General features: G+C 38.9%; 51 protein-coding genes, 1 pseudogene and 1 riboswitch (1 of these 53 only partly in view). Of the genes and pseudogenes, 11 read left to right on the top strand and 41 right to left on the bottom strand.

Features of this window, described 5'->3' with window-relative positions; all coding sequences use genetic code 11:
- The 6 genes from BTHG_RS17295 to nikC form a co-directional block, all read left to right on the top strand.
- Positions 1 to 732, top strand: partial view of an ABC transporter substrate-binding protein gene (locus BTHG_RS17295; protein WP_010677996.1) — the 3' portion only. It extends 345 nt beyond the left edge of the window; the window shows 732 of its 1,077 coding nt (coding positions 346-1,077); the start codon falls outside the window, past its left edge; it ends in the stop codon at positions 730 to 732.
- Between the two features lie 321 nt (positions 733 to 1,053).
- The gene (locus BTHG_RS17300; protein WP_010677997.1) at positions 1,054 to 2,058 is read left to right on the top strand and encodes an ABC transporter ATP-binding protein; all 1,005 of its coding nucleotides are present in this window, start codon (positions 1,054 to 1,056) and stop codon (positions 2,056 to 2,058) included.
- 24 nt (positions 2,059 to 2,082) lie between these two features.
- On the top strand, positions 2,083 to 3,063 hold the full coding sequence (locus BTHG_RS17305) for an ABC transporter ATP-binding protein (RefSeq protein ID WP_010677998.1): 981 nt from the start codon (positions 2,083 to 2,085) through the stop codon (positions 3,061 to 3,063).
- A 64-nt stretch (positions 3,064 to 3,127) separates the two neighbouring features.
- The gene (locus BTHG_RS17310) at positions 3,128 to 4,735 is read left to right on the top strand and encodes an ABC transporter substrate-binding protein (RefSeq protein ID WP_010677999.1); all 1,608 of its coding nucleotides are present in this window, start codon (positions 3,128 to 3,130) and stop codon (positions 4,733 to 4,735) included.
- Positions 4,736 to 4,858: 123 nt separating this feature from the next.
- Positions 4,859 to 5,863 (top strand): ABC transporter permease, encoded by a 1,005-nt coding sequence (locus BTHG_RS17315; protein WP_010678000.1) that lies wholly within the window; start codon positions 4,859 to 4,861, stop codon positions 5,861 to 5,863.
- A 22-nt stretch (positions 5,864 to 5,885) separates the two neighbouring features.
- The gene (gene nikC, locus BTHG_RS17320; RefSeq protein WP_010678001.1) at positions 5,886 to 6,788 is read left to right on the top strand and encodes a nickel transporter permease; all 903 of its coding nucleotides are present in this window, start codon (positions 5,886 to 5,888) and stop codon (positions 6,786 to 6,788) included.
- A 127-nt stretch (positions 6,789 to 6,915) separates the two neighbouring features.
- Here the strand turns inward: nikC and BTHG_RS17325 are convergent, their stop codons facing one another.
- From BTHG_RS17325 to gatC, 17 genes are all read right to left on the bottom strand, one after another.
- The gene (locus tag BTHG_RS17325; RefSeq protein ID WP_010678002.1) at positions 6,916 to 8,103 is read right to left on the bottom strand and encodes an amidohydrolase; all 1,188 of its coding nucleotides are present in this window, start codon (positions 8,101 to 8,103) and stop codon (positions 6,916 to 6,918) included.
- 61 nt (positions 8,104 to 8,164) lie between these two features.
- Entirely contained in the window at positions 8,165 to 9,607 is a 1,443-nt protein-coding gene (locus BTHG_RS17330; RefSeq protein ID WP_010678003.1) for an MFS transporter, read from the bottom strand.
- Between the two features lie 176 nt (positions 9,608 to 9,783).
- Positions 9,784 to 11,892, bottom strand: a complete 2,109-nt coding sequence (locus tag BTHG_RS17335; RefSeq protein WP_010678004.1) for an MMPL family transporter — start codon at positions 11,890 to 11,892, stop codon at positions 9,784 to 9,786.
- 115 nt (positions 11,893 to 12,007) lie between these two features.
- Positions 12,008 to 12,583, bottom strand: coding sequence for a TetR/AcrR family transcriptional regulator (locus BTHG_RS17340; RefSeq protein WP_010678005.1), 576 nt, complete (start codon positions 12,581 to 12,583; stop codon positions 12,008 to 12,010).
- A gap of 280 nt (positions 12,584 to 12,863) precedes the next feature.
- Positions 12,864 to 13,100 carry a hypothetical protein gene (locus tag BTHG_RS17345; RefSeq protein WP_010678006.1) on the bottom strand — a complete coding sequence of 79 codons (237 nt, stop codon included), beginning with the start codon at positions 13,098 to 13,100 and terminating at the stop codon, positions 12,864 to 12,866.
- A 65-nt stretch (positions 13,101 to 13,165) separates the two neighbouring features.
- Entirely contained in the window at positions 13,166 to 14,542 is a 1,377-nt protein-coding gene (gene rlmD / locus BTHG_RS17350) for a 23S rRNA (uracil(1939)-C(5))-methyltransferase RlmD (RefSeq protein ID WP_010678007.1), read from the bottom strand.
- A 140-nt stretch (positions 14,543 to 14,682) separates the two neighbouring features.
- Positions 14,683 to 15,585: a diacylglycerol kinase gene (locus tag BTHG_RS17355; RefSeq protein WP_010678008.1), complete on the bottom strand. Its 903-nt coding sequence runs from the start codon at positions 15,583 to 15,585 to the stop codon at positions 14,683 to 14,685.
- A 217-nt stretch (positions 15,586 to 15,802) separates the two neighbouring features.
- A complete protein-coding gene (locus tag BTHG_RS17360) occupies positions 15,803 to 16,756 on the bottom strand; it encodes a hypothetical protein (RefSeq protein ID WP_010678009.1) in 954 nt (317 codons plus the stop codon).
- A complete protein-coding gene (locus tag BTHG_RS17365; protein WP_010678010.1) occupies positions 16,753 to 17,853 on the bottom strand; it encodes a hypothetical protein in 1,101 nt (366 codons plus the stop codon). The genes BTHG_RS17360 and BTHG_RS17365 overlap by 4 nt, the downstream gene beginning before the upstream one ends.
- Positions 17,850 to 18,293, bottom strand: coding sequence for an anti-sigma factor family protein (locus BTHG_RS17370; protein WP_010678011.1), 444 nt, complete (start codon positions 18,291 to 18,293; stop codon positions 17,850 to 17,852). Before BTHG_RS17370 ends, BTHG_RS17365 begins: the two co-directional genes overlap by 4 nt.
- Positions 18,290 to 18,835: a sigma-70 family RNA polymerase sigma factor gene (locus BTHG_RS17375; protein ID WP_010678012.1), complete on the bottom strand. Its 546-nt coding sequence runs from the start codon at positions 18,833 to 18,835 to the stop codon at positions 18,290 to 18,292. The genes BTHG_RS17370 and BTHG_RS17375 overlap by 4 nt, the downstream gene beginning before the upstream one ends.
- 315 nt (positions 18,836 to 19,150) lie before the next feature.
- On the bottom strand, positions 19,151 to 19,411 hold the full coding sequence (locus BTHG_RS17380; RefSeq protein WP_026021874.1) for a DUF3949 domain-containing protein: 261 nt from the start codon (positions 19,409 to 19,411) through the stop codon (positions 19,151 to 19,153).
- An 85-nt stretch (positions 19,412 to 19,496) separates the two neighbouring features.
- Positions 19,497 to 20,252, bottom strand: a complete 756-nt coding sequence (locus BTHG_RS17385; protein ID WP_010678014.1) for a class I SAM-dependent methyltransferase — start codon at positions 20,250 to 20,252, stop codon at positions 19,497 to 19,499.
- 104 nt (positions 20,253 to 20,356) lie between these two features.
- Positions 20,357 to 20,917, bottom strand: coding sequence for a GNAT family N-acetyltransferase (locus BTHG_RS17390; RefSeq protein ID WP_010678015.1), 561 nt, complete (start codon positions 20,915 to 20,917; stop codon positions 20,357 to 20,359).
- Between the two features lie 112 nt (positions 20,918 to 21,029).
- Positions 21,030 to 22,460: an Asp-tRNA(Asn)/Glu-tRNA(Gln) amidotransferase subunit GatB gene (gene gatB, locus BTHG_RS17395; protein WP_010678016.1), complete on the bottom strand. Its 1,431-nt coding sequence runs from the start codon at positions 22,458 to 22,460 to the stop codon at positions 21,030 to 21,032.
- Positions 22,461 to 22,475: 15 nt separating this feature from the next.
- Positions 22,476 to 23,933, bottom strand: coding sequence for an Asp-tRNA(Asn)/Glu-tRNA(Gln) amidotransferase subunit GatA (gene gatA, locus BTHG_RS17400; RefSeq protein WP_010678017.1), 1,458 nt, complete (start codon positions 23,931 to 23,933; stop codon positions 22,476 to 22,478).
- 14 nt (positions 23,934 to 23,947) lie between these two features.
- On the bottom strand, positions 23,948 to 24,238 hold the full coding sequence (gatC, locus tag BTHG_RS17405; protein ID WP_010678018.1) for an Asp-tRNA(Asn)/Glu-tRNA(Gln) amidotransferase subunit GatC: 291 nt from the start codon (positions 24,236 to 24,238) through the stop codon (positions 23,948 to 23,950).
- A 198-nt stretch (positions 24,239 to 24,436) separates the two neighbouring features.
- On the opposite strand from gatC, the gene BTHG_RS17410 reads away from it, so the two are divergent.
- The gene (locus BTHG_RS17410; RefSeq protein ID WP_010678019.1) at positions 24,437 to 24,754 is read left to right on the top strand and encodes a thioredoxin family protein; all 318 of its coding nucleotides are present in this window, start codon (positions 24,437 to 24,439) and stop codon (positions 24,752 to 24,754) included.
- Between the two features lie 48 nt (positions 24,755 to 24,802).
- On the opposite strand, the gene putP is transcribed toward BTHG_RS17410, so the two are convergent.
- Positions 24,803 to 26,317, bottom strand: coding sequence for a sodium/proline symporter PutP (gene putP / locus BTHG_RS17415; protein WP_010678020.1), 1,515 nt, complete (start codon positions 26,315 to 26,317; stop codon positions 24,803 to 24,805).
- A gap of 463 nt (positions 26,318 to 26,780) precedes the next feature.
- On the opposite strand from putP, the gene BTHG_RS17425 reads away from it, so the two are divergent.
- Positions 26,781 to 27,083, top strand: coding sequence for an iron-sulfur cluster assembly accessory protein (locus BTHG_RS17425; RefSeq protein WP_010678021.1), 303 nt, complete (start codon positions 26,781 to 26,783; stop codon positions 27,081 to 27,083).
- Between the two features lie 193 nt (positions 27,084 to 27,276).
- The gene (locus BTHG_RS26890) at positions 27,277 to 27,429 is read left to right on the top strand and encodes a hypothetical protein (RefSeq protein ID WP_157256232.1); all 153 of its coding nucleotides are present in this window, start codon (positions 27,277 to 27,279) and stop codon (positions 27,427 to 27,429) included.
- Positions 27,430 to 27,524: 95 nt separating this feature from the next.
- Here BTHG_RS26890 and pruA read toward each other — a convergent pair whose 3' ends face one another.
- The 8 genes from pruA to BTHG_RS17470 form a co-directional block, all read right to left on the bottom strand.
- Entirely contained in the window at positions 27,525 to 29,072 is a 1,548-nt protein-coding gene (gene pruA / locus BTHG_RS17435; protein ID WP_010678022.1) for an L-glutamate gamma-semialdehyde dehydrogenase, read from the bottom strand.
- Between the two features lie 320 nt (positions 29,073 to 29,392).
- Entirely contained in the window at positions 29,393 to 30,601 is a 1,209-nt protein-coding gene (locus BTHG_RS17440; RefSeq protein WP_010678023.1) for a CamS family sex pheromone protein, read from the bottom strand.
- Between the two features lie 14 nt (positions 30,602 to 30,615).
- Positions 30,616 to 32,622, bottom strand: coding sequence for an NAD-dependent DNA ligase LigA (gene ligA / locus BTHG_RS17445; protein WP_010678024.1), 2,007 nt, complete (start codon positions 32,620 to 32,622; stop codon positions 30,616 to 30,618).
- A gap of 15 nt (positions 32,623 to 32,637) precedes the next feature.
- The gene (gene pcrA, locus BTHG_RS17450; RefSeq protein ID WP_010678025.1) at positions 32,638 to 34,866 is read right to left on the bottom strand and encodes a DNA helicase PcrA; all 2,229 of its coding nucleotides are present in this window, start codon (positions 34,864 to 34,866) and stop codon (positions 32,638 to 32,640) included.
- Between the two features lie 71 nt (positions 34,867 to 34,937).
- Complete coding sequence (gene pcrB / locus BTHG_RS17455) at positions 34,938 to 35,624, bottom strand: heptaprenylglyceryl phosphate synthase (protein WP_010678026.1); 687 nt, start codon at positions 35,622 to 35,624, stop codon at positions 34,938 to 34,940.
- Between the two features lie 164 nt (positions 35,625 to 35,788).
- On the bottom strand, positions 35,789 to 36,091 hold the full coding sequence (locus tag BTHG_RS17460; RefSeq protein WP_010678027.1) for a YerC/YecD family TrpR-related protein: 303 nt from the start codon (positions 36,089 to 36,091) through the stop codon (positions 35,789 to 35,791).
- 20 nt (positions 36,092 to 36,111) lie between these two features.
- Positions 36,112 to 37,164 (bottom strand): DUF3048 domain-containing protein, encoded by a 1,053-nt coding sequence (locus tag BTHG_RS17465; protein WP_010678028.1) that lies wholly within the window; start codon positions 37,162 to 37,164, stop codon positions 36,112 to 36,114.
- A gap of 99 nt (positions 37,165 to 37,263) precedes the next feature.
- Entirely contained in the window at positions 37,264 to 39,006 is a 1,743-nt protein-coding gene (locus BTHG_RS17470) for an adenine deaminase C-terminal domain-containing protein (protein ID WP_010678029.1), read from the bottom strand.
- 155 nt (positions 39,007 to 39,161) lie between these two features.
- On the opposite strand from BTHG_RS17470, the gene BTHG_RS17475 reads away from it, so the two are divergent.
- Complete coding sequence (locus tag BTHG_RS17475) at positions 39,162 to 39,419, top strand: YgaP family membrane protein (protein WP_010678030.1); 258 nt, start codon at positions 39,162 to 39,164, stop codon at positions 39,417 to 39,419.
- A 74-nt stretch (positions 39,420 to 39,493) separates the two neighbouring features.
- On the opposite strand, the gene purD is transcribed toward BTHG_RS17475, so the two are convergent.
- From purD to BTHG_RS17545, 14 genes and pseudogenes are all read right to left on the bottom strand, one after another.
- Positions 39,494 to 40,786 carry a phosphoribosylamine--glycine ligase gene (gene purD, locus BTHG_RS17480; RefSeq protein ID WP_010678031.1) on the bottom strand — a complete coding sequence of 431 codons (1,293 nt, stop codon included), beginning with the start codon at positions 40,784 to 40,786 and terminating at the stop codon, positions 39,494 to 39,496.
- A gap of 119 nt (positions 40,787 to 40,905) precedes the next feature.
- Positions 40,906 to 42,444 carry a bifunctional phosphoribosylaminoimidazolecarboxamide formyltransferase/IMP cyclohydrolase gene (purH, locus tag BTHG_RS17485; protein WP_010678032.1) on the bottom strand — a complete coding sequence of 513 codons (1,539 nt, stop codon included), beginning with the start codon at positions 42,442 to 42,444 and terminating at the stop codon, positions 40,906 to 40,908.
- On the bottom strand, positions 42,441 to 43,046 hold the full coding sequence (purN, locus tag BTHG_RS17490) for a phosphoribosylglycinamide formyltransferase (RefSeq protein ID WP_010678033.1): 606 nt from the start codon (positions 43,044 to 43,046) through the stop codon (positions 42,441 to 42,443). The genes purH and purN overlap by 4 nt, the downstream gene beginning before the upstream one ends.
- Complete coding sequence (gene purM, locus BTHG_RS17495; protein WP_010678034.1) at positions 43,043 to 44,083, bottom strand: phosphoribosylformylglycinamidine cyclo-ligase; 1,041 nt, start codon at positions 44,081 to 44,083, stop codon at positions 43,043 to 43,045. Before purM ends, purN begins: the two co-directional genes overlap by 4 nt.
- A gap of 21 nt (positions 44,084 to 44,104) precedes the next feature.
- A complete protein-coding gene (gene purF, locus BTHG_RS17500; protein WP_010678035.1) occupies positions 44,105 to 45,523 on the bottom strand; it encodes an amidophosphoribosyltransferase in 1,419 nt (472 codons plus the stop codon).
- Entirely contained in the window at positions 45,499 to 47,727 is a 2,229-nt protein-coding gene (gene purL, locus BTHG_RS17505; RefSeq protein ID WP_010678036.1) for a phosphoribosylformylglycinamidine synthase subunit PurL, read from the bottom strand. Before purL ends, purF begins: the two co-directional genes overlap by 25 nt.
- On the bottom strand, positions 47,711 to 48,400 hold the full coding sequence (gene purQ, locus BTHG_RS17510) for a phosphoribosylformylglycinamidine synthase subunit PurQ (RefSeq protein ID WP_010678037.1): 690 nt from the start codon (positions 48,398 to 48,400) through the stop codon (positions 47,711 to 47,713). Before purQ ends, purL begins: the two co-directional genes overlap by 17 nt.
- Positions 48,397 to 48,651 (bottom strand): phosphoribosylformylglycinamidine synthase subunit PurS, encoded by a 255-nt coding sequence (gene purS, locus BTHG_RS17515; RefSeq protein WP_010678038.1) that lies wholly within the window; start codon positions 48,649 to 48,651, stop codon positions 48,397 to 48,399. Before purS ends, purQ begins: the two co-directional genes overlap by 4 nt.
- Complete coding sequence (gene purC / locus BTHG_RS17520) at positions 48,651 to 49,373, bottom strand: phosphoribosylaminoimidazolesuccinocarboxamide synthase (RefSeq protein WP_010678039.1); 723 nt, start codon at positions 49,371 to 49,373, stop codon at positions 48,651 to 48,653. The genes purS and purC overlap by 1 nt, the downstream gene beginning before the upstream one ends.
- Before the next feature lie 42 nt (positions 49,374 to 49,415).
- Positions 49,416 to 50,707, bottom strand: a pseudogene (gene purB / locus BTHG_RS25250) (adenylosuccinate lyase).
- A 12-nt stretch (positions 50,708 to 50,719) separates the two neighbouring features.
- The gene (purK, locus tag BTHG_RS17530) at positions 50,720 to 51,865 is read right to left on the bottom strand and encodes a 5-(carboxyamino)imidazole ribonucleotide synthase (RefSeq protein ID WP_408605282.1); all 1,146 of its coding nucleotides are present in this window, start codon (positions 51,863 to 51,865) and stop codon (positions 50,720 to 50,722) included.
- A complete protein-coding gene (gene purE, locus BTHG_RS17535) occupies positions 51,852 to 52,340 on the bottom strand; it encodes a 5-(carboxyamino)imidazole ribonucleotide mutase (protein WP_010678042.1) in 489 nt (162 codons plus the stop codon). The genes purK and purE overlap by 14 nt, the downstream gene beginning before the upstream one ends.
- A gap of 242 nt (positions 52,341 to 52,582) precedes the next feature.
- A riboswitch (purine riboswitch) is annotated at positions 52,583 to 52,684 on the bottom strand.
- A 73-nt stretch (positions 52,685 to 52,757) separates the two neighbouring features.
- Positions 52,758 to 52,922 carry an NETI motif-containing protein gene (locus BTHG_RS26345; RefSeq protein ID WP_083849178.1) on the bottom strand — a complete coding sequence of 55 codons (165 nt, stop codon included), beginning with the start codon at positions 52,920 to 52,922 and terminating at the stop codon, positions 52,758 to 52,760.
- Between the two features lie 28 nt (positions 52,923 to 52,950).
- Positions 52,951 to 53,493 (bottom strand): DUF2179 domain-containing protein, encoded by a 543-nt coding sequence (locus tag BTHG_RS17545; protein WP_010678044.1) that lies wholly within the window; start codon positions 53,491 to 53,493, stop codon positions 52,951 to 52,953.
- Between the two features lie 185 nt (positions 53,494 to 53,678).
- On the opposite strand from BTHG_RS17545, the gene BTHG_RS17550 reads away from it, so the two are divergent.
- Entirely contained in the window at positions 53,679 to 54,113 is a 435-nt protein-coding gene (locus BTHG_RS17550) for an Hsp20/alpha crystallin family protein (RefSeq protein WP_010678045.1), read from the top strand.
- A 33-nt stretch (positions 54,114 to 54,146) separates the two neighbouring features.
- Here BTHG_RS17550 and BTHG_RS17555 read toward each other — a convergent pair whose 3' ends face one another.
- Positions 54,147 to 54,452, bottom strand: coding sequence for a DUF3784 domain-containing protein (locus tag BTHG_RS17555; RefSeq protein WP_010678046.1), 306 nt, complete (start codon positions 54,450 to 54,452; stop codon positions 54,147 to 54,149).
- Positions 54,453 to 55,011: the final 559 nt, after the last annotated feature.

Raw genomic sequence — 55,011 nt, forward strand, 5'->3', positions numbered from 1 at the left:
AACATCGATGAACGTTTCATGGATCTACCCTTTGATCCAGGTAATCAGTATTCTGTTCCCTATTTTTGGGGGACTGTTGGAATCGTGTATAATCCAACAATGCTTGATGGAAAAGAATTTACAAGCTGGAACGACCTTTGGGATCCTTCCTTAAAAAATGAAATCATCTTTGTTGATGGTGCCAGAGAAATCATGGGAATGGGCCTTAATTCCCTAGGGTACTCATTGAATGATACAAATCTTGACCACTTAATGGAAGCAAAAGATAAACTAATCAAGCTCACTCCTAATGTAAAAGCCATCGTCGGCGACGAAGGAAAAGTCCTTATTCAAAACCGAGAAGCTGCAATTGGGATTGTATGGTCTGGTGACGCTGCTGATATCATGTGGGAAAACGAAGATTTAAACTATGTGGTACCAAGTGAAGGTTCTAACCTTTGGTTTGATAATATGGTCATTCCGAAGACCGCGAAAAATATTGATGGGGCGCATCAGTTCATTAATTTTATGTTGGATGCGGAAATCGCAGCGCAAAATACCGAATATGTTAGCTACTCCACTCCAAACAAAGAGGCACTTCAATATATGCCTGAAGATATGGTAACAGATGAACGTTTTTATCCATCACCTGAGCTAACCGAGAAACTCGAGGTCTATGAAAACCTTGGGAAAAAAAATCTCGCTATCTACAACCAGCTTTTCCTAGAATTTAAAATGGCGCAAAATAAATAAGCTTTTATGAAACTCCTTATGTCATTAAAGACATAAGGAGTTTTTATTAGGTAGCTTATTTCAATTCAGAATTTTTTAACTAAAATAATATTTCGAATTATATTAAATATTAATATAATAACTTCCCCTAAAAAACAAAAATAAAAGTGAGCGGATACATTACAATCATTACACCGTATACCTTTATTTGTAAAGATTTTCATCTTTTAAAATCGAGTAATTTTTCTTGAAATTCTGATTGTGAGGTGTATAATTATCTTTTGTTATTAATATATTACAAAAATTTTAATTAGTATCTTAATATAGAAAGGAGTGAACTTTATGGAAGATACTATTCTAGAAATAAAAGGCTTGAAAACTCACTTCCTCACTGATAGTGGAGCAATTCCTGCAGTAAACGGAGTTGATCTCTATTTAAAAAAAGGAGAAATTCTCGGAATCGTCGGTGAGTCTGGTTGTGGAAAAAGTGTAACCTCCCTTTCTATCATGCAACTTGTTGGTCATCCAGGAAAAATAGTGGGCGGTGAAATTTTATTTAATGGCGAAAATCTTGTTGATGCAAAAGAAAAGCGAATGAGACAAATTCGCGGAAACAAAATTGGGATGATATTTCAGGAACCAATGACATCATTAAACCCTGTATTCACAATTGGAAACCAACTAATCGAAGCTATTTTAATACATAATAAGATTTCGAAAAAAGAGGCACGAACAAGAGCAATCGAGATGCTCAACCTTGTTGGTCTACCAAGAGCTGACGAATTGATTGATGAATACCCTCATCAATTATCCGGAGGTATGCGTCAAAGGGTCATGATTGCTATGGCGATGGTCTGTAAACCTGAAATTTTGATTGCAGATGAACCAACAACTGCACTTGACGTAACCATTCAGGCCCAAATCCTTGAATTAATGAAAAAACTAAATAAGGAAACGAATACTTCTATCATTATGATTACCCATGACCTTGGGGTCGTTGCCGAAATGTGTGACAGAATCGCGGTTATGTATTCAGGAAAGGTTGTCGAAGAAGGAGATACTAAATCCCTTTTCAAAAACCCTCAACATCCTTATACAAAAGGGCTTATCGAATCTGTACCAGACGTTCGAACTAAAAAGGACAGACTATTCTCAATACCAGGAAGTGTTCCTATCCCAGGTTCAGTTAAAAAAGGCTGCCATTTTGCAGAAAGATGTCCATATGCATTTGATAAATGTAGAGAAGTTGCTCCTCAATTATTAGACGTTGGAAATGGACAACGTGCAAGATGTCATCTACACGAAACAGAAGAAAAGGCTGTACTCCTTCAAGGTGCATCACATTAATCAGTTTGTAAAGGAGGGAGAAAAATGCCCGAAACATTATTAGAAGTAAAAGACCTACAAAAACATTTTCCGATTAAAAGTGGAGTCCTTCAAAAGCAAACAGGTGCAGTAAAAGCAGTTGATGGCGTCTCTTTTCACCTACAAAAAGGAGAAACACTCGGTTTAGTTGGTGAAAGTGGTTGTGGGAAATCGACAACTGGTCGGATGCTAATGCGTCTACTTGAACCTACTGGCGGAAAAATTATTTTTGAAGATAAAGATTTAATGGCTCTATCAAATTCTGAAATGCGAAAGATGAGAAAGGATATCCAAATGGTCTTCCAGGATCCTTTTGCTTCTCTAAACCCAAGACATACTGTTGAACAAATAATTGAAGAACCTTTAATTGTTCATGGTCTTGGTAATCGACAAGAAAGAAAGAAACGAGTCCGGGAATTACTAGAGATTGTTGGCTTAAACTCCTACCATGCGAAACGTTATCCACATCAGTTTAGTGGAGGTCAAAGACAACGGATTGGTATTGCACGCGCTTTGGCTGTTAAACCAAAGCTTATTATTGCTGATGAACCTGTATCAGCTCTTGACGTTTCCATTCAATCTCAGGTTTTAAATCTACTTGAAGATTTACAAAAAGACTTTGATTTAACTTATTTATTTATTGCCCATGACTTAGGTGTTGTCCGTCATATCAGTGATAGAGTTGGAGTGATGTATTTAGGAAGAATCGTAGAATTAACCGATAGTGATCGATTATACGAATCTCCTAAACATCCTTATACAGAGGCACTACTCTCATCTGTTCCTATTCCGGATCCCGAACACCAGCAGGAGCGAATTATTTTAAGTGGAGATGTACCTAGTCCATCAAATCCACCTACTGGATGTCCGTTCCATACGCGTTGTCCGAAGGCAATGGACATTTGTAAACAGGTTGTTCCTACACTCCAAGAGGTAGAGCACGGTCACTTTACCGCTTGCCACCTTTATGGAGAAGAGCAAATATAAACAAGCAACGTGAGTCAGCTTACGATTTACATTGCACAAAGATGAAAATTTGGAGGGGAAAATTATGAAAAAACGTTTCTTACAAACGTTAGTACTATTTGTTGCCCTATCTGCCGTATTAATGGCTTGTGGCAGCAAAGACGCAGATAATGGCGATTCTTCATCATCAGCTAAAGATGAAGCGCAAACTACTTTAATTTACGGTCGTGGAGCTGATACAACTTCACTTGATCCAGGTGTTGTAACAGATGGTGAATCACTAAAAGTTACAGAAAACATTTTTGATACTCTATTAGATTATGAAGAGGAAACAACAGAGGTTAAGCCTGCATTAGCAACTGATTGGACAATCTCAGATGATTCATTGGAGTATACCTTCAAATTACAAGAAGGTGTTAAATTCCATGACGGTACAGATTTTAATGCTGAGGCTGTTGTTTACAATTTCGAACGTTGGATGAGCGGCGGTACAGATGGCGCATTCGTATACTACGCTGCAATGTTCGGTGGCTTTAAAGATGACGAAGGACATGTGATTAAATCTGTGGAAGCGGTGGATGACTATACTGTAAAATTCACTCTTAAACGTCCACAAGCACCATTTTTAAACAACCTAGCAATGGGTCCTTTCGGAATTGCTAGTCCAACAGCGATTAAAGAACAAGGTGATAAATTTGGTGAAAATCCAGTTGGTACTGGACCATTCGTTTTCAAAGAATGGAAACGAAATGACACAATCACTCTTGAAAGAAACGAAGAGTATTGGGCTGGAACTCCAAAACTTGAAAAAGTAATTTTTAGAGTCATCCCTGATAACTCTGCTCGTCTTACTGCTTTAAAAACAGGTGAAATTGATTTAATGGATGGAGTAAGCCCAAGTGACGTTTCACAAATCGAAAGCGATTCTGCATTACAAGTATTACTACGCCCTGGTATGAACATTGGTTACTTTGGTTTTAACACTGAAGTAGAGCCATTTAATAACCCAACAGTACGTCAAGCACTTAACTATGCTGTTGATAAACAAGCAATTATCGATACATTCTATGCTGGAAATGCGGATGTTGCAATTAACCCATATCCTTCATTCATGCCAGGATATAATGACGAAATCGAAGGCTATGCATACGACTTAGACAAAGCAAAAGAACTTCTTGCTGAAGCAGGATATCCTGATGGTTTCAAAATGGAACTTTGGACTTTCACGAACCCAAGAGATTATATGCCTGAACCACAAAAAATTGCTGAAGCAATTCAGGCTGACTTTGCAAAAGTTGGTGTAGAAGTAGAAATCGTAACTTACGATTGGACTACCTTCCTTGAAAAAGTTCAAAATGGTGAGGCACAATCATACCTCGCTGGTTGGATAGGTGACAACGGTGACCCAGATAACTTCTTATATGTATTATTAGACCAAGATAGCATTGACGGAAATAACTATTCTCGTTATGCAAACCAAGAGCTTCATGATCTTCTAATTTCAGCACAAACTGAAACAGACGAAGCGAAACGAAATGACATGTACAAACAATCCCAAGAAATCGTTCATAACGATGCTCCTTGGATTCCAATCGCACACGCACGTGCAGCTTTAGCTGCTAGCAGCAACCTTAAAGGATTTGTCCCACATCCTACAGGTGTAGACAAATTTACAAACGTATATTTTGAATAATCATTAAGAAGGGGAGTCTTGTTACTCCCCTTTTTTGAGAAAAGAGCAAGGCGCTTGAAACTTGACATCAAAAACTAACTACGAAATTTTACACATACTTATCCATAAAAAGGGGTGAACAGAATGCTCTCATATACGGTTCGCCGTTTATTCATGTTAATTCCGGTTTTATTCGGAATGTCTCTTATCGTGTTCTTTATGCTACGGCTTATCCCTGGTGACCCAGCAGATGCAATATTAGGTGAAAAAGCATCACCCGCCGCCAAGGAAGCATTGACCCAGCAGCTCGGGTTGGACGAGCCATGGTATACACAATATGTTTCGTACATCGGTGATTTATTACAAGGTGACTTGGGAGAATCCCTTCGTACCCGCTCACCTATTTCTGAAGAAATTTGGCCGTTTTTAGCTGCGACCTTTGAGCTTGCACTCGTTGCCATGATTATTGCCGTTGTAATCGGTGTAAACGCAGGAATCATTAGCGCATGGTTTCAAAACTCATGGTTTGATTACACAGCGATGATCCTTGCACTTATCGGAGTCTCCATTCCAATTTTTTGGCTTGGGCTAATGGAACAATGGATTTTTGCACTAGAGCTAGACTGGTTACCGTCTCTTGGAAGAGAGAATATACGTGATCCAATTGAACCAATCACGCACTTATTTTTACTAGATACCTTAATTCAAGGGAATTTTGACCAATTTGTGGTCGCATTGAAGCACTTAATCTTACCAAGTATTGCATTAGCAACCATTCCGATGGCGATTATTGCTAGAATGACAAGATCAAGTATGCTAGAGGTTATGCGTTCAGACTACATCCGAACAGCAAGAGCAAAGGGTCAAAAAATGTTCTGGGTTGTTTATAAGCATTCATTAAAAAATGCATTTATTCCCGTTTTAACGACAATTGGACTTCAAATGGGACTTCTTCTAGGTGGGGCTATTCTTACTGAAACGATTTTTAGTTGGCCTGGAATCGGAAGATATATTTATGAAGCAATCGCATTTAGAGATTACCCCGTTGTTCAATCCGGCGTATTACTGATTGCAGCTATTTTCGTATTTATTAACTTAATTGTTGACTTGCTATACGCAGTATTTGATCCACGAATTAAATATCAATAATGGAAAAGAGGTGGAATTGCACATGGCTGAATTAGCTCCCGGGCAACAATCTAACGTGTCAAAACCTCAAACGGATGATACCGTAGTTTCTCCCTGGAAAGATGCTTGGAAGGGATTTAAAAAGAATCGATTGGCTTTAGTTGGTACTGGAATTGTTGCCTTCTTTATTTTGATTGCCATTTTTGCCGATGTTCTTGCTCCTATGAGTTACAAAGAATCAATTCTAGCAGATAGTTTACAACCACCATCTGCTGACCACTGGTTCGGAACAGATGATTTAGGGAGAGATATTTTTTCTCGAATCATTTATGGTGCAAGAATCTCGTTATGGGTTGGTTTTTTCGCTGTACTTGCCTCTGCGATCATTGGTTCTTTACTTGGTATTCTTGCAGGCTACTACGGGAAATGGGTTGATATGCTTATTTCTAGGATGTTTGATATTTTACTTGCATTTCCAAGTATTCTTTTAGCTATTGCGATTGTTGCTATTTTAGGACCATCCCTACAAAATGCATTAATTGCAATTGCAATCATAAACGTACCAAACTTTGGACGACTTGTACGATCAAAGGTTATTAGTATCAAAGAAGAAGAATTTATTATGGCCGCAAAAGCAATCGGAATGAAAGATGCTCGAATTCTTTTAAAGCATATTCTTCCAAACAGCATAACACCGATTATCGTTCAAGGTTCACTTGGAATTGCAACCGCTATTCTTGAAGCAGCTGCTTTAGGATTTCTAGGCTTAGGTGCACAAGCTCCTGAACCAGAATGGGGAAGAATGCTAAGTGACGCAAGAAGCTATATTCAACAAGCACCATGGACACTTATTTTCCCTGGTCTTGCGATTATGTTGACAGTATTAGGTTTTAACTTAATGGGTGACGGTCTTCGCGATGCACTGGACCCTAAAATGAAAAACTAAATGACATGTCTCAAAAAGGCACAGTAGGCAGGTGAAGAAAAACTAAATTGCTTTTCTTCACCTGTTTTTTATTAGCCCCCTCCTACTTAAAAAGCCCACCCAATATGTTTGGATGGACTTTTTCCATTTACTCTACTTCATAATACCCACAAACAACATATCCCACTGCTTTTGCAGCAACAAGGAGTGCATCCTCATCGATATCGAATTTTGGATGATGGTTGAAATACGGATCTTTTTCTCCCTTAGGCGTACATGCAATGTAGAAGAAACAAGAAAGGAATTTCTCTGCATAATAAGCAAAGTCTTCCGATGGTGCCATCGGTGGAAATTCCTTTACTTCTTTAATGTCTTTGTCATTTGCATTTTTTAGATATTCTGCGACTTTTTCAGTAATTTCAGGATCATTATATAACGGTGGATAATCATTTTCATACGCAAGCTCACATGTTACTCCAAATTCTTCTTCAATTCCTTTTACTATACGTTTTACTTCGTGTTCAATTTTTTTCTTCGTTTCATCAGTCATATAGCGTATGTCTCCTTCGAGCTCAACGCTATCTTTGATGACATTAAAAGTTCCTTTTCCATCAAATGAACCTATTGTAATGACACCATTTTCAAACGGGCTTAGACGACGACTAATAATCGTTTGAGCGGCTGTTACAAAATGGGCTCCTGCCACGATGGCATCATTCGCTAGATGTGGTGATGAGCCATGTCCACCTCTACCTTGAATTTTTAATTTCATATATGCCCTGCCATTGAAAGAATATCCTGAATGATACCCGACCACTCCTGCTGGTCCAAGTGGTAGCAGATGGATACCAAATACATTATCTAAATCATCAAGAATACCAGATTCAACAATACTTTTCGCCCCGCCCGGAGGAACTTCTTCGGCATGTTGATGTATAATTTTGATAGTTCCTGGTATTTCATCTTTTAATTGGATTAAGCAATCCGCTAACACTAACAAGTATGCAGTATGACCATCATGACCACACGCATGCATCACGCCCTCATTTTTTGATTTAAATGGCACATCGGCCTCTTCAATGATGGGTAATGCATCAAAATCCGCACGGAGACCGATACTTTTACCTGGCTTTCCACCCTTTATTGTGACAACAATCCCGAAACCATTTCCAACATTGGATTGAACCTCTACGTCTTTCCCTTCATAAAAATCAAGAATGTATTGTGCTGTCTTTTCTTCTTTAAAAGAAAGCTCTGGATGTTCATGAAGATGTCTTCTTATTTCAATCATTTCATCCTTACGAGATTCTAACATTTCCATTAATTGCTCTTTCATTGTTCTGTACTTCCTTTCATATGTATGAAAACACCACTATCATCGGTGTTTTCACTTTTCATTATTCTGGAACAGGCTCTCGAGTTGTTGACTTTTTTGAAGTATGATTTGAGTTAACCTCTTTCGTCGATCTACCAGCATCTTTTGGCACCATAACGATTATCGATAAAATAGATAGAACACCAAAGATTACATTGACAATGATACCGACGGTTGCTGCCCATTCCAGATTACCAGTAGCTGCGACTGCAGCGTAAGCCGCTGTCGAAATCGCTACACCAAATGCACTTCCAAGTGAACTTGCCATTTTATAAACACCAGCAGCCTCTCCAACCTTATCTGCTGGAGCATTAGAAACAGATGTATCTGTCGACGGAGTCGCGTAAATGCCAAGACCAAGACCAAATAAAGAAAACCCAATGAACACCACAATTGTGTATGTAAGGCCCGGTAAGAATGTTAAACCCATCATCCCAACACCAACCGTGGTAATTACAGCACCCCAAATCATTGGTAATTTTGCGCCAACCTTTTGTAAAATTTTCTCACCAACGCGAATCATTGCCAGAACAGCTACTAAATACCCTAATGATAACATTCCTGATTGGAATGAGTTAAACCCCCGCCCAACTTGTACATATGTATTCGCTACGACTAATGTACCCGCAATGGCATTCAATAAGAAATTAGAAACCGTGGCACCTGTATATGGAGCATTTTTAAATACGGCAAAGTCAATTAGAACAATCTCCTTACTCCTTTCGACTTTTATGAATACCAGTATACCAATAATTGTTACAGCTATAAGACTTAGCGAAATAGGGCTTGTCCATCCCAAATCTGCCCCGTATGTAATAAATACATTCAACGCAATCATTGTAACGATAAAAATGGCTAACCCAGAGTAATCGAATCTAAAAGCACCTGAAGATGGTTGTTTACTTTCTGGCGTATCTTTCAGCAAAAACATACCAACAATTGCAAAGATAATCGAAAATACGAAAATCCATCTCCATCCTAATGAGGTGGCAATTGTACCACCCGCAAAAGAAGCAATCCCTGAGCCTCCCCAAGAACCAATCGACCAGTAACTCAAGGCACGTTGCCGCTCTGCCCCTTCAAAATAAGCTTTCATTAATGCAATTGTAGAGGGCATGATACACGCAGCTGAAACACCTTGAATAATGCGTCCAATAATTAATAATACAGACCCTTGGGCTAAAACAAGGCAAAGAGAACCGACAATACTTAAAATAAACCCAACATAGGCAATCTTCTTACGTCCTAATTTATCTGCAAGACCACCGGCAGCAACGATAAACATTCCCGAGAATAAAGCTGTTAAGCTTATCGCAATGTTCAATGTTCCTAATGATATCCCTAAATCCTCTTGTACGGTCGGGACGACATTCACCATTGCCTGAGCAAATAACCAGAATGTTATGACACCGAACACAATACCGATTATCATTTTATTTGTACCTTTATAAGAACCTGATTCCATCAATAGATAACCTCCTTTGAATTTATATTTCCCGTACCCGGTTATCTAATTCTGACAAATACGTGAAGATGGAATATCATTTTAAACTACAGTTTTTACTGTCTACAGACCTAACTCGCACTCTTTCATGGCAAAAAAAAGGCCTACATCCCCATCGATACAGGCCCTTACTATCCTTATTTTTCTTTACTTACTGCCTTATCCTTCTCTAATAAAACGAGTAATCCAGGTAACAATACTCCTCGAATTAAGAATGTATCTAAAAGAATTCCTACCGCTACAATAAATCCGAAGACAAATAATAATTGAACCGGCTGTGTCATAAGAACAGCAAAAGTTGCAGCTAAAATGACACCAGCAGATGAGATGACTCCACCTGTTTTTGCAACAGAAATTTGTACCGCTTCTTTTACTGAATGGTTTCTTCTTTCTTCTTGGAATCTTGAGATAAGCATAATGTTATAATCAATTCCAAGTGCAACTAGGAAAACAAATGCATATAGTGGGACTCGATTTGCTATCGTGTCGATATCAAAGAATAAGTTTGTTAAAAACATACCTAATCCTAATGCTGCTAAAAATGAAACTAAGATTGTACCCATCATATATATCGGCATTTTAAACGACTTTGTTAAAACGATTAACATCCCAAAGATTAAGATTGTTTCAAGTATGACGATTAAAATAACATCACGGTTATTGGTTGAGCGGTCATCAACTTTAGTCGCCGTTTCACCTGCAAAATAGAGATTTCCGTCTACATTAGCATTTGCTACTATCGTATCTGAGTTATTAATCAGTTGCTCCATCGCATCCATTGTTTTTACGTCGTAAGGACCCTCTTCAAAAGTAAGACTAAAATTCAGAACCCGATTTTCTTCTGCTGCTCCATTTATTCTCACATCACTTACAAGCTCTTGATCTAATAACTCTTGACGTAATGCATCTTGCGCTTCCTTCGTTACAGTTTCTTTTCCTTCAAATATGACTGTTGATGGTGCGAGATCACCTTTCGCAAATTTCTCCTCAATTAATTCATAGCCTTGCCTTGATGGCATATCCTCCGGAAACGACTTCATTGTATCAAACTCATAAGTTAGGTTGAACATATTAGCGGCAGAGATCAACAAAAATAAACCAATAATTCCAACAGATAGCCCTGGCTTTTTGACAACTAGCCGACCAACCTTGCTCCAAATAGAATTATTTTTTACCTTCTCATCCCCAACTTTCGGAACCTTTGGCCAAAATGACTTTCGTCCAAAGAGTGTAAATAAAGCAGGCACTAACGTAACCGATGCAATCATTATGATAACCATTGTTGTAGCAAAAGTCGGAGCAAAATTACGATAATCTCCGAGGTTTGCAAAGAATAACACAAGCATTGCCGCCAACACCGTTCCACCTGAGAAGAAGACTGGCATTCCCACCTCTCTCATGGCCGCTCTCATGGCATCATATTTACTTTCATAATTCTTGAGCTCTTCACGAAAACGAGAGAATACAAACAAAGAATAATCTATTACTGCCGCAAATAAAAGAATCGACATAATCGATATTGTTTGATTACTTAACTGTAAGCCAGCCTTTCCTAGTATACCTAGTGATTGCATAGCCACTTCATATACAAAAACGGCTGCTACTAATGGGATTAAAGCTAATAGCGGTGAACGATAAATCACAATTAATAATATAAGGATTAACCCTACAGTTGAGAAAATCAATACAAGATCTGCCCTTGAAAATAAATCTAGCGAGTCAGTTGCAATTCCCGCTGGCCCTGTGACATACAAGGTTAGATCTGAATTGTCTTCAACGACCTTTATAATTTCATCTTTCGAATCGCCAATTTCCTTTGTTTCTAGGGAGTCATCAAATATGATTGGAAGTATAGCGGTTGATTGATCCTCTGAAAAAAATCCCGCTGCAGCCTGTGGTGGTAAGGTCGATAAAGGAACTACCTGTTCTACCCCAGGAATCGCAGCATTTTCAATCACATTAAAAACATCTACAAGGTCCTGGAAATCAAATTTTTCTTCATTCGATTGAAACACTAATATTCCAGGTGTCCCATTACTATCCTTAAAATACTCATCTACCTTACTTTGAGCAATTACCGACTGCGCATCAGCAGGTAGAGAATCAATCCTTGAGACCTCGTAATCCTTTGCGTTTGGCGCAAAAACCGCCAATGCCATCGTCATAATAAGCCAAACAGCTAATGTAACCCACATTCCCTTTTTGGTAGTGACTTTATCTGTAATGGTTTGTAAAAAATGTTTCAAAGTATACTCAACCCCCACCTCTTGTATTAGAAAGTAACACTCGTGTCACTTTACTTTTAAAAAAATTGACACTGTTGTCACGATAATTATATTTGCAAAGTAACACTTGTGTCAATTAGGATTCTTTGAGGATTCCATGACAAATCATATCTTTAATCGATTGAACCCAGACTTCATAGGGAATGTCAAAATGATTCGGAATCGCGATGGATTGAAAAATGTAACCTAGTACAACAGGTTCAGGGATATTGGGATTCAAAATTTGTTTCTTTTTACCTGATTCAATAAAGCCCTGTAAATAATGGTACATCTTAATGTGGTATGTTTCGAGTCTTTCTTTATTTTCTTTCACTTTTTTGTTAATATTTACCGGGACACGTTTTCCAATTTCAATAAGATGAGGAAGCTCTGGATTCTTAAACATGAGATTTAGAAGAAAATCAAACTGTGCATGAAACTCGTCAATTGAGTTGATTTCTTTTAGACTTTGGAGAAATTCCTCCATTTTATAAAGCATATAGTCCGTGATCAGTTCTTCCTTATTTTCAAAATACTTATAAATCGCGCCACGGGAAACATGTAAATGGTCCGCTACCAAACTGAACTGGAACCCTTCATAATTATATGCTAGAAGAAGCTCCTCAGTTGCTTGATATAGTTCCTCAGTTGTAAATTTACGTTCGCGTGCCATGTGTCCTTCACCCCACCCCATTATAAAACAATATAGTAGAAAAGAGAATGAGTTGACTTGGCTTTGCCATATTCTCACATTAATTTTGTGACTAGTACAGCGATTATCTTGACAGATTCGCCGATACCAAATTCGTTCAATCAAACGTTTGATTGAATTTGCATGTCATTGATATATCTAGGATAACCCATTAAACAAACGTTTGTTTGAAAATGGGTTTTCTAAAGAATAGTCGAATAGTACAGATTGATTTTAATCAATTTTTTCCGAAAACAACTACTTACGGAAGCATGGACAATTTCTCTTCATATCGCTTTTCATTGAAGGGAACTTGATTTTTTAAGAGATCATACATTTCTTCAACAAGCACCCTGCCTATCATTTCTTTGGACTCTACCTCAGATAAACCCGAGTTAACTAAACGTTCCAATGTTTCTTTCGTACACTTCGGGTCATTTATGTTGATTTGATTATCTACAATTTCCAGAATCTTAGATTTCAACTTTTCATTTGCCATTGTCTTTGCCCCTCCCTGTTTAAGTTTGTTTATCTATTTCCTATTCCCGATTACATTCCTATATCTTATGATTTTAAAACCAACTTCGCAACAGCTTCACAGTGAACAGTGTGTGGGAACATATCCACTGGCTGTACTTCAAGTGTATTATAGCCACCATCTTCTAGCACCCTTAAGTCTCTCGCTAATGTTGCCGGATTACAAGAAACATACACGACTTTCTTCGGCTTCATTTGTAAAATGGTTTGTAACAGTGCCTCATCACAGCCTTTACGAGGAGGATCAACTACAATCACATCTGCCTTAACTCCGTCCTTATACCAATTAGGGATTACAACCTCGGCTTCCCCAACCGCAAACTCGGTATTATTAATATGATTTAAAGTGGCGTTTCGCTTCGCGTCCTCGATGGCCTCAGGCACAATTTCAACACCGTACACTTTTTTCGCCTTTTGTGCTAAAAATAACGAAATAGTACCGATTCCACAATACGCATCAATAACCGTCTCTTCACCAGTCAACTCCGCATATTCTAAAGCTTTATCATACAAGACCTTGGTTTGCTCGGGGTTAACCTGATAAAAAGATCTGGCTGAAATTGCAAATCGAATATCACCAATATTGTCATAAATATATTCTTCTCCCCAAAGGACAATTGTTTCGTTTCCAAAAATTACATTCGTCTGTTTCGGGTTGATGTTTTGCACAATCGATTTTACACCAGGTAGCTTTTCAATAATATCTGAGATGATTTTATCTTTATGTGGAAGCTCCTTTGTTCTTGTAATAAGGACAATCATCATTTCGCCTGAGACTTGGCCGTAGCGTGCCATGATATGTCGAAGAGTACCTTTATTGCTTTTTTCGTTATAGGCTTGAATTCCATATTTCTCACAGATTGATTTTACTGTTTGCACAACCAAATCATTCTTCTCTTGCTGAATGAGACAAGCTTCCATATCAATGATTTCATGGCTACGCTGCTGGTAAAAGCCCGCAACAAGACCCCCTTCACGATCAGCTACTGGTACCTGTGCCTTATTCCGGTAGCGCCATGGATTTTCCATTCCTAGAGCAGGATGTACGTGGATATTTTGCAGCTTCCCAATTCGAGTTAAAACTTCCTGGACCTGTTTTCGTTTTGCTACCAATTGACCTTCATAACTAAGGTGCTGGAGCTGACAGCCCCCGCATTCTTTATAAATCGGACACGGAGCATCCACTCGATATTTACTTTCTTCATAAAGTTCAATAAGCCGTCCATAGGCGTAGCTTTTTTGGACCTTCGTAATTTTTATTTTGGCTTTCTCATCAGGTAAGCCATTTGCTACAAAAATCGGAAATCCTTCGATTTTTGCTACACCCGCCCCATCGTGTGTAAGGTCCACGAATGTGACATCATAATATGTATTTTTTTCAACTGGCGGTTTCAGTTTGGTCATTGTATTTTCTTCCTTTACGTTCGAAATGCTGAACTGATTGTAACATATTGGAGGTGTGTTGTGCCAATGGGGTTATCCTGAAGCTTGCTTAAAAAAATACTCAAAAAACAAAAAAATCTGGCCTTCGCCAGACTTTTTTCTTACATCTTATCCGCTTTTTCCTTTGCTACCAACACATTAATATGCTGATATAAGTTGACAAACTCACCAGGCAGTAAACCACCATATTCCCCATCAAGATTGATTTGCATTTTTTCAGTGGGATTCACCTTGATGCGATTAGCTTTTGTGTAGAGAACATGAGGATCATTGATATGCTCTCCACGTATTGCCAACGTCGCCACCTTAATAAAATCAGCTAGGTTTGCCTTTTTTAAAATTAACAAGTCAAACAATCCATCATTGAGCGATGAATCGGGTGCTAGTTTTTCAAAGCCACCGACAGAATTAGTTAAGGAGACGAGGAATAACATGATTTCCCCTTCAAAAAGCTTTCCGTCATACTCAATACTAACCTCAGTTGGACGAATGGATGGTAGCATCTCCATGCCTTTTAAATAATACGCAAGCTGCCCAAGCATTGTCTTTAGCTTGCTTGGTACCTCGTATGTTAACTCAGTTAACCTTCCACCGCCAGCAATATTAATAAAATATCTATCATTTACTCGGCCTATATCAATCGGAACAGAAATTCCATCGACAATTACATCACAGGCACCGTCAATATTTCGTGGTACACCGATAGCACGCGCAAAATCGTTTGTTGTTCCAACAGGTATAATCCCGAGAGTCGGGCGGTATTCCTGTTCAGCTAAACCGTTGACGACCTCATTAATGGTTCCATCGCCACCTGCCGCAATCACAAGATCATATTTCCTTTCAACCGCGATTCGTGCAGCATTTGTCGCGTCTCCCGCTCCAGTTGTTGCATGACATGAGGTTTCATAGCCTGCTCTTTCTAACTTCTCTAGGACCTCCGGCAGATGTCTTTTAAACAATTCTCTCCCAGAAGTTGGGTTATATATTATACGAGCTCTTTTCATTTTCATCATCCTAAAAAAAGATAATCAATCGTCTATTTTACATCATAGCTTATCCAATTCATTTAATCAATTTTGGTACTAGTAAAAAAAACCAATTCACTCACACTTATTTACTATAGCATCGATATTTAAAAAACACTATTATATTGCCCACCTTCTCTGAAACCTTGTATCCTCAAAAATGCGCTTGGCCAAAACCAATGCGCACATTCCATCCTTACATTTTTTCAACTAGATTGACAGTAACGAGTTCACTATTAAAAATGGATAGTTTATAGGTACCTTCCCCTAGCTTTTTTGTTCCCTTATATAAATTTTCAGTAGTACTTTCTTCATACACTTCATCAATACCGCCTCGTTTTGTTGTATCAATTTTATCCCAGGCAATGTTGCCATTCTCTAGCTCATTATTAGAAACAGCAGACAACAGAATGTTACTCTTTTCGCTCACATGAACAGAGACATTTGATGCCCCGTCGACAATCCAATTATTTTCAAGTGAGCCAGGATAGAGGGCAACTTGATTATGCTGACCACGAACCTCTAATTGAATTGAGCTTGGAACAATGATCGTCGGTTCCATCGTTATGTATGTAGAAAATGGTCCTGCTTGATCAGCAGGTTCTTTCAATGTCAGGTACATTGTGTCACCCACAACCTTCATAAACACATAATCCTTTGCTTCTGAAATTATTGGGTCGGCCTTTGGATGAACCGTAGCACGATATACGCCAAATAGATGCAATTCATTTGCATTGGTGCCCTCAATTTTACATGTTACACCATTTGTTTCAAGAACGACACGTTTGATGTCTCCTGTTAATTTTTCTTCTACTACCGGAAGGTCCATGGAACGATGCTCTGCCCCAATCACACCTTGAACCTCATCGACAAGCCCTACAGATGACAACAAGGTAAACCCTATCCCAATTGTCCCAATGACTCCTACAAAAATGATACTTAAAAAATCATATTTTACAATCGGATTTTCCTGTTTTGATAAAAAGAGATAAACGACAATCTCAATTCCTAAAACAATCAAAATGATCGGCCACCACACAAGCAGTGGCTCCATCATTTGCATTCCTTTTATCTGTGATATGAAAAGAAGAACACCGAGTAAAATAAGGGACAATCCCATCGAAACTGAACCAACACGCCATTTTCTCATTTTGCATCATTCTCCTTCCGTTTTTTACTTCCTACCATTAACTTCAAGCCACCACCAATTAACAAAATGCAGATGATAGTTCCTTGGAAGTATGTGTAGTAGAAGTATTGAATATCGAAATTAAACACTCTTGAAACCATTGGACCAACCGTTGGTAGAACAACATTCACCATTAAATAGTAAAGTCCTAACGTAATTAAACCAATTCCAACCCATTTTTGGTGATTTACAATATAAGAAACAACCGGTACGTCCTCAAGCTCCTCTTCACCATGCTTTGACACCTTCTGAAGGGCATCGAAAAAGCTGTAAAACCAAATGATTGGGATTAAAAAGAGAAACAGTGACAAGCGAAGCACATCTAAAATATAAATCGCGAATAAAAACGCAGCCATTAACTGGATACCACGTTTTTGCAAGCCAAGATACAAATGGCCTGCACCTGGAAAAATTGCTAAAACGGTTGCTAAAGTCTTACTTTTACGCCCCTGCTCACGTCTTGTTTCTTCGAAGTCCTCAATAATGGTTTTATCCTCTATCTTTTCCCCACGCAGTTTCTTGCCTACCAATTGAACCGCATCAAACATGTTGTACACCCAAATAATCGGTAAAATTCCCAGAAACACCATGAAAGCTCCTTGATTCGTAAATGCTGAAATAAATACTACCATCGTTCCTAACCCAAAAAATCCGATTAAAAACGTCAATCCACGGTTAATTAAACCCAATTGAAAATGCCCTAGACCCGGAATAAACGATAGAATAATTGTAAAGAAACGGTCTGAATCGTCCGTTCGAACTGATAAGACCTGCCCTTCTTCTGTTTGGATTACGTGCTGATTTTGATTATGCTTGTTATTTCGCAACAGGAAGATAATCATATCCAATACATTAATTACCACTACAAAAAATGCAAAGATAAATCCAATAAAAAGTGGATCATCATACCCTACCATAAATGTCCCGAAGATTCCTATTAAAACAGGTCCAACCGCCCCAATTCCATATAAGAAACCTCTTACTTTTCGATTTACATAAAAATGTCCTACCCCTGGTATGAACGATAGAAAAAATGCTAGTACTGGATTAAAACTCATTTTTCTCCCTCCTCTTGAATGTTTTCAATTATGTCAAACAACGATAATGCTTTTTCCATCAAATTATTTGAGACTGATTGTTTTTGCTCTGAAAAACTAGACGCCTCCACCGTACCGACAATACCCGTTATACTTTGGAAGACTCCAGTCGACATGAGAGTTAATGTCACAACAGCAGCAACCCCATAATGGAAAATCGGACTTTGTAAAATTGACTTCCTTTGTTTTTTCACTTTTATAGGAAGTTTGGCAAATACCTCGTCTGTAAAGCTATCTTTTTCAATATCGGGCAACTCTACAGATTGAGCCTCCAGTAATTCCATATAGACTTCCAAACATTGATCACAGGAAAACAGGTGATTTTCAAGTTCTTCCCGCTTTGATTTTGCCAATTCATCTTGAATGTACATTAACCACTCTTCAGTACTGAAATGTCTCAACTAAAATCACTCTCCTTCCAATGTTTCTTCATCCAATTTCGGGCTCGGTAAAGCTTTGTTTCAACTGTTTTTACTTCAACCTGTTGTTCCTGTGCTATTTGCTTATAGGTTTTTTCCGCTATATAATACGCTTCAATTACCTCACGATAATTCGCTGGCATGTCGTGTAGCCTGCTTTTGACTAATTCTCTTTGTTCTTTTCGTAAAAGTGGGATGACGATATTTTCCTCGGACGAAGAGAGTGTTGGGAGATCATCAGCCTCAACAATCATTTCTTGATGCCGCTGTTTCTTCCGTTTCACATCGATAGCATGGTTCACAGCGATTCGTGTCATCCAAGTCTTTATGCCCTGTGAACTATATTGGGGGAGGGCGTAATAGATTTTTAAAAACACTTCCTGCGAAGCATCCTCGGCATCCTTTTCATGTCGTAAAACCGAATAAATTGCCTTGAATACTAGATTCTTATATTTTTCAACGAATAAGCGAAAGGCATGCTCATCACCCGCTTTTGCCTTTTCAACCAGCAACTCATCCTTCAATCGCACTCCCCCCTTTCTCTCTGTCTACCATAATAGACGAATTTACACCTACTGTACCCTACACTTTTTATAAAAAAATTAAAAAGTATTTGATCGTGGTAATTGGGATACCACCAAACCGTAAAACGATACATGATATACCGAATACGAGATAATCGGTATACCGCCAATCCGCAAAACGATACATGATATACCGCTGACGCCGGATTCGGGATATCACCAGAACGTAAAACGATACACGATATACCACAAACCCAGGATTCGCGATATTTAAGCATGAAAAAAAGACCTTCATTTAGAAGATCTCGGCACCCATTATTTATTTCGATGACGTATTTTATAGATTAAAGTTGCAATTAATGTGGATGGTAAATTTAAGAGACTTCCTTGAAGATTGAATTGTAATTGTTGTTCTTCAAAGGACATCTTTTCGTACATTTCGTTATGCGTTTTCTTCGACTTTTTTATTTCTTCCTTCGTTGCGACTATATTTCTGTATTGGATGGGAATCATGATTACAATATATAGAAGGAGAACGCCACCGATTACATAAAAAATAAAACTATCTTCCATCATTGCTTCCCTCCCGGATGAGTAAACCTTATATTTAGATTACGATTAAATCCCCAAAATGTTTCAAATACGCACGAAAAAATATCTCTCAATTTTTGATAACTCTTGTTGCATAAAATGTCGGGATATTAAAATCATGAAGTTTACCTGTACCATTTGTATCTTGATAAATATCAGTAAGGATGAATCCCGCTTGTAATTGTCCCCCAATTTGTTCCTCAATGGTATGTGAAAATTGGATTCCCCAATCATTCTTTATTGAGTCCTCATATTGTTGCTTATCCTTCAATGGATTAAATGGTAGTTTATAGGTTACCGTTGTTTCTTCATCATTAAAGATATAGTTAATACCATTATCCAATCCTGATAACAAGATTCCTCCTTTTTTCAACACCCTGTAACATTCTTTCCAAACAGGAATAACATCCTCAACATAACAATTTGATACAGGGTGGAAAATCAAGTCAAAGGATTCATCCTTGAATGGCAATGGTTTTGTCATGTCTGCTCTAATAGTCTTAATCTCGTAATTTTCTCTTTTTGCCACTTCTTTTTCACTTAACAATTGCTTCTCCGAATAATCCAATACCGTACACCTTGCACCTAACGCGGAAAAAATCGGCATCTGCTGTCCGCCACCTGAAGCTAATCCTAGTATTTCTGCATTTTTAAATTCACCAAACCATTCCTTTGGTACTGGTTTGGTAGGTGTTAATAGTACAGACCACTCTTTATTTTTAGCATTTTCAAAAACTTCGTGACTAATCGGTTTCCCCCATTCCCAGCCATCCTCAACCCACTTATCAATCGTTTTCGAATTGATTTCTGTATATTTTTTCTCCAAATTAACCTCTCCTTAACTGAATCCCAGTTTTATTACACCCACACGCTCAGCTACAACCTCAAGATTATTTATATATATATTGAATACGCTCTCAAACTGATATACTAAACTATCTTTGCATATATGCAAGTATTCCTTAATTCATTCGTTTCAGGTGATAAGTCATCGTTTTTTAATACACCTTCCAAAGCAAACCCTAATCTTTCTGGTATTGCTCTACTTTTACTATTTTTTTCATCACACCTAATTTCAACTCTCTTCGCATTCAGCTCGTGAAAAGCAAAATCCGCAATTCCTTTAACCGCTTCTGTCATATACCCTTTTCCACTAAAACGACTATCAATCCAGTATCCTATTTCAAACTTAGGGACAGCCCAATCGATTCTATGTAATCCAGAAGAAGCAATGAATTGCCCTGTTTCCTTTAAAAATACTAGTAATCTTAAATCCTCTCTTTTTAAAAAGGAAATATGTGATTCCCTAATATTCATTTCAACATCTTGTTCAGACTGCTCTTTTTGAGCAAACGGCAACCATGGTTTAAGCTCAATTATAGAAGCCGTAATGGCATCATATACAACTTTACCATCTCCTGGTTTAGGCATTCGAATGACTAATCTTTCAGTCGTAAACTCTTCTGGAAACTCTATCAGCATTGGGTTCATGCTTCCCTCTCCTTCCAATATTCACCTTTTTTCACATCATACGTTTATTACCCATTAAAATCAATCATAAATTAAAAAAAGAGACCCACTCTTCAGTAGGTCCCGATAACAATTAAAGCTTATTCATTTCTTCAGCAAGGATTTTGTTTACCATTTGTGGGTTGGCTTGTCCTTTTGTTTGTTTCATCACTTGGCCGACTAAGAAGCCAATTGCTTTTCCTTTTCCGTTCTTAAAATCTTCTACTGATTGAGGGTTATTACCAATAACTTCAACGATAATCTTGGTTAAGGCACCTTCATCCGAAATTTGAACAAGTCCTTTTTCCTTCACGATGGTTTCCGCATCTCCGCCTTTTTCAATTAACTCTTTAAAGACAGTTTTAGCGATTTTAGAGGAAATCGTTCCGTTCTCGATTAGCTTGATCATGCCAGCAAGTCCTTCTGGCGTTAAGGCAATTTCATGTAATTCCTTCTGCTCAGCATTTAGGAAACCTGAAACTTCACCCATGATCCAGTTTGAAGCCTGCTTTGCATCTGCTCCATTTCCTACCGTTTCTTCAAAGAAATCAGATGTTTCTTTTGTCACCGTAAGAACAGATGCATCATATTCAGGAAGACCTAATTCTTCGATATATCGCTTTTTACGAGCGTCAGGGAGTTCAGGTATTTCTGCACGAACTCTTTCCATCCACTCATTATCAATATACAGTTCGACTAAGTCTGGTTCTGGGAAGTAACGGTAGTCGTCTGATCCTTCTTTCACACGCATTAAAATAGTTGATTTGGAAGATTCATCATAACGACGTGTTTCTTGTTCAATCACGCCACCTGCAGATAAAACCTCTGCTTGACGAATCTCTTCGTATTCAAGACCATTTTTCACAAAGGCAAATGAGTTTAAGTTTTTAAGCTCCGTTTTTGTTCCAAATTCTTTTTGTCCAACTGGACGTAAAGAGATATTGGCATCACAACGAAGTGAGCCCTCCTCCATTTTACAGTCAGACACACCTGTATACTGGATAATTGATTTTAATTTTTCCAAGTAGGCATATGCTTCTTCAGGTGTACGAATATCAGGCTCTGATACGATTTCAATCAATGGCGTTCCTTGACGGTTCAAGTCAACCAATGAATAGCCTCGACCCGAGTGAGTAAGTTTACCCGCATCCTCCTCTAGGTGAAGACGAGTAATCCCAATCTTTTTCTTTTCACCGTTTACTTCAATTTCAATCCAGCCATGCTCACCAATTGGCTTATCAAATTGAGAGATTTGGTACGCCTTCGGATTATCCGGATAAAAATAATTTTTACGGTCAAACTTTGTCTCCTGGTTAATCTCACAGTTTAACGCCATGGCAGCCTTCATTGCCCATTCAACCGCCTTTTTATTTACAACCGGAAGTACACCTGGGTATCCTAATTCAACGACACTTGTTAATGTATTTGGAGCAGCCCCGAATTCATTCGGTGCGCTTGAAAATATTTTAGAGTCAGTTTTAAGTTCAACGTGAACCTCTAACCCGATAACTGTTTCAAACTTCATTTTTATTTTCCCCCCTTACAATTGTGGTTTTTGTTTATGATGCTCGGTTGCTTTTTCAAACGCATCTGCAACACGGTAAATTGTGCTTTCATCAAAATGCTTACCAATGATTTGGAGTCCTAGTGGTAATCCATTTGAAAAACCGCAAGGAACTGATATTCCCGGTACACCTGCAAGATTCACTGGGATAGTGAGAATATCATTCACATACATTGTAAGTGGATCATCCATGTTCTCACCAATTTTAAATGCTGGTGTTGGTGTAGTAGGTCCCATGATGACATCGTACTTTTCAAATACATCTTCAAAGTCTTTCTTAATTAATGTACGAACTTTTTGTGCCTTTTTATAATAAGCATCATAATATCCTGAACTTAGTGCGAAGGTTCCGAGCATAATACGACGTTTCACCTCGTCACCAAAGCCCTCGCTTCTCGTCTGCTTGTACATTTCAATAAGGTTTTCGGCATTGTCTGTGCGGTATCCATAACGAACTCCGTCAAAGCGTGCAAGGTTCGCAGATGCCTCAGATGAAGATAATAAATAATACGTAGCTAAAGCGTATTTTGAATGCGGAAGTGAAACCTCTTCCCATGTCGCGCCAAGTCCTTCAAAAACCTTAAGAGCATCAAGAACAGATTGACGTACTTCTTCTGTTACACCCTCACCAAGGTATTCTTTTGGTACAGCAATTTTTAGACCCTTCACATCGCCAGTTAAGGCAGAAACATAGTTGGGTACATCTACATTTGCAGAAGTTGCATCCATTGGGTCAACACCTGAAATCGCCTGTAAAAGGAAAGCATTGTCCTCTACTGTGCGAGTAACAGGTCCGATTTGGTCTAATGAAGATGCAAAAGCGATTAAACCAAAACGGGAAACTCTTCCGTATGTAGGCTTTAATCCAACAACACCACAAAACGCTGCAGGTTGGCGAATCGAACCACCTGTATCCGAACCTAGTGAGAACAATACTTCTCCTGCTGCAACCGCTGCTGCAGAGCCTCCACTAGAACCTCCAGGAACTCGTTCAAGGTCCCATGGATTTTTCGTTACTTGAAAGCTTGAGTTTTCATTCGATGAACCCATTGCAAATTCATCCATGTTCAGCTTACCAACCGTAACCGTTTGAGCCTTCCCTAGCTTTTGGACAACTGTAGCATCATAGATAGGATCAAAGTTTTCTAAAATTTTACTTGCAGCCGTTGTGCGAAGACCTTTTGTTACGATATTGTCTTTAACACCAATCGGCATTCCAAATAATAGACCTAAATCATTATTGTTTCCAAGTGCTTCATCAAGCTGTTTTGCATAATCTCTTGCACTTTCTTCATTTAATGTTAAAAAGGCTTGTACCTTATCATCAACCTCATTGATTCTCTTAAATGATTCCTCAACAAGGTCCGATACTGAAATTTCTTTTTTATGTAAAAGCGAATGTAATTCTGAAATTTTGTGATCAAAAAGTGACACTTTTTCTCCCCCCTTTATTCAATGATGGATGGAACACGGAATTGACCATCCTTTGCATCTGGTGCATTTTTCAATACTTCTTCAACTGGTAATCCCTCTTTTGCGATATCTTCACGCATAACATTTTTCACGGATAGAACATGTGAAGTTGGCTCCACACTTTCTGTATCTAATTCATTTAATTGCTCTGCAAATGAAATAATTGCATCTAACTGTTGTTGGAACATCTTTGCTTCGTCCTCAGTCACAGCTAAACGTGCTAAATTAGCAACATGTTTTACTTCTTCAATCGAAATCCTCGACATTTTCCTTCACCTCCACCGTACATACAATATACTGATAATATCAAAAATTACTCTGTTTCGGCAACAATTCTTCCCCTTCATTCTTCCCGAATTCAACAAGAGCCAACGCGAATAAACTAGTTGGGCAGATTATTTTTCTTTTAGACCACTAATTTGTTATAGTAGGGTTAATAAATCACAGGATGTGGAGGGATAGAAGTGGAAAGGATTACTTCTGTTGAACAATTTAATGAAATAATTAACTCTGATGGTGCAATTGTTAAATTTGATACTACATGGTGCCCTGATTGCCGTCGACTTGAAGCATTCATTGGGGAGGTTCTTGAAACTCACAATCGTGTACCTTGGTATAGCATGGATAAGGACGAGTTCCCAGAAATCGCAGAAAAATATGATGTAATGGGAATCCCAAGTCTCCTTTATTATAAAGGTGGAGAAAAGCTTGGCCACTTACACAGTGCAAATGCGAAAACCCCAGAACAAGTCAACGAATACCTTGAAGGATTAGGAATCTAAATATAAAGAAGACCGTTACTGCACTTTTGCAATAATGGTCTTTTATTTTTATGCTTTTTTCAGCTTTTCTTTTACTGTTTCAAATTCATCCTGTATTTCTTGGGATGGTGCCTTTGTTAGTAAGCTGACTACAATTATTGAAATCAGGGCAAGTAGGAAACCTGGAACAATTTCATACAAGCTAAATGGAATGATAGCTTCTTTTATGACCTCTCCTGCCTCATTCAATTTAGGTGTAGATAAAATACTCCAGACAACAACTGTAACTGCTCCTACGATCATTCCGGCTAACGCTCCCCAACGATTCATCCGTTTCCAGAACAGGGAGAGAATGATAACAGGACCAAATGCAGCTCCAAACCCTGCCCAAGCATACCCCACAAGATCTAATATTTTACTATCACGATCATAACCTAGCAAAATAGCAATTACTGCTATGACAAGAACTGCAATTCTACCAACCCACATTTCTTCCTTTGGACCAGCATTCTTTTTAAAGATTGCTTTATAGAAATCCTGGGTTAATGCACTTGAAGAAACCAGTAATTGAGAATCGACGGTACTCATGATGGCTGCAAGTATCGCTGCTAATAAGAACCCAGCCACCCATGGGTTAAATAATACTTGTGAAAATACAATGAATACTGTCTCTGCGTTACTTAATGGAGCATCCGCAAAATAGGCAATGCCTGTAAAACCGATAAAAATAGCTCCAAATAAAGACAACACCATCCATGTCATTCCAATAAAACGAGCTTTAGGAATTTCTTTTGTTGACTTAATACCCATAAATCGAACAATAATATGAGGCTGACCAAAATAACCTAGGCCCCATGCTAACAGTGAAATAATTCCTAATGAAGTAGCTCCTGACATGACATCTAAATAGCCTGGATCAATTGCCCCGATTTTATTAACTGTCTCACCCCAGCCACCTAATTCATAAATGGTAACAATCGGAATAAGGATTAATGCTAGGAACATCAGGATTCCTTGAACAAAGTCGGTCCAACTTGCAGCTAGGAACCCCCCAAAGAATGTATAGGAAAGTATGACGGCAGCTCCAACCCAAAGAGCAAGTTCATAGTCCATCTTAAATGAGCTTTCTAAAAGAATCGCTCCACCAACAAGACTCGCAGAAGTATAGAAGGTAAAAAATACCAAGATAACAACCGCGGAGATAACACGAAGAAGCTTTGATCCATCACGGAATCGATTTTCAAAATAATCTGGTACCGTAATCGAATCTTTTGAAACCTCAGTATATACACGAAATGGCTTCGCGATAAATTGCCAGTTTAGATAAGCACCAATTGACAAGCCGACTGCAAGCCAAATTTCACCCATTCCTCCAGCATACAATGCCCCAGGTAATCCAAGCATAAGCCAACTACTCATATCAGACGATCCAGCACTTAATGCAGCAACTCCTGCACCAAGCCTTCTCCCCCCAAGGACATAGTCTGATAGATTTTTCGTCATTCTTGCAGCTAGAATGCCAATTAAAAGCATCCCTATAAGATAAATGATTATTGCTGTTAACGTTTGTACGTTAATATCCATGTTTAGACATCCTCTCCTTTGTCAGTAAATAATGTGATAGCTGATAGTACAATTAACGCAAGCATTGGCACGAACAACCAAAACCATGTAGCTCCTGTTAAACTATATTCCACACTTTCACCCCCTCAAAAAACATTACTATCCTATCCCTATGCAGTTGTATACAATTTCATGATAATTCCTATTTTTCGATAATAACTGCTTGGTATAGAAAACACCAATTAATCGTAACATAAGTTGTTTTTCAGAACAGGGTGAATCTTCAGAAACAATATACCTAATGCATAAATATACAATCTTTTTGTTTAAATTTGCATTATAAATCTTATAATCTAATATCTATTCATGAAAACGAATAAAATTAAGTTGAACTTTTTTCTAAAATAAGCTATATATTTGTTTTTTTTCAGAAATACTGAGAAAATAAGTTGTATAAATTTTTTATGGAAATGGGAGAAATAACATGAACGTAAAAATTAATCGTAATGCCGCAAAGGTAATGAAGAAAATGCTCGAAAGTGAAGAATCAGAAGGCAAAATGCTTCGTGTAATTATCACGGAACATCATGGCAACCATGCACACTACGCCCTTCAATTTGATAACCCAACAGAGTATGACGAAATTGTAAAAACGGATAAAGACGTCGAAGTCCTCCTTGATACAAGAGATGCGGAATATTTAGATGGCGTTTGGATTCAATTTTTCTACGTTCCAGAAGAGCAATTTGTCATCACAAACCCGAACAAAGGTCATCACCACCATTAATAAGCGTGGAGCATTTTCCACGCTTTTTTATATGTCATCATTTCAACTTCATTGCTTTTTCTATTTCTTGTAAAGAATCTGTATGATTACTGTAAATCATGTCTTTTGGCTTTTTTTCTGTTGTATATTGTTACTAGATTGGCAGCTTGGTCAGCCAATCAATAAATAGATTATCTGGAGGTAATGAGAACCAATGAAAAAGAACTTATTGTTTAAAATTGGAGCTTCCCTACTTGCCATTTTCTTAATGACAGCATGCAGCAGTGAAGATACTGACCAACAGCCAGATACTGAAGAAACAGATCAAACAGAAACAGAGGATGGGACAGAAGAGGATTCAGAATAGCTTCTAAGTAAATTCTAAAAAGTTACCTACACAATATGATTATCAAATGAAACGCCCTCTCTTCGATAAGAGTGGGCGTTTCATTCTTACAATTCTTATAACATTTCAGATATGGTTTTCGCTTGCATGTGAAGAATGAGGTAGTCTGGTCCTCCTGCTTTTGAGTCTGTACCGGACATATTGAACCCACCAAATGGTTGATAACCAACAATCGCACCTGTACATCCACGGTTAAAGTATAGATTACCTACATGGAAGTCTTCTTTTGCCTTTTCAATATTCGCACGATTGTTTGAGATAACGGCACCGGTTAAGCCATACTCTGTATTGTTTGCAATGTCAATTGCGTGGTCAAAGTCGCGTGCCTTACAGAACGCCACAACAGGGCCGAAGATCTCTTCTTTCATGATGCGTGCATCTTCTGCCACATCAGCTAAGATTGTAGGTTGGATGAACCATCCCTTAGAATCGTCACCTTCCCCACCGTGAAGTAGTTTTCCTTCTTTCTTCCCAATCTCTACATAACTCATAATCTTGTCATAGGCCCCTTGATCATTTACTGGTCCCATATATGTTGATTTTTGAGTAGGGTCACCAACTGTTAATTCTTTTGTCAATTCAACAGCACGGTTTAAAACCTCATCATATACATCCTCAACAATAACTGCTCTTGAACACGCTGAACATTTTTGTCCAGAAAAACCAAATGCAGAAGCAACGATTGATTTAGCCGCTAATTCCAAATCAGCTTCTTTATCAACAACAATCGTATCTTTACCGCCCATTTCAGCAATCACACGTTTTAACCAGATTTGACCCTCATTCAATTTGGAAGCGCGTTCATAAATTCGCAAACCTACATCACGTGAACCTGTAAAACTGATGAAGCGTGTTTTTGCGTGATCAACTAAGTAGTCACCTACCTCGGAGCCACTTCCTGGGATATAGTTTACAACCCCAGCAGGTAGACCCGCTTCTTCGAGAACCTCCATGAATTTTGCAGCAATAACCGGAGTTGTGCTAGCTGGCTTAAGTAATACGGTATTACCAGAAACCAATGCAGCAGTTGTCATGCCCGCCATAATGGCAAACGCGAAGTTCCAAGGTGAAATTACAACCCCAACCCCTAATGGGATGTAAGTAAAACGATTATGCTCAATTGGACGACTTTCTACCGGAATTCCGTCCTTTATTTTTAACATTTGACGACCATAGTACTCCATAAAATCAATTGCCTCTGCAGTATCTGCATCCGCTTCATTCCATGGTTTGCCCGCTTCTTTTACTAGAAGTGCAGAAAACTCATGCTTACGTCGGCGAACAATTGCTGCCGATTTAAACAGTATATCAGCCCGCATTTCTGGGCTTGATTTCCTCCAAGTTTGAAATGTTTGATCCGCAACCAGCATTGCCTTTTCAGCTAATTCACGGTTTGCTTTTGAAACACGCCCTACTACTTCTTCTTTATTTGCAGGGTTAACAGAGACGATTTTATCTTCGGTTGAAACGCGTTTACCACCTATGATGAGGTCGTAATCATTGCCTAAATAAGATTCTACAGTCTTGAGACCAGCCTCAAACGCTTTCTTATTTTCCTCAATTGAAAAATCCGTAAATGGTTCATGTGTGTAAGGTACTACCAATCTACTTCGCCTCCCTTTGTAGTTTACCAAATGCGCCTCGGCGTATTTGCGCCCAGATTTTTTCGAGTTAGCTCGAAAAATTTCCTTTGAAAATCCTGTGGCATCGCCGGAGGCTTTAATTTTATTCAGCAGGAATAGGGACTTCTGCTGAACAAAATTAAACTCAACAATACCATTCTACTAAAATAAAGCGCTTTCGTGAACCCGTAAAACTTATATCACAATATTCTATCTTTTATGAAATTCGACAAAATGAATCGATGACTTGTGACGATTCAAAAAAACAAGACCCAACCCAGTGGTTAGATCTTGTTTTTCGGTTAATTATACACATGTACAATTGGTTCAGTTTTACCAGCATCCCTTACGATGACACTTTCTGCTCCACTTTGAGATTCAATGTATACTTGAAGTGAAATATAGTTATCGAAATGCTCCATAATCAGACCAGTTACGTATTGTGTAAAACCTATTACCTCTGCTTTACCATAAAACTGCATTGGTATTGTAAGTGTTAGCTCCTGTAATTCATCATTCTTATAAAAGCCTTTTCCGACAACGGCAGTAAAGTTCGGGAAGAAATCAGCTATGGCATCAGAAAAGTTTTGTACCATTAACGAATCCTCACGGTAATCACTTTTTGCTTCGTTTGATGGGAAGAAATAATACTTCTCTTTAATTGTTTCCCATTTTCCGATTTTGGAAGAATTAGCGTCCACTTTTGCTTTCGTAAAAAAGTTGCCTGGTGCAACTGAGCTAACTGCCTCTTGTCTAAATAAGGCAACAATAATCGGCACATCACGAATACTCTCATATTCCTTGTCTGTTCGAATTCGATTAATGATTTCCTCAGCCGCCTTTTTGCCTTCACTTTCAATTTCAGCATTAGGAATCTCTACATCTCTAGGATAACCACCCATTTTTGCAGGTAGATTGTAATAGTGATGGGAGTTCATGCCGATTCCAATGACAATTCCCCCTACCTCTAATTTGTCCTCATTATTTTTAATTAGATAATTCTGCTCTGTAATCGCAGCCACATAAATCGGACTCTTCTTCATTGCCGCTTCATACCCAGGATCTTCTTCCGATGTATCAAAAACTGGATTTAAGCCCTCATTGGGCAGGCCGTTTTTTGCTTTTTTTGCCTTTTCATAAGCCTGTTGCTGGGCTGGAGATCTTTTACGTTTCAGCCAGTCTTGGATTGTATCTTTCTCTAAATACTGACCTTCCTGAAAGAAGTATTTATCAGATGGGAATTCATCCTGTGCAATTCGCATCAATCCCGTCTCAAATTCATCGATATCCAAACGATTGTTAATATAAGCGGAGACAATGCCCCGTGCTTTTCCTGTTTTATATGGAATTACTGCTTTATAATAGGAATCTGAAATATTATATCTAGGAATAATCGCTTTCTCCGCTTTCTTATCTGAGTCTTGAACTACCTCTGTCTCTTGTTCAAATTTTGGGGCACACCCAGATAAAAGAAGCAAAACCGCCAAACCTAGAATGTATAGGTTTCTCAATTTACGAACACCTCTTACTTCCTTAGTTCTTGTACCAGTCTTTCCTCATCCCAAATCTCAATTTGTAAATCTTGGGCTTTTGTAAGCTTTGAGCCTGCTGCTTCCCCTGCGATAAGCAAATCTGTGCTTTTACTTACACTTCCCGTAACTTTTCCTCCAAGGGCCTCAATGTCCGCTTTCGCTTCATTTCTAGTTAATTGCTCAAGTTTACCTGTAAGAACAATTGTCTTTCCAGCAAAATAAGAATCACTATCTTCTACAGAAACAAGTTTTGGCCCCTTGTATTCCATATTAATACCGTATTCGCGCAATTCATTTATAAGGTCATGAACCTCTGAAAGCTCAAAATAGGTAACGACTGCATCGGCCATTTTTTCACCAATTTCATTGATTGCCGTGAGTTCTTCCCTTGTAGCATCCTGCAATTTTTCCATTGTTTCAAAATGCTGTGCCAAAGTCTTTGCTGCCTTCGCACCAACATGTCGAATACCCAGGCCAAATAACAGTTTTTCTAAAGAGTTTGATTTTGATCTTTCAATAGCAGAAAGTAAGTTATCTGCCGACTTTTCACCCATGCGCTCAAGGTTAATTAATTGTTCTTTTGTTAACGTGTAGATATCTGCGACATCAGAAATCAGTTCTTCATCAAATAATTGTGAAATTACCTTTTCTCCAAGACCATCAATATTCATCGCATTTCTAGAAACAAAATGAATCAATCCTTCCCTAATTTGGGCAGGACATTTCGGGTTAATACAACGTAAAGCAACTTCTCCATCTAATCGAACTAACTCACTATCACATTCCGGACAATGTGTCGGCATAAAAAACTCCGACTCCTCGCCAGTCCTTTTTTCAACAAGAACATTCACAACCTCAGGAATAATATCTCCTGCTTTTTTCACAACAACAGAATCTCCAATTCGAATATCCTTTTCACGAATTAAATCCTCATTATGAAGGGATGCACGCTGTACTGTTGTCCCCGCAACTCGTACAGGTTCAAGGATAGCCGTTGGGGTAATTACCCCGGTTCTTCCAACACTTAACTCGATATCAAGTAGCTTGGTAACAACCTCTTCTGCCGGAAATTTATAGGCAATCGCCCAACGTGGACTTTTTGCTGTGAACCCAAGCTCATCTTGCTGGTCAAATGAATCTACCTTAATGACAATCCCATCAATATCATACGCTAGAGATGGCCGTTTTTCAGTCCATTCAGTGATGTATTCAAGAACTTCCTCGATTGTCTCACATTTTCTGCGTTCTGGGTTTGTTTTAAAGCCTACTTCATCTAGCATATTAAGACCTTCACTATGTGAATCAACACCTAAATTTGTGGTGTCCGCAATGGCATATAAAAAGATATCAAGATTACGACTTGCTGCGATTTTCGGGTCAAGCTGACGCAATGAACCCGCTGCTGCATTTCTTGGATTCGCAAATGGTTCTTCTTCGTTTTCGAGACGAGCCGAATTTAGCTTCTCAAATGATTTTCTCGGCATAAATGCTTCTCCCCGCACCTCAATATCAAGTGCCCTCTTTAAACGAAGAGGAATGGAACGAATCGTCTTTAAGTTAACCGTAATATCTTCCCCAATTGTCCCATCACCGCGGGTAGAACCTTGTACAAAACGCCCTTGTTCATAGTGTAGAGACACAGCAAGACCATCAATCTTTAGCTCACACACATACGAAATAGAATCCCCAACTGCTTGACGGGCACGACGGTCAAAATCACGTAAATCTTGTTCATTGAAAGCATTACCTAGACTTAGCATTGGAATTTGATGCTCTACCTTACGAAAGGAATCGAGAACCTGCCCGCCGACACGTACTGTTGGCGAGTCCTCCGTTTTTAATTCCGGGAACTCATCCTCAAGTTGAATCAATTCACGCATTAATCGATCATATTCCGCATCTGGTACAGAGGGCTTATCCAACACATGGTATTCATAATTGTATTGGTTTAAAAGTTCATGAAGCTCGTGAACTCTTTCTTGCGCTGCCATTTTTTCCATCCATCCAACCCTCTCTTAATTTGATTTAGTGATCGGAGCAAATTTTGCAAGTAATCGTTTGATTCCAGTGGGACTTGGGAATGCAATGTCCAATTCCTTCGATTCCCCTTCACCTTTCACACTTACAACCGTTCCCGTTCCCCATTTCTTATGCTCTGCCTTGTCGCCAACCTTCCAGCCGATGTCGTCCCCACCGGTTGATTGAACAACAGGTCTAGTAAAGACTTTTCGTTCTGGTTGTCTTGAAGGTGTTGACGATGAAGAAAACGGGGTTCGCATATGCTGTCTACGTTGATCACCTAAGTCTTCAAGAAGATTCTCTGGAATTTCAGCAATAAATCTCGAAACTGGATTCATTGAAGTACGTCCATATAGAGTTCGCATTTGTGCATTCGATAAATATAGCTCTTCTTCAGCTCGCGTAATCCCAACATAAGCTAGGCGTCGTTCTTCCTCCATCTCAGCCTCTTCCATAAGTGAACGACTGTGCGGGAAGACCCCTTCTTCCATTCCCATCAAAAATACAACTGGGAACTCAAGTCCTTTTGCAGAGTGCAGGGTCATTAGAACAACTGCATTATTTTTATCGTTTTCATCCTCGTCTAACTTATCAATGTCTGCAACCAGTGCTAAATCTGTCAAAAAGGCTACAAGACTTTTATCATCGTTTGCCTTCTCAAAGTTTTGCGTAACAGATAAAAATTCCTCGATGTTCTCGATTCGGCTTTGAGATTCAAGTGTTTTTTCAGCCTTTAGCACCTCTAGATAACCTGTCTTCTCCAATACGTTTTCAACCAATTCAGTGACAGATAAATAATCTTGCATCTGTCCCCAATTATTGATTAAATCCCTGAATTCACGTAATGAGTTTGTGATCTTTGCGCTTAAACCTATTTGTTCAACCTCCTGCAATGCTTGGAACATTGAAAGGTCCTGTGCAATCGCATAGTTCGCGATTTTATCAATCGAGGTTGCCCCAATTCCACGTTTCGGTACATTGATAATTCTTGTTAAGCTAATATCATCATCTGGATTTGAAATTACACGTAAATACGCCAGGAGATCCTTAATTTCTTTTCGATCATAGAACTTAATTCCGCCGACGATTTGATAATTAATATTAGATTTAAGTAAAACTTCCTCCATTACACGAGATTGTGCATTGGTACGATATAAAATCGCAATTTCTTTAAACGTACGTTCTCCACCATTTACAAGTTCTCTTATTTTCCCAGCGACAAATTGCGCTTCCCCAGACTCACTATCTGCCCGATAGTAAAAAATCTTTTTCCCTTCATCATTTTCCGTCCAAAGGTTTTTCGGTTTACGATTCATGTTGTTTTGGATTACTTCATTTGCCGCCTGCAAAATTGTCTTTGTTGAACGATAGTTTTGTTCAAGAAGAATTACTTTTGCGTTTTTATAGTCTTTTTCAAAGGAAAGGATATTCGCAATATCCGCTCCACGCCAACGATAGATTGACTGGTCTGAATCACCCACAACACATAAATTTCTGAAACGTGAAGCAAGAAGTTTTACAAGAAGATATTGTGCACGGTTTGTATCTTGGTACTCATCCACGTGAATATACTGGAATTTACGTTGATAGAATTCCAATACTTCAGGCACTCTTTGAAACAGATGGATTGTAGTCATGATGAGGTCATCAAAATCAAGTGCCTGGTTTTTTCGTAGTCTTTTTTGGTACAACTTATAGACATCACTTACAATTTGCTCATACATGCCACCTGCTGTCTTCTCATAATCTTCAGGTGTTTGCAATTCATTTTTTGCACTGCTGATCGTTCCTAGTATCGACCGTGGATCGAATTTTTTAGGATCAATATTTTTCTCTTTTAAAATATTTTTAATAACCGAAAGCTGGTCGGTTGTGTCCAAAATTGAAAAATTTCGGCTAAACCCAATGCGGTCGATATCTCTTCGTAAAATTCGAACACACATGGAGTGAAAGGTTGAAATCCAAATATCTTCGGCAGCTCCTCCAAGAATTGCTTGAACACGCTCTTTCATTTCCCGAGCTGCTTTGTTTGTAAAGGTAATCGCTAAAATACTCCATGGTGCTACTTCCTTTTCCACCATTAAATAAGCAATACGGTGTGTCAGAACCCGAGTCTTTCCACTACCCGCTCCTGCCATAATTAATAGTGGTCCATCTGTTGCTTTCACCGCTTCTTGTTGTTGTTCGTTTAGTCCCGATAACAATTTGTTGCTGATAAATTGCAATTTTTTCACCGTCCCATTTCAGTATCAAACGTGTGTTCTATTTTACCAGATTTCTTTGTGAATTTCCATCCTTATCCCTTAACAGCATGTACTGTTTTTAGGGCGGCATTCACGTCTTCATAAATAATATTTCCAACGACAACTGTGTCGGCAAAACGAGCCATTTCCATTGCCTGCTCAACAGTCTTAATTCCACCACCGTAAAACAGTTTTGTAGTTTGTAAGTTGTTCTTTACAGCCTCGACAATTTCCTTATCGCCGTAGGTTCCACTATATTCTAAATAAAAGATTGGGAGCGAGAACATTTTCTCCGCCATTATTGCATAGGCGATTGTATCATCCTTACTTAATGTGGCCTTAGCACCTGTTAACTTAGCAGCTTTGCATTCTTCATTGAGGATACAATAGCCCTGCATAATCATTTCATCCCAATTCATAACATCGCCATATTCCTTAACCGCCTCATGATGTAACCCCATAATCCATCTTGTGTCACTGCTATTTAAAACGGTTGGAATAAAATATAAATCAAAGCCCGGTGTAACTGACTCAATAGTTGAAATTTCTAACACAACTGGTACAGTATAGCGTCGGATTCGAGACATTAAGTGAAGGACTTTGTCCAAGGTCACCCCATCGCTTCCACCAACGATAATCGCATCTGTACCAGATTCACAAACTGCATCTAAATGTTCATCACTGATTTCCTTATTTGGATCCAGCTTAAAAACATGTCTCCATTCTCTAAAATCGTACATGAAGATCCTCCATTCATCTTTCCATTCCTCCATTATAGCAAAACTAGATGCATCTATTAATACCTAGCTGGATTTCATAATATTTCGATTTACTATTTTTCATTATCCTTCTTTCCTTCCAAACGAAAAAAGCCGAAACCCTAGGTTCCGACTTACTTTCAATATTATTTTTTTTCCAATTCTTTTACACGATCAAGCGCCATTTGATAGGCATCGTTACCGTAATTTAAGCAACGCTTCACACGAGAAATGGTTGCTGTACTAGCTCCTGTTTCTGTTTCAATTTTATGATACGTATTCCCTTCTTGAAGCATTCTAGCAACTTCAAGACGTTGAGCTAGTGACTGAATTTCATTTACTGTACATAAATCATCAAAGAATCGATAGCACTCTTCAAGATCATTTAGTGATAGGATTGCATTAAATAATTGGTCAAGTGCTTTACCGCGTAATTTATCAATTTGCATAAAGTATCTCCCTTTTTCTTCTAATTTCCAAACGAAACGGCGCCAGCGAGTCCTGGTGATGTTGGAATAATGTTAATCCATGTTTTTCCTGTAACAAAGCCAACTTCTTCTCCATTCGCAAACGGAACAATTCTTCCATTAACATTTTTCCATTCAATTTCCTGCGCTTTTCCCTTTTGAAGTAAATAGCCTTTGCCTCCAGAGGTCACATCAATCTCACGTCTACCAGAATCATCAATAAGACGGTGATTCATTTCAACTATTAACACATTATCCAGTAAAATCGGAGTATTTGTCTCACGGTCTACTGTTTGATCTCCTCCGCTATATCGTTCATATTTACCTTTATCTGCATTGTAGTCATAGACTGCAGCAAATATATCTCTTGATGAATAGGACACTCGAACATGTTCAGCAGCAGTTCCTTCTAAACTTTGTGTCTCTTTGTCGGATAAAAATGAAAAGCTTGGAACCTCTTCCTCCATTGAATATCCTAGTTGTTTAGCCCCTTTTTCAATATTTTCAAATGAAATATACGAATTATGTGGTGCTACATTATGGTCAGCTCTCCAAAAAAGAGTGCCATCATAAACCATTCCATTTATGTTATCTATTTTACCACTATTAAGAATTTGTTGAGCTTCTGGACTCCAACCATGTGCAACATATAAAGCATCATAGCCTTTACTCAACTCAATATAATAATCTCTCGCACTTCGAACCGGTCCAATAATGTCTGGTTTTTCACTTTGGAATACGGCTAAGAAGCGTGTTACATCACCTTCAGCTAACACTTCATACACAACATCTGCCATATGAAGACCTGATTGTGGGCGTGCCTTTGGATGATTGTTAACCATGACTGCAAATGGACGACTGGTTACATCTTCATTTGTTCCAATTCCTGTTAATGGAAAAACATGTTCAAGTTCTTCGGTCGGCTTATCCTTTGCAACCGGCTCAGCTTGTTTTGGTTCATGCTCATCCTGCTGTTTTGCAGCTTCGTCATTATTACTACACGCTGCAGAAATGAGTAAAAGGAAAGTTCCTAGGATGTATAAAGTCTTTTTCATATTTTGAGCACACAACCTTTAATAAGAAGTTGGGACTGAATCTCTTTATCTTTATCCTACTAAATTAAAGAAGGGGATAGAGATAAATCCTTTTATATTTTAACGCATTATTGACGGAAAGAGTACCATTTTATTCATCACATCATAGATTCCCTGCGGTGTAATGCGAATATACGGTAAATGAGTAGATGATAAAAAGGTCAACGTATAGATTGGGTCACTATGATTATACCCACGTTCTCTCACTAAACAAACAAATTCCTTTTCAAGTGCACTAAGGTCTACAACGGATTTTGCTGATGTTACTCCACCAAGGTCTAAAGGAATTTCATGTAAAATGGCACCGTTTTCAGTTAAAACAATACCACCCCCAATTTCCTTCATTCGATTAAAGGCAAGGAGCATATCCTTTTTATTTTTTCCAATTAATACAAAATCACCCGTATTTGAAAAAGAACTTGCAAACCCGGAGATTCGATTTGCAAAACCTTTAATAATCGTATTTACTCGCCATTTGCCTTCCCGGTCAACGAACATTAAGAAGCTTTCATCATGCTCCATTGAAAGTTCATCATACGATGCATCGATAGAGATTGAATATGGCTTCATTATAACAGCATTCTCCATCTTCATTCCAAATGGCATTGAAAACTGCAAATCATCTAGTGTTAACTCCCAGTTTGTCGTGAGGTTTGTAAAGCCTTGGCTCTTCCATGGAAAGTCAGAAAACGCATGTTGATCTTTATTATCGCGTTTTACCCAAATTCCTTTAGCAAGAACAGATTCTGGTGTAGGATTTTCTTTTGTAGATAAAATATTTAGGTTTGCAATTCTTCCGGTCGCTATCATACCATGGAGATTCTCCATATTATAGTGCCTAGCAACATTAATCGTTGCCATATTATAAGCATCAATGATTGGTACACCTTTTTCAATTGCAATTTTTATCATGTTATCAATGATTCCCTGCTCATAAAATGCCGGTGGTGAACCATCCGTTGTAAAAATGAACTTATCATATTGATCAATTCCCATTTCACGGATTTCATCCAAAATCCGTGGCAGGTCTGGACGAATCGATGAATATCGTAATGAAGTGGTGTACCCTTGAAGAAGCCGATTCAATACATCTGTGCCTGTCATCGATTCATGATCGCAATCTGCACCTAATAACATCAACTTCGCTAGTGTTTTTTCCGAAGCCCCTGGAAAATGTCCTTCAACCTTCTTGCCAATCCTTTTTGCTTCTTGAATCCAATGTAGCATTAAGTCATCACCATCAAGCAACTTCGGCCATCCTGTTAACTCGCCACCCTGAACTACAGAATCATGCTCAAGCCAGCTGAGTACATTCCCATTTGAAAATGCTTGTTCCTCGTGGTGAATCTCAGTCTGAGGGTCAAATCGACACCACCAGTACATTGTTACCGGAAGATTTTTCATTTCCTCCAGGAAAGAAAACGCTTTCTTTTTTGGTGTTTGTAAAGCAAGGACTAAGTTATCATTAATGATTGTGGTCGTCCCTGTATAGGATGCATATTGAGCAAATGAGTGGGGATTATATAAATGAAAAGAATGTGCATGTGGTTCAATATAACCAGGCACTACAAATTTCCCATCACACTCTACAATTTCACAATCGTTGAGTTTTGATGGCAATTGCTGGCCAACATACACAATGCGATCTTGATAAATCCAAATGTGTGCGTTGATCCATTTTTTTAACATTTGATTTAAGTATGTGACATTTTTCAATAGAATCGTTGGTGATTTTTTTCCATCTATGACAGCAACATGTTCTCTAAGTTGCTTATTTTTCCATCGGTATCGTTGCCCAACCATTAACCATCTCTCCAATCTCTACCATATGCTACATGGAAGCGCTTTACATTATAGTACCATATTAATCGGTTTACTGCATTAAAGACTTTGTGAAAATTTGTAAAAATTTTTAACTATATATTAGCTTACGTAAAGATGTAAACGGGGGTAAAAGTATGAAACCAAATATCGGCATGATTAATGCATTAATCCGCATTACATGTGGGTTTACAATGCTTGCTTGGGCTACAGCAAAAATGGTGAAACGCCCTTGGCGTGAAAGCTTTATTGTAGTAGCAATGCTTGGGGGAATGAAGGTAGCTGAGGGGATAACTCGCTTCTGTCCACTTACGGCTCTGTTTAATGAATACGTCGAAAGAAAACAAGAAGAACCAGCTACTCTAAAGGAGCTTCCTCCAGTTAATCCATCATAAAAAAGGTAAGAGGGAATCCCTCTTACCTTTTTACATGTAAATTGGTTGATTGCGTTTTACTCTGGTTGTACTAATTAAACGAATTGCGCTTTATTCTTAATAGTTGCGTTATACGTAATCGCTTTTTTCCCAATATCTTTTCGATAAAATAGGTTAGTACATTGTATTTTTTTCGCTTCTTGGTAGACAAGGTTTTGTGCTTCTTCAAGACTTTCTCCACTTGCTACTATGGTTAGCACCCTTCCACCATTCGTAACAAATTGTTTGTTCACCATATCTGTTCCTGCATGAAAGACTGTGACTTTTTCGTCTAAGTTACCAAGGCCTTCGATGACTGCCCCTTTTTCATAGCTTTCTGGATACCCTTTTGATGCAAATACAACACCAAGAGTCACATTGTTTGACCACTCAAGGACAATCTCCTTTTGATCAAGTAGCCCTTCAATAACTTCGATAAAATCGGTTTTTAAACGAGGAAGAACAACTTGTGTTTCAGGGTCGCCAAAGCGAGCATTGTATTCAATCACCTTAGGTCCATTAGCCGTTAAAATTAATCCCGCATAAAGAACGCCGGTAAATTGTCTTCCCTCAGCTTCCATCGCTTTAACAGTTGGATTAATGATGGTTTCAATCGCTGTTTGGACGGCCATCTCTGAAACTTGTGGAACTGGAGAATAAGCCCCCATTCCACCAGTATTAGGACCTTCGTCATTGTCAAAAGCACGCTTATGGTCTTGGGAAATCACCATCGGATAGGCAGTTTTTCCATCCACAAAAGCCATTAATGAGAATTCTTCCCCTTCAAGAAACTCTTCGATAACAACCTGCGCACTTGCTTCGCCGAATTTATTCGCCTCCAACATGTCATAAACACTTGTTAAGGCTTCATCTAAATTAAGAGCAACTGTAACACCTTTTCCAGCTGCAAGTCCGTCCGCTTTGATTACGATGGGTGCACCTTTTTCTAGGATGTACTGTTTTGCTTCTTCATAGGATGTGAATGTTTCGTATTCTGCAGTTGGGATATTGTATTTCTTCATAATTTCTTTTGCAAATGACTTACTGCCTTCAAGTAGTGCAGCTTCCTTTGATGGACCAAAAACGGCTAAGCCCTCTTTTTGAAAACGATTCACGATACCATTGATTAATGGAACTTCAGGACCAACAAGAGTGAGATCAATTTGTTCTTCCTTTGCAAATTCAATTAAACGGTCAAAGTCATTTTCGGCGATGTTGATTACTGTTGCGATATCTTGCATGCCAGGATTTCCTGGTGCAACATACACTGTTTCTACCTTGGAGCTTTGGGAAACCTTCCAGGCAAGTGTATGCTCACGACCACCGCGACCAATTACTAGTACTTTCATTTTTTCACCTCATCAAACGAATTTGATTGATTTCAAATATACGATGTCTAGCTCCAGCACCGAGCCCCTCGAGGTCAAAAGTAGACGTTCAAATTGCAAGGCGCTTGAGCCTTTCCTAATTAGTGTTTAAAATGACGTACTCCGGTGAAGACCATTGCAATTCCGTACTCGTCAGCTTTTTGAATGGATTCTTCGTCACGAATAGATCCACCAGGTTGGATAATTGCTGTGATGCCCGCTTTTGCTGCCGCTTCAACTGTATCACCCATTGGGAAGAAAGCATCTGAAGCTAGAGCAGAACCTTTCGCCTTTTCACCTGCTTGATTGATTGCGATGTTAGCTGAGCCTACACGGTTCATTTGACCTGCGCCAATACCAATTGTCATATCATCTTTTGTTAACACAATTGCGTTAGATTTAACGTGTTTAACAACCTTCCAGCCAAGCTTTAAATCAGCCCATTCTTGCTCAGTTGGTTCACGCTTTGTCGGAATGGAGATAGTTGCATTGTCTAAGCTGTATGAATCCTCATCTTGAACAAGTAATCCTCCACGAACGGATACAAGCTTCTTTTCAACCTTTTCGTCATCTGAAAAATCAACAGTCAATAAACGTAGGTTTTTCTTTGAAGAAAGAATTTCGAATGCTTCTTTACTAAATGATGGTGCAATAATAATTTCAAGGAAAATTTCACGCATTTTATGTGCAGTTTGCGCATCAACTTCTCGGTTAACCGCGATAATTCCACCAAAAATAGAGGTAGAATCCGCTTCAAATGCTTTTTGATAAGCTTCTTCTAAGGATGCGCCAACTCCTACACCACAAGGATTCATATGCTTAACAGCAACCGCTGCTGGCTCTTTGAATTCCTTAACAATTTGAAGAGCAGCATCTGCATCATTGATATTATTGTAGGATAATTCTTTTCCGTGTAATTGAGTAGCTGACGCAATTGATAACACTGTCCCTAATGGCTTTTTATAGAAAGCAGCCTTTTGATGGGGGTTTTCTCCATAACGAAGGTCTTGTTTCTTCTCATACGTTACTGTTAATGATTCTGGACTTTCCTCACCCGCTGCACGTGTTAAGAATTCTGCGATAACAGCATCGTATGCTGCAGTGTGACGGAAAACCTTCGCACCTAAACGAAGTTTTGTTTCAGCTGTAACTTCACCTTTTTCAGCAATCTCTGCTAAGACAGTAGCGTAATCCTGTGGGTCAACAACTACTGTTACATACTTGTGGTTTTTTGCCGCAGAGCGAAGCATTGAAGGTCCACCGATATCGATATTTTCAATGGCATCCGCAAACTGAACGTCAGGATTTGCAATTGTTTGTTGGAATGGATAAAGGTTTACAACAACCAAATCGATTGGCGTTATATTATGTTCTTGAAGCTGTTTTACATGCTCTTCGTTTTCTCGAACCGCAAGTAATCCACCGTGAATATTGGGGTGAAGAGTTTTTACACGTCCATCCATGATTTCTGGAAAGCCTGTCACCTCAGAAATTCCAATAACAGAAAGGCCAGCTTCCTCGAGTGTCCGCTTTGTACCACCCGTTGAAATGACTTCAACTCCGTTTTCAATTAATCCTTTTACAAATGGAACAAGTCCTTGTTTATCTGAAACACTGACTAGTGCACGTTTGATTGTCACTTTAAATCGCTCCCTATTGTTGTTGAATTTTTACTCTTTGTTGTTACAAGTGATTGTAAAATCTGTGGATAAAATTCATGTTCGATTTGATGTACTTTTTCTTCGATGCTATCTAGTGTATCGCCTGTTTCAATCGTTAGCTCTCGTTGTGCAATGATTGGGCCTGTATCCATTCCTTCGTCCACATAATGAATCGTAACACCGGTCGTATTCACACCTGCTCGAAATGCCTGACCAATCGCATCCTTACCCGGAAATGCTGGCAATAAAGAAGGATGGATGTTTACAATTTTATTTCGATATGCCTTAAGTAAGGTATCGCCAATTAATCGCATATACCCAGCTAGTACAATTAAATCCACATTCTTAGCCTGTAGTGCCTCTACAATTTCCGCCTCAAAAAATGACTTTTCTGGATATTCTTTCGGTGAAAACACAAAGGTATCTACCCATTCCTTTGAAGCTCGCTCTACGACTTTAGCACCCGGCTTATCACAAACTAGCAATTCGATTTCCGCTGCAAGTCTTCCTTCTTTAATTGAGTCAACAATCGCTTGAAAGTTTGTGCCACTTCCGGATGCAAAGACAGCTATTTTTTTCATACAAGCGATCCTCCACCAAAGGTTACACCATTTCCGTTTTTAATACGTCCAATAATATACGCCTTTTCTCCTTCTTCTTCAAGAAGTTCGATCACACCATGTAGGAATGCTTCGTCTACAGCAAGGACCATCCCGATTCCCATATTAAAAATATTAAACATTTCTTTACGCTCAAGATTTCCGGTCGCTTGAAGTAAATCAAAGATTGGTGGAATTGGCCATGATCCATAATCGATTTCCGCACCAACACCTTCTGGAAGCATACGAGGAATATTTTCAATAAAGCCCCCACCCGTAATATGGGACATGCCTTTTATTTCAAACTTTTCCATCGCCTTTATTAGAGACTTCACATAGATTTTTGTCGGCTGAAGAAGTTCTTCACCTAATGAACGGCCGATTTCTCCGTACGTTTCTTTAAGGTCTAATCCACCATCCTCAAGTAGCACCTTACGAACAAGTGAATACCCATTACTGTGAATTCCGCTAGAGGAAAGCCCAATTAAAACATCTCCAGCCTTAATGGAAGTCCCTGTTACAAGCTTTGATTTTTCAGCAACTCCAACTGAAAAGCCAGCAAGGTCATATTCATCTTCATTATACATTCCTGGCATTTCAGCGGTCTCACCACCAATTAAGGCACAGCCTGCTTGTTCACAGCCATCTGCAATCCCTTTTACAATTTGTTCGATTTTTTCAGGCTGTGCTTTCCCACAAGCAATATAATCTAAAAAGTATAAAGGCTCAGCGCCTTGAACGACAATATCATTCACACACATTGCAACAGCATCGATTCCAATTGTGTCATGTTTATCCATCATAAAAGCTAACATCAGCTTCGTACCCACACCATCAGTACCCGAAACTAGAACAGGCTCTTTTACGTTTACCTTTGAAAGGTCAAACATTCCACCAAAACTGCCGAGTCCACCCATCACTTCGGGGCGAATTGTTTTTGCGACATGCTTTTTCATTCTGGAAACAGCCTCATAGCCTGCCTCAATGTCTACTCCAGCTTGCTTATAAGCATTTGCCATTCTTATTAACACTCCTTAATTTTAGCTGAATACTTTTTCATGTGGCAATACCGTGTCTGGGAATATCTCTGTTGGATATTTTCCTGTAAAACAAGCCATACATTGCCCACGCGTTTCCCCTTCAAACGGTCTTCCAATTGCCTTTACTAAACCTTCCGGGCTTAAAAATGTTAATGAATCTGCTCCAATGATTTGGCGAATTTCCTCCACTGAGTGTGAGGAAGCAATTAATTCCTCATGTGTAGAAGTATCAATTCCGTAGAAGCATGGATTCTTTATTGGCGGTGAACTAATACACACGTGCACTTCCGTTGCACCAGCATCTCGTAGCATGTTCACAATTCGACGGCTAGTTGTACCGCGTACGATTGAATCATCAACCATAACCACACGCTTCCCTTCAACCACACCACGAACAGGGGAAAGCTTCATTTTTACCCCTTGCTCCCGTAAAGATTGAGAAGGTTGAATAAATGTTCTTCCAACATACCGATTTTTTATAAGTCCAAGCTCATACGGAATGCCTGATTCTTCTGCATACCCAATGGCCGCTGAAATACTTGAGTCAGGCACACCTGTTATTACATCGGCTTCAATTGGCGCTTCAAGCGCAAGCTGTTTGCCTAAATTTTTACGAGCCGTATGAACATTGATTCCGTTAATATTGCTATCAGGACGTGAAAAATAAATATATTCCATGCTGCACATTGCAGGATTTGTCGTTAATGAAAAACGCTCAGAATGGATGCCTTCATCATTGATCACAAGTAACTCTCCTGGCTCCACATCTCTTTCGAAAGTTGCACCTACAATATCAAATGCACAAGTCTCAGAAGCTACTACCCAAGCATCTCCGAGTCTACCAAGTGATAGTGGACGAAGGCCATTTGGATCAAGAGCGACAATCATTTTCTTTTCTGTCATAATGAGGAAAGCATACGCCCCTTTTAACATGGACAATGCATTTTTGACGCGATCCTTAATTTTTGTATACCCGCTTTTTCTAGTTAAGTGAGCAAGAACCTCGGTATCAGATGTTGTTTGAAAAATACTTCCTTGGTTTTCCAGCTGATGTTTTAAGTCATTTGCATTTACAAGATTGCCATTATGTGCAATTGCAAGCCCACCTACTTGAGAATTAAAGAGTAGGGGCTGAACATTTTGAATGCCCCCGCCCCCTGCTGTTGCATAACGAACATGGCCAATAGCTGCTTTTCCTTGTAGTTGTTCAAGCTCCCCATTTCCAAATACTTCGTTAACAAGGCCTTCCCCTTTTACAATTCGAAGCTTTTCACCATTACTAACAACAATTCCAGCACCCTCTTGACCACGATGCTGTAAGCTGTGTAATCCGTAGTATGTGATTTGGGCTGCGTCTGGATGTCCCCAAATTCCAAATACACCACATTCCTCATTTAAGCCTTTGAGTTCAGCAAGCATGGGATAGCTCCTTTCCATGTACGTCTTAGTTCATCGACAGGAAGATTTATCATTTCTTTTCCAGTTTGATCGCAGACGATAAATGTTCCATCGCCTGTTACTTCACCGACAAGATTTGCCTTTACAAGCTGTTCAAACTTTTCTTTGTTTTCTTTTTTCACTGAAACGATAAAACGAGACTGTGTTTCACTGAATAATTCAGTTACCGCATCCCCTTGAATGTACACCTTTACCCCTAAGCCTTTTGCGCCAAAGGTTTTTTCCGCTAATGCAACTGCAAAGCCGCCCTCTGCCACATCATGGGCAGAAGCAATTACGCCTGCACGAATGGCAGTTAATACTTGTTTTTGTCTTCTTCTTTCAATCTCTAAATCTAGTTTAGGAACCGGGCCAAAAATCTCACCATGGATTAATTTTTGTAGTTCACTTCCTGCAAATTCTTCTTTTGCTTCACCTATACAATAGACTAGGTCGCCCGCTTCTTTAAATTCTTGAGTTGTAATATGAGAAACGTCATCAATCAACCCAACCATCCCAATAACTGGTGTTGGATAAATGGCTTTCCCGTTCGTTTCATTGTAAAGTGACACGTTTCCACCAATAACTGGCGTATTCAGAACTCGGCAAGCCTCACTAATTCCATCCGCTGCTTTTTCAATTTGCCAAAAAATTTCCGGGTTCTCTGGATTTCCGAAGTTCAAGTTATCTGTAATCGCAAGCGGTGCGGCACCGGAGCAAACAATGTTTCTAGCTGCTTCACTTACGGCAATTTGGCCACCAACCTCAGGATCTAAATAGAGATATCTAGAGTTACAGTCTGTTGTCATCGCAAGTGCTTTCTTGGTATCACGGATTCTCACAACAGCAGCATCTGATCCTGGAGCTACAACTGTATTTGTACGAACCATGTAGTCATATTGATCATAGACCCATTCTTTACTTGCAATGGTAGGTTGCGCTAGTAGGTCTAAAAGTGTTTGCCCAACATTCTCAAGTTTCGGTGCTTCAACTTTCATTTCCTTAAATTCACGATAGGAAGCAGGTTCACTTGAAGGCTTATGATAGACAGGAGCATCTTCTGCTAATGCATCAACTGGTACATCTGCAATAACTTCACCTTTGTGTACGAGGCGAAATTGTTTGTCATCTGTTACCTTTCCGATCGCGACAGCTTCAAGGTCATATTTGTTTACGATATCTTGAATTTCTTGCTCTCTACCTTTTTCTACAACAATTAACATCCGCTCTTGTGATTCAGAAAGCATCATTTCATAACCAGTCATTCCTGTTTCACGTTGCGGTACAAGGTCAAGGTTCATCTCGATGCCTGAGCCCGCTTTACTTGCCATTTCAGCTGAAGAGCTTGTTAATCCTGCTGCACCCATGTCTTGAATTCCGACTAATGCGTCTGATTTTATAATCTCTAAACTAGCTTCAAGCAATAATTTTTCCATAAATGGGTCGCCAACTTGTACTGCAGGACGCTTTGCATCTGAATCCTCCGTAAGTTCCTCAGAAGCAAAAGTTGCACCATGGATTCCGTCACGGCCGGTTTTCGCGCCGATATACATGACAGTGTTGCCAACACCTTTTGCCTGACCTTTTTGAATATCTTCATGATTGATTAGACCTACACACATCGCATTAACAAGAGGATTTCCTTCATAGGAAGCGTCAAATTGAATTTCCCCACCAACTGTAGGAATACCAATACAATTTCCGTAGCCAGCAATACCTGCCACTACTTCTTCAAACAAGTACTTTACTCTTGGTGAAGTAAGCTCTCCAAAGCGAAGCGAGTTTAATAGAGCAATTGGTCTAGCTCCCATTGAAAATACGTCACGGATAATACCGCCTACACCCGTTGCTGCCCCTTGATATGGTTCAACTGCTGAAGGATGGTTATGACTTTCAATTTTAAAAACAACCGCTTGGTTATCACCGATATCAACGATTCCTGCACCTTCACCAGGCCCTTGAAGAACGCGTTCACCTGTTACAGGAAACTTTCGTAACACAGGCTTTGAGTTTTTGTAGCTACAATGCTCAGACCACATAACCGAGAACAACCCGGTCTCTGTATAATTTGGAAGTCTACCTAAGATCTTTTCGACTAACTCAAATTCTGAATCACTTAAACCCATTTCACTATATATTTTTTCTTCTTTAATTTGTTTCGGACTTGGTTCAAGAAGTAACGACATGTGCTGCTAACCTCCAATTTTTCACAATTGATTGAAATAGCTTAATTCCATCTGCACTACCTAGTAAATCCTCAACCGCTCTCTCTGGGTGAGGCATCATTCCAAGAACATTTCCTCGTTCATTTGTAATCCCTGCGATATCTGCAATACTACCATTTGGATTTGTTCCATTATATGTGAATGCAATTTGGTTATTTTCTTGTAATCTAGCAAGTGTTTCTTCATCACAATAATAGTTCCCCTCACCATGTGCGATTGGGACTGTGATTACTTCACCCGCTTTATATTCAGATGTAAACATCGATTTATTGTTTTCAACGCGTAGCTCAACCGGACGGCACATAAACTTTAACTTTTCATTACGACGCATCGCCCCTGGTAAAAGTCCTGCTTCTAATAAAATTTGAAATCCATTACACACGCCAAGTACCGGCTTACCTGCCTCAGCTGCTTTTATTACTTCTTCCATCACATTTGAAAAACGAGCAAGTGCCCCAGTGCGTAGATAATCTCCATAAGAGAATCCTCCTGGAAGTAAAATACCATCGAACTCATCAAGATTTGTTGCATTATGCCATACATACTCGACTTCTTCACCTAGCGCATCCTTTATGGCATGAAACATATCAACATCACAATTAGAGCCTGGAAACACGATTACGGCAAATTTCACTGTGTGACAACCTCCTCAACCTCATAACGATAATCTTCTATTACCGTGTTTGCTAATAGCTTCTCACAAATTTCTTTAACCGTCTTATCGAGGTCTGCTACAGATTCATCAATCGTTAACTCCATATATTTTCCAATACGAACATCTTTAACTTCCTGATAATTCAATTGATGCAAAGAACCCTTTACAGCACTACCTTGTGGATCTAATACACTTTCACGTAATGTTACATAAACCTTTACTTTGTACATCATGCAATTTGTCCTCCTAGTCGGGTTAAAATTTCCGTATACGCATCCGTCAAGTTTCCAAGGTCTCTACGGAATACATCCTTATCAAATTTTTTATTCGTTTCAATATCCCATAAACGACAAGTATCAGGTGAGATTTCATCTGCTAAAATAATCTCTCCGTCTTTCGTTACACCAAATTCTAGTTTAAAATCTACTAATCTGATTTGAAGGTCTAAAAAGATTTTACGCAATACTTCATTTATCTTAAGCGCCTGTACTTTCAGCTCTGTTACTTGTTCTTTTGTAGCAAGTTCTAGCACATCGATGTGATCCTCTGTCACAAGTGGATCACCAAGTTCATCGTTTTTATAGTAAAATTCTACAATCGGTTTCGCCAAGCTTGTTCCTTCTTCAATACCCACTCGCTTCGAAAAGCTACCAGCAACCACATTACGTACAACAACCTCAAGCGGAATAATGGATACATGCTTTACGAGTTGCTCATTTTGCGAAAGCTTCCCGATAAAATGTGTTCTGATTCCTGCGACATGAAGTTTTGAAAAGAGCATGCTTGTAATTTCGTTATTCAAGCGGCCCTTTCCAACGATTTTTGCTTTCTTTTCCCCATTAAAGGCTGTTGCATCATCCTTGTATTCCACTAAAACAATTGACTCTTCGGCAGTTTGGTAAAGTTTCTTGGCCTTTCCTTCATACAACAAACTAAGTTTTGCTACATCCATTTAGGACTCCCCCTCAAAGTTTCAGATTAGGTGACTGACCTCTTATAAACCTAAGCGTTCAAATATCATATCAACATGCTTAAGGTGGTAGTTATAATCAAAGCAATCATCAATTTGTGCTGGTGTTAAACGGCTTGTTATTTTTCCTCAGCCTCAATTAAACCACGGAACGGAACTTGTTTTTCCCAAGCCTCCATTGCCTTAGGCTGCACCGTATCATATGCTTCTTCTCTTGTTAAACCTGAATCAATTAACGCTAGAAGCACACGCTGTGAGTAAATCAAACCAAGTGTACGGTCCATATTGCGTTTCATGTTTTCTGGGAATACCGTTAAATTCTTCACTATGTTTCCAAAGCGGTTAAGCATATAATTCAACGCAATCGTTGCATCTGGTAAAATAATGCGCTCTGCAGAGGAATGTGAGATATCACGCTCATGCCAGAGTGGAACATTTTCATAGGCTGTCATCATATAGCCACGAATAACTCGTGCCATACCTGTCATATTCTCTGACCCAATTGGGTTTCGTTTGTGTGGCATTGCAGATGAGCCTTTTTGCCCTTTCGCGAAAAACTCTTCTACTTCTCTTGTTTCACTCTTTTGTAAGCCACGAATTTCAACCGCAAATTTTTCAATCGAAGTTGCAACAAGCGCTAAAGCTGACATATAGGCTGCATGTCGATCACGCTGTAAGGTCTGAGTTGAAATCGGTGCGGGAGTGATTCCAAGTTTTTCACAAACATACTTTTCAACAAATGGGTCGATATTGGCATATGTTCCAACCGCACCTGAAATCTTACCAAATTGAACACCATCTGCTGCGAGCTTAAAGCGATCAAGATTACGTTTCATTTCCTCATGCCATAAAGCAAGCTTTAAGCCAAATGTCGTTGGTTCAGCATGAACACCATGTGTACGTCCCATCATCACCGTGTATTTATGTTCCTTCGCTTTTTCGGCTAATATCTCGATAAAACGTTCAATATCCTTTTGTAAAATGTCATTGGCTTGTTTTAAAACATAAGATAGAGCTGTATCCACAACATCCGTAGACGTTAATCCGTAATGAACCCATTTTCTTTCATCACCTAGTGTTTCTGAAACGGCACGCGTAAACGCCACAACATCATGTCTTGTTTCCTCTTCAATTTCTTTAATTCGATTCACATCAAAGGATGCATTTTTACGAATAAGGGCGACATCTTCTTTCGGAATCTCACCTAGCTCCGCCCAAGCCTCACATGCTAAAATTTCAACCTCAAGCCAAGCACGGAAACGGTTTTCCTCCGTCCAGATGGCCCCCATTTCCTCACGTGTGTATCGTTCAATCATGTAGTTTCCTCCTCAATTGGTATAATGTGAATCATTCCATATTTGTAAAGAATCGGACTTTTCAAGAGCCTCTTCCACAGTATTTCCTAAAACTGTCACATGTCCCATCTTTCTTTTGATTTTTGCTTCTTTTTTTCCGTATAAATGAACTTTTACTTTTGATAAAAGGTTCACTTTTTCGAGTAATGGCTGAACATGCTCCCCTAAAATATTTGTCATAACTACTGGTCGTAATAGTGTTGTTTCTCCAAGCGGCCAGTTGCATACTGATCGAACATGCTGCTCAAATTGCGAGGTTTCACAAGCATCAATCGAATAATGACCAGAGTTATGCGGACGTGGCGCCAATTCATTGATGTAGATTTCTCCGTCTTCTGTCACAAACATTTCAACCGCTAATGTTCCAACTAATTGAAATTCTGAAGCAAGTTTCATTGCCGTCTCTTTTGCTTTAGCTTCTGTCTTTTCTGAAATCCTCGCTGGTACAATGGATTGATGAAGGATATTCTCAACATGAATGTTTTCTGCTACTGGAAATGTCTTTGCATCACCTGCAGGATTTCTTGTCACGATCACAGACACTTCTTTTTGAAAAGGAACCCACGCTTCTAAAATACACATCCCAGATTTAAGAAGCATTGCTGCCTCTTTCCTATCCTCTTTCTTTTTTAAAACAAATTGACCTTTTCCGTCATAACCACCTCGACAAGTTTTTAAAACAGAAGGAACTCCTATTGTCTCAATAGCATCAACCAGTTGCTCTTCGCTTTCCACTAATACAAACGGAGCAACTTGCAAGCCAATCTCCTGAATCGCGCTCTTTTCTGTACCACGATCCTGAGTGATTTTTAACAAGTGACTTCCCTGTGGTAAATTTGCATTCTCTTCAAGCCACGTTAAGGCCTCGTAATCGATATTTTCAAATTCATACGTAATGACATCACTAACGTTTGCAAGTTTTTTAATCGCATCAAGATCATCGTAATCAGCTGTAATTTCGATATCAGCAACCTGCCCACATGGTGAATTTGGCGTCGGATCTAATACTGCAACAGAAAAACCCATTTCCTTTGCTGAAATAGCCATCATTCGCCCAAGTTGTCCACCACCGATAATCCCAATTGTTTGTCCTGGTAAAATTCGATTATTCAAGTTCATCACTACTTTCTAGTACTTGAATTCTTCTATTTTCTCTTATATCAACAAGCTTCTGATCCCATTCCGGATTAGACGTTCCAAGAATGGAAGCTGCTAGTAATCCTGCATTTGTTGCCCCTGCTTTCCCAATCGCAACTGTAGCAACCGGCACCCCACCTGGCATTTGAACAATTGACAATAGTGAATCGAGGCCGTTTAAAGCACGTGATTGAACGGGAACCCCGATAACAGGTAAGGTCGTTTTTGCTGCTACCATCCCTGGTAAATGCGCTGCACCACCAGCTCCGGCAATGATTACCTTAATTCCTCGCCCTTTTGCGTTTTCCGCATACTCAAACATAAGGTCTGGTGTACGGTGAGCAGAAACCACCTTTTTTTCATAAGGAATTCCAATCTCATCTAATACCATGCAAGCTTCTTTCATCGTTTCCCAATCAGAAGTACTTCCCATAATTACTCCAACTACTGGATTCATAAAATCCTCCTAAATTGTAATCAATCAAATTCACCTTGACGTATTTGCGCCCCCATTTTTATACGAGTTCACTCGAATAAATCCCTTTAAAAATCCGAGGCATTCGCCGGGGAATTCTCCTTTATTTAGCTATCGTTTAATCGACACTTTTGTCTTAAATAAAGTAAAAATGCCCAGGCCAAGGACTGATTTCCAAAAAGGGGAAAGCAATCCTACCTGAGCATTCTATATCAAGAATAGGTAAAATTATACTTTTCCCTCATAGTCCAATAATTTACGGTTATCGGGTAGAAACTTATGGGCCATATTCCCAAGATTATATGAGGTATTTTTCTAACCTAATCTTATCAACAGTTTGATTCGATTGTCAATTAATATCGAACATTTTACAAAAAATTCATTTTTAATGTTCGTGTTTTACTGCAACTTCCCTTCAAAAACAATCTTTCTACCACATGGTTCCACGATAATGTCTCCATTACGCCTAACCTCCTGAAAAACAGGTTCTTCCATTCTTCTTACTGGAAAGTATCCTTCTTGCTTCATTCGATTAAGACATTGATCAATCGTCTCATTTTCCAGGACTTCAAATTTACGTTTTTCGGTTTACTCATGATTCAAGCTTCCCTCTCCTTACAGCTTTTACCCAGAAGCCGCCATGAATGGATTTCGGTTCAGAGGCTATCACAAATGCTTTCGGATCCACATCTGTAATGGTTTTGTATAATTTCATCTCATATTTACGTGGAGTTAAAATCGTCATTGACAATCTGTCGCCTTCCCTTCCTTGAGACATCCAGGTCGTAACTCCATAGCCCTCATCACGCAAACGCTTAGGCAAATCCAATTCATATTCCTTTGTAATCACATTTACAGTAATATATCCAAGTGCTAGCTTTTCTTCGATTTTCATCCCAACGATTACTCCAATTCCGTATCCAACCGCATACGCAATCAAATTTTGAATCTGGTTTAAATTATCTAGCACTAAACCAAGACCTACTACATAAATAACAACCTCAACAGTGCTAATTAACGCAGCCAAATACCGCTGTCCTTTCATTGTCAAGATCATCCTAATCGTAAAAAAGGATACATATACAATATTAATCACTAAAATAATAAGGACCATGACATACGCATTTGATAACAAATTAACTCCCCCTAAGAATAGTTCCTTCACTTATCTTACCAAAGTATTCATTGTACTAAACATTTTCCCCAAAGGACACTCTCAAAACATGATTTTTATGAATTTTTTCTTAGACACATCCCTACCCTATTTCCCATATACTACTTTAGTGGAATTTTGTGCATATGAGGAGGGAATAATAGCCCATGAAAATGGACCAATTTAAAAATATGAATGATTGGCGAAAGCAGTGGGATCATTTTTTCGGTGATGAATTCTGGAGTGGATTTGCCCCATTTTTCGATAATCCTCATTCTCAGCTCAATCTCTACCAAGGAGAAAATGAACTATTAGTCGTTCTTAGCCTTCCCGGGTTAGCAAAAGTTGAGGACGTTGAAATTTTTGTAAACCATCAAACTCTTGAGGTAAGAGGAAAAATTAACTTAAATTTTAAAGGCTTTGATATCATTCAAGAAGGCATCTTTCAAGGAAAATTTGAAAGAGAAATACAACTCCCTTACACAGTAAAAGAAGAACGTATTAAAGCAAGCTATAAAAGAGGACTTCTACTCATCCATCTCCACAAACAAATCCCCGATGATTCTCGCAAAAAAGTAGAAGTCTTAGATAAGGATAAATAAAAAGATCCCTCACCATTCAAGTGGGGGATTTGTTTATTTGGATTGATTTAGGATATTTACAAACACAATTAGGGCAATTGAACCAGCTACTGTGATTAAGCCGAAAAGAAGTCCTATCCATTCACTAATAAATTCTAGACCAAATGGCAATAACATAGTGAGGATACCAATAAAAATTGTAAATAGCCCCACGGCTTTTGCTAATTTCTCTTTATCTCCTTTATATGTTTCTTCATTATAGCCGGCGATAAGAAACAACTGCTTCTTCTTCCAAATTAATAAACCCATGAAGATACATAAAAAACCTACAAGAAAACATATGATGAATCCGGCTAGCATCTTTTGCCCTCCCTATAATATTGCTTTATATAGTATATACATACGGATTTAAAGAGTTGGAGGTTTCAGGATTGAGTTTTATTGGTTTGAGTTGGTTGAGGTTTTAGGCTGGGGGTGGTGGTGGGACTAGGTGCTTTGTAATATAAGGATCTTAATTTAGCCTTTATTGGGTTTGAAGTATCCTAGTTTTCATTTTGGGTTTTCTTATTGCCGTTTGCTCGTGTTCTCGTTTGTTTTGTTTTTCGGTTTATGGAGTTTCGTTCTGATGTTTGCTTGTCCGATGTTACCTGGTTTTTCGATTTATGGAGTTTTTTCTGATGGTTGCTTGTCCAGCACTTCCTAATTCTTTACATTTGCGGACCTCTTTCCTACGTTTGCTTGTCCAGCTTTTCCTAATTTTTCACATTTGCGAACCTTTTTCTGGCGTTTGCCTGTCCGGTATTACCTAAATTTTTACATTTGTAGACCTCTTTCTGACGTTTGGGGTATACCATTTATTGTTTCTCGGCTGCGTGATATATCGATTAAGCTGTTTTCGGTATATCATTTATCGTTTCTC

Source organism: Bacillus timonensis (genome assembly GCF_000285535.1).
GTDB classification, from domain to species: domain Bacteria; phylum Bacillota; class Bacilli; order Bacillales; family Bacillaceae_L; genus Ferdinandcohnia; species Ferdinandcohnia timonensis.

Excerpts from the sequence above, each read along its gene's own strand:
- BTHG_RS17300 (WP_010677997.1), top strand. The coding sequence starts at position 1,054 with ATGGAAGATACTATTCTAGAAATAAAAGGCTTGAAAACTCACTTCCTC.
- BTHG_RS17305 (WP_010677998.1), top strand. The coding sequence starts at position 2,083 with ATGCCCGAAACATTATTAGAAGTAAAAGACCTACAAAAACATTTTCCG.
- BTHG_RS17310 (WP_010677999.1), top strand. The coding sequence starts at position 3,128 with ATGAAAAAACGTTTCTTACAAACGTTAGTACTATTTGTTGCCCTATCT.
- BTHG_RS17315 (WP_010678000.1), top strand. The coding sequence starts at position 4,859 with ATGCTCTCATATACGGTTCGCCGTTTATTCATGTTAATTCCGGTTTTA.
- nikC (WP_010678001.1), top strand. The coding sequence starts at position 5,886 with ATGGCTGAATTAGCTCCCGGGCAACAATCTAACGTGTCAAAACCTCAA.
- BTHG_RS17325 (WP_010678002.1), bottom strand. The coding sequence starts at position 8,103 with ATGAAAGAGCAATTAATGGAAATGTTAGAATCTCGTAAGGATGAAATG.
- BTHG_RS17330 (WP_010678003.1), bottom strand. The coding sequence starts at position 9,607 with ATGGAATCAGGTTCTTATAAAGGTACAAATAAAATGATAATCGGTATT.
- BTHG_RS17340 (WP_010678005.1), bottom strand. The coding sequence starts at position 12,583 with ATGGCACGCGAACGTAAATTTACAACTGAGGAACTATATCAAGCAACT.
- BTHG_RS17345 (WP_010678006.1), bottom strand. The coding sequence starts at position 13,100 with ATGGCAAATGAAAAGTTGAAATCTAAGATTCTGGAAATTGTAGATAAT.
- rlmD (WP_010678007.1), bottom strand. The coding sequence starts at position 14,542 with ATGACCAAACTGAAACCGCCAGTTGAAAAAAATACATATTATGATGTC.
- BTHG_RS17355 (WP_010678008.1), bottom strand. The coding sequence starts at position 15,585 with ATGAAAAGAGCTCGTATAATATATAACCCAACTTCTGGGAGAGAATTG.
- BTHG_RS17360 (WP_010678009.1), bottom strand. The coding sequence starts at position 16,756 with ATGAGAAAATGGCGTGTTGGTTCAGTTTCGATGGGATTGTCCCTTATT.
- BTHG_RS17365 (WP_010678010.1), bottom strand. The coding sequence starts at position 17,853 with ATGAGTTTTAATCCAGTACTAGCATTTTTTCTATCGTTCATACCAGGG.
- BTHG_RS17380 (WP_026021874.1), bottom strand. The coding sequence starts at position 19,411 with ATGATGGAAGATAGTTTTATTTTTTATGTAATCGGTGGCGTTCTCCTT.
- BTHG_RS17390 (WP_010678015.1), bottom strand. The coding sequence starts at position 20,917 with ATGAACCCAATGCTGATAGAGTTTCCAGAAGAGTTTACGACTGAAAGA.
- gatB (WP_010678016.1), bottom strand. The coding sequence starts at position 22,460 with ATGAAGTTTGAAACAGTTATCGGGTTAGAGGTTCACGTTGAACTTAAA.
- gatC (WP_010678018.1), bottom strand. The coding sequence starts at position 24,238 with ATGTCGAGGATTTCGATTGAAGAAGTAAAACATGTTGCTAATTTAGCA.
- putP (WP_010678020.1), bottom strand. The coding sequence starts at position 26,317 with ATGGATATTAACGTACAAACGTTAACAGCAATAATCATTTATCTTATA.
- BTHG_RS17425 (WP_010678021.1), top strand. The coding sequence starts at position 26,781 with ATGAACGTAAAAATTAATCGTAATGCCGCAAAGGTAATGAAGAAAATG.
- BTHG_RS26890 (WP_157256232.1), top strand. The coding sequence starts at position 27,277 with ATGAAAAAGAACTTATTGTTTAAAATTGGAGCTTCCCTACTTGCCATT.
- ligA (WP_010678024.1), bottom strand. The coding sequence starts at position 32,622 with ATGGAAAAAATGGCAGCGCAAGAAAGAGTTCACGAGCTTCATGAACTT.
- pcrB (WP_010678026.1), bottom strand. The coding sequence starts at position 35,624 with ATGTACGATTTTAGAGAATGGAGACATGTTTTTAAGCTGGATCCAAAT.
- BTHG_RS17460 (WP_010678027.1), bottom strand. The coding sequence starts at position 36,091 with ATGCAAATTGATAAATTACGCGGTAAAGCACTTGACCAATTATTTAAT.
- BTHG_RS17465 (WP_010678028.1), bottom strand. The coding sequence starts at position 37,164 with ATGAAAAAGACTTTATACATCCTAGGAACTTTCCTTTTACTCATTTCT.
- BTHG_RS17470 (WP_010678029.1), bottom strand. The coding sequence starts at position 39,006 with ATGGTTGGGCAACGATACCGATGGAAAAATAAGCAACTTAGAGAACAT.
- BTHG_RS17475 (WP_010678030.1), top strand. The coding sequence starts at position 39,162 with ATGAAACCAAATATCGGCATGATTAATGCATTAATCCGCATTACATGT.
- purD (WP_010678031.1), bottom strand. The coding sequence starts at position 40,786 with ATGAAAGTACTAGTAATTGGTCGCGGTGGTCGTGAGCATACACTTGCC.
- purN (WP_010678033.1), bottom strand. The coding sequence starts at position 43,046 with ATGAAAAAAATAGCTGTCTTTGCATCCGGAAGTGGCACAAACTTTCAA.
- purM (WP_010678034.1), bottom strand. The coding sequence starts at position 44,083 with ATGGCAAATGCTTATAAGCAAGCTGGAGTAGACATTGAGGCAGGCTAT.
- purF (WP_010678035.1), bottom strand. The coding sequence starts at position 45,523 with ATGCTTGCTGAACTCAAAGGCTTAAATGAGGAATGTGGTGTATTTGGA.
- purL (WP_010678036.1), bottom strand. The coding sequence starts at position 47,727 with ATGTCGTTACTTCTTGAACCAAGTCCGAAACAAATTAAAGAAGAAAAA.
- purS (WP_010678038.1), bottom strand. The coding sequence starts at position 48,651 with ATGTACAAAGTAAAGGTTTATGTAACATTACGTGAAAGTGTATTAGAT.
- purC (WP_010678039.1), bottom strand. The coding sequence starts at position 49,373 with ATGGATGTAGCAAAACTTAGTTTGTTGTATGAAGGAAAGGCCAAGAAA.
- purK (WP_408605282.1), bottom strand. The coding sequence starts at position 51,865 with ATGAACTTGAATAATCGAATTTTACCAGGACAAACAATTGGGATTATC.
- purE (WP_010678042.1), bottom strand. The coding sequence starts at position 52,340 with ATGAATCCAGTAGTTGGAGTAATTATGGGAAGTACTTCTGATTGGGAA.
- BTHG_RS17550 (WP_010678045.1), top strand. The coding sequence starts at position 53,679 with ATGAAAATGGACCAATTTAAAAATATGAATGATTGGCGAAAGCAGTGG.
- BTHG_RS17555 (WP_010678046.1), bottom strand. The coding sequence starts at position 54,452 with ATGCTAGCCGGATTCATCATATGTTTTCTTGTAGGTTTTTTATGTATC.